Source organism: Streptomyces griseus, from assembly GCF_001715295.1.
Lineage (GTDB): Bacteria > Actinomycetota > Actinomycetes > Streptomycetales > Streptomycetaceae > Streptomyces > Streptomyces griseus_G.
In genome coordinates this window covers 1-56,537 of the sequence record NZ_MDKB01000003.1, presented here as the reverse complement: position 1 = coordinate 56,537, position 56,537 = coordinate 1, and the positions used below count along the sequence as shown (strand labels likewise).

Sequence of the window (56,537 nt, the reverse complement as noted above, 5' to 3'; positions counted from 1 at the left end):
CGCATCGGCTCCTGCTTCATGGAACCGACGTCCGTGCGGATGCTGTCCGTCTGGATGAGCCCCGGCGACGGGGCGCGCCTCTTCCACGCCGCGCTGACGGCCGAGGACGTGGGCCACACCGTGGTCTACGGCTCCTCCGCCAACACCCGCCTGTGGTGGGACCTGTCGACGGCCCGGTCCCTGGGCTACGAGCCGCAGGACGACTCCGAGCAGTACGCGGACACGCTCGTCGCCGAACAGGGTGAGCTCGACCCGGAGAACCCGGATCACGCCCACGTCGGGGGCCACTTCGTGACCGACCCGCCGCTCTGGCCCCACTGAGGGCCGTCCCGCGCTCCTCGGTGGATCGGCGCGCGGCGCCGGAACCGGTGCGTCGCGCGGTGGAGGACGCGCCGCACACGGGATGTGTACGGACGTGCGGGCAACGCGGCGAGGTCCCGTACTGTGTCGCGCGCCGGCCGGGAACTGCGGGAGCGCCCTCGGCGGGTGACCCGGCGTCCGGTGCGCGCCCCTGCACGGCGGAGGGCCGGCCGAATGCCGGACGGCGCGGTTCGGTCCGGACGGCGCGGAACGTGTGCGGATCAGGCGTCACCGGCGGACGGGACGGGCGACACACGCCCCGGGGCTCGCTCACCCGCCTTCACGCTTCCGGGACAGGGCACACGGCTGGGTCCGTCCCGCGGATCAGGCCGTCCCCCCGAAAATGCCGCGACGCGCCGCCCGGGGTGCGGCACCATGCGGCCATGCCGAAACCTTCCGGATTCCAGTACGAGCAGCGCGGTGCCACCACCGTCGTCCTCACCCACCACGGCCGCCCCGCGGGCACCCTGCGCGGCGACCGGGCGGCGACGTTCCTGGCCGAGGTGACGTCGGGTGACGCCCAGCTCGTGATGGCGCGCTGGACGGGCGCCTACCGGCACGGCAACGAGCGCACCGCCCGCGACCACCCGCGCAACCGTGCCCGTGGCGGGCGCTGAGCCGTTCGGACCACACCGGCGAAGGTAAGGGAACGGCAAAGCCGGGTCGTTCGTTACCCCGTGCATGACCGCAATGACCCCCGGCTCGAACATCCCTCTCTCCGCCGCCCGCGTGGCGGTGGACGTCGCCGCCCCGGTGCGGCTCGACGTCTCGGGCCTGCTGCTCACCGCCGACGGCAAGGTGCGCTCCGACGACGACTTCATCTTCTACAACCAGCCCTCGGGCCCCGGTGTGACCTACCGCGCGGGCGGTGGTTCCGCGCCCGACGCGATCGTGGTGGACACCTCGGCCGTGCCCCCGGGCATCGAGAAGATCGTCGTCACGGCGAGCCCCGACGCGGCGGGCCAGACGTTCCAGGGCGTCGAGCCCACCGCCACCGTGCGCAACGCGGACGACGGCAGCGCGCTCGCCACCTTCACCCCACCGCGGCTGGGAAGCGAGACGGCACTGGTCGTCGTCGAGATCTACCTGCGCAACGGCGCGTGGAAGGTCCGCGCGGTCGGCCAGGGCTACGCCGACGGGCTCGCGGGCATCGCCACGGACTTCGGCGTCTCCGTCGAGGAGCCCGCCGCGGCCGCACCCGCCGCTCCGGTCACGCCCCCGGCGGCGCCCGCGGCCACCCCGGCCGCCGCGCCCGTGGACCCCCGGATCGCTCCCCCGGCGCCTCCCGCCCCGCCGGCCGCGCCCCCTGCGCCCGCAGGCGCAGGGAAGATCAACCTCGACAAGGGGCGGGTCAGCCTGCAGAAGAACCAGTCGGTGTCCCTGGTCAAGGGCGGCCGGCCGCTGCTCTCGCAGGTCAAGATGGGTCTCGGCTGGGAGCCGGCGTTCCGCGGCAAGGACATCGACCTCGACGCCTCGGTGATCGCCTACGGCCCCGACCGCAAACACCTGGACAGCTGCTACTTCGGCAAGCTCTCCATCCTGAACGGCGCGATCAAGCACTCCGGCGACAACCTCACCGGCGAGGGCGCGGGGGACGACGAGGTGATCGTCGTGGACCTCGGCCGGATCCCCGCGGAGGCGACCGGCCTGGTCTTCACCGTCAACTCCTTCACCGGCCAGAAGTTCACCGAGGTGGCCAAGGCGTACTGCCGGCTGATCGACGCGGCCACCGGCGAGGAACTGGTCCGCTTCGACCTGACCGGCGCCGAGCCGCAGACCGGCGTGATGATGGCCAAGCTGATCAAGCAGTTCTCCGGCGAGTGGGAGATGACCGCCATGGGCGAGTTCGTGAAGTCGCGGACCGTCCGGGGCATGGTCAAGCCCGCCGCGAAGGCCCTGTAGGGCCCCGGACCCCACAACGGCATCCGGGGCACCTGATGGACTTCTCCTCAGATGCCCCGGATCCGGAGAGTCTCCGGTCGGACGCGGTACGTGCTCGTGCTGCCTCTCAGAGCTTGGTCAGCTTGGAGTACGGGCTCAGGATCCTTCCCTGTCGCCCCGAGAAGTCGATGAGCACTGCGTCGTTGTCGCCCTCGACAGCGAGGACTCGGCCGAGTCCGAACTGGTCGTGCGACACCCTGTCGCCCACGTCGAAGCATTCGACCGGTGGGGCCGCCTGGGCCGGGCGGTTGAAGGGACTGGAAGGCAGGTGACGCCGGGATCCGGCTGACTGTTTCATTACGTTGAGTATGCGCCCTGGGAGCCCCCGACGCCATGCCCGACCGCTTCCGGGGCCGCAGTAGTGGCGGTTTCGTAATCAGCCGTTCCAGGGCCAGTCGGCGCTCCTGCCCGCCTCCAGCAAGGGCACCATGCGGAACGCCGCGTCGGAAAGCCCCCCGAAAGTGTGGCGGTTCTCGCTTCCTGACGGCGCGTGCCCGACCCGGTACCCCGCCAGGTTCCACGTGTAGACCGGGACGGTGAGCGGGATCCCGTCGGTCGCGTCGCCGTAGTGCGTGTACGAGGCCTGTTCGTCGGTGACGATCAGAACCCGGTCGTGCTTCCGGTAATGCCTGCGCACCGCCTCCACGGTGTTCGTACCGCCCAGGTTGCCGAAGCGCTCCAGGATCCTCAGCGCCGACTCGCCCCTGCGGCAGGCCACCGGCGCACTGCTCGTGCCGAACTCCACCAGGTCCGCGTCCGCGGCCCGCAGCGCCAGCGCCGTACCGAAGACCGCCGCGGCGTCCGCACGGTTGAGCTGCGAGCGCTCCGAGAGCGGCGACCACATCGAGCCGGAGCGGTCGACGAGGATCAGGGTGCGTCCGGGCAGCGCCGGGACGTTCCCCAGGGAGTGCCCGAGCGCCTGCTCCAGGGGGTAGGCCCAGCGCAGGGACGGCGCGTGCCGGTACGCCGCCAGGTAGCGGAACGGGAACTGCCGCGAGGCCGCCACCGTCTCCGGGTCACAGATCCGGCGCGCGACCGTGGCCGCGACCTCGTCCGGTACGCCGGCCTCGTCGAAGTTGCGGAGGTTGCGCACGAGCGCCATCGGCCCCATGGACGGGATCACCGCCTCCCAGGCCGCGGCGTCCATCGGACCCTGCAGCCAGCCGGCGAGTGCCTCCCAGGTCATGCCCGCCTCGGCCAGCCGGTCCGCGCCGCCGGCCCCGGTGACCAGGGCGCGGCGCTGCGCGACCGGCACGTCCATCAGCGCCCGGTGAGCGGTCAGGACGCGGTTCGACGCGGGCGGCACGGCGTCCTCGGGGTGGTGCCTGCGGTCCAGCGCGTACCGGAACAGGTCGCCCTGCCACGCCTTGGCCGGGTCGGGCGAGGCGTGCACCAGGTTCAGTACGTCCCCGAAGCGGTAGCCCCTGGACGCGGTGTCGTACTTCAGCAGGGCCGTGCCGCTGTAGAGTCGGCGTACGGCGTCGGCGATGCCCCGCTTGACCGGCTTGGGCACGGCCCGGCCGTACCGCGAGGTCCAGTGGCCGAGCAGTTCACCGGGCTCGTCGGCACGCAGCAGCACGGAGTCCACCACCTCACGGTTGGACGGGCCGTCCACCGCACCGGCTTCGAGGCGGGCCCTGACGTACTCGACGGCGCCCACGAGCGAGGCCGTACGCATCTGCCCCTCCCGGCGCAGCCAGCGCAGCAGCCCGGCGGTCCACTCCGGGTCCTCGACGGCGAGTGTCCGCACCAGGGCGGCGTACCGGGCGTCGCGCTCCTCGCCGTCCTCGTGGAATGTCTGCTGCGACACGAAGTGGGTGACCGCGAGGAGGAAGAGCTCGGAGCGGGGGTCACGGAGGTGTCCCTGGGCCCCCCGGTGGTTGCGTGCCGTGTCCCCCGTCGACCGGACGGGCGAGGTGGCCCGGGGCAGGGTGGACCGGTGGTCGAAAAGGGCCATGCGATGTCCCCCGCGTGTGTGGGAGAGGACACCGCGAACCGGGGTGCCCGAGATCGGGGTCGGCGACGGGCTCGTGTCCGATGCTCTGTCCGTTCGAGCTACCGGCCGTGGCCGGGCGGGATTCGAACCCGCACCCTTCGGATCCATGGAAGTATCCGTCGCCTGCGCACCGGGCGCCCCGGCGCCGGTGCCTCCCGAGATCAGGACGGCTGCGGCGTATTTCGGGAAAGGAAGTAGCCGCTGCCTTCGCACCGGGAGGTGCGCCGCTCCGACCCTAGACCGACGACTGCGCGGCACGCGAGGGAGTTTCCCCCCGCGCACCGCGCGGCGTCCGGGGGTGTCAGCGCTTGTCCGGCTGACGCTTCCAGGGGCCCGTGATGGCGAGCATGATGCCCGGGGTCTGGATGCTGGCGAACAGGGTCTTCCCGTCGGGCGAGAAGGTGACGCCGGTCATCTCGCTGTACGAGGGGTCGTCCTCGGTGCCGATGTTCAGGTCGTTGCGCGCGATCGGGTACGTCCGGCCGCTGTCGGTGGCCCCGAAGAGGTGCTGGACGCCGTCGCCGTCCTCGGAGATCACGATGCCGCCGTAGGGCGAGACGGTGATGTTGTCGGGGCCGTCGAAGGCGCCGTCCACGGACGGGGCCGGGTTGACGCCCAGGAGGACCTTGAGGGTCATCGTGCGGCGCTTGGGGTCGTAGAACCAGACCTGGCCGTCGTGCGCCACGGGGCTCTCGCCCCGGGCGTAGGAGGAGACGAAGTAGGCGCCGCCGTCACCCCACCACATGCCCTCGAGCTTGCGGGCACGGGTGACCTGGCCCTCGGTGAACTGCTTGCGCACCGAGACGGTCTTCGCGTCACGGTCGGGGACGTCGGTCCAGTCCACGCCGTAGACGGTGCCGATCTCCGTGGCGCGGGAGAGGTCGTCGACGAAGACGCCCTTCCTGTCGAAGCACTTGGCGGCCTGCAGGACACCGGCGTCGTCGGCGAGGGTGCGCAGCTGTCCGCGGCCGTGCTTGAAGCCGTGCGGCGGAACCCAGCGGTAGAGCAGGCCGTTGGGGCCGGAGGCGTCCTCGGTGAGGTAGGCGTGGCCGCGCTTGGGGTCGATGACGACGGCCTCGTGGGCGTAGCGCCCGAACGCCTTGACCGGACGCGGGTCGCGGTTGGCCCGCCTGTCGTACGGGTCGACCTCGAAGACGTAGCCGTGGTCCTTGAGCAGACCGTTCTTGCCGGCCTTGTCCTCGGTCTCCTCACAGGTCAGCCAGGTGCCCCAAGGGGTACTGCCGCCCGCGCAGTTGGTAGACGTACCGGCGATGCCGACCCACTCGGCGGTACGGCCGTCGCGTCGGGTCTCCACGACGGTGCAGCCGCCGGCGGCGACGGAGTCGTAGACGAGGCCCTCGGTGAGGGGCACCGGGTACTCCCAGCGGGCCCGTGTGCCGCTCAGCTCGTGGTTGTTGACGAGGAGGGTGACACCGCGGGGGCCCTCGAAGGCGGCCGTTCCGTCGTGGTTGGAGGGGGTCGGCTCGCCGCTCTCCAGCCTGGTGACACCGCTGTGCGTGACGATGCGGTACGAGAAGCCGGCGGGCAGCGCGAGGATGCCCTTCGGGTCGGGGAGCAGCGGACCGTAGCCCAGCTCCTTGTCGTGGCCGTGCCCCTTCCCCGGGCCGTCGTCCTCGTGGCCGTGGCCGTGCCGGGCGTCGTCGGCGGCCAGCGCACCGGGCGCCGTGGCCAGCGCTCCGACGGTGCCGGTGAGGGCGATACCGGCACCGGTGAGAGCGGACTGTCTGGTGAATTCCCTGCGCGTGAACGACATCGCGGACTCCTGGGGCTGCGTGGCCGGGTGGGTTGGCGTGATCACGCTCCCTCCCTCGCACCAACGCCGGTTGAACGCCGGACGACATCGAGCGGGCCTGCACGTCAAACCGTCGGACGATCAAGGGCAAAGCCGGTCACGACACGAGGGCCGACCGGTCACGCATGGCCGAAAACGACCCGTGAGCCCCGCGGTTCAGCCCTGAGAGCCGGCCCGCGATCCACGGCCGGCGCGCGACGGCGGCCACGGCCACCTCGCCGCGTCGCCGGCACATCCCCTTCCGTCCCGTGTGCGGACGTCCCTCCGCCGTGCGCTGCACCGCTTCCGACGCCGCGCACCGAGCCACCGGGACCGGCGGACGGCTTCAGGTGCGCGAGCGGGCCTTGAAGGCGGACTTACGGGCGAGCTTCGCCGTCTTCCGGTCGCGGTGCAGCCGCCCCATCGCCTCCAGAACCTCCGCCGTCGCCGGGTGTTCCACCCGCCAGGCCTCGTCGAAGAAGCCGCTGTGGCCGCCGGTGAGACCCTCGACCAGTGCCTGGAGCTCGTCGAGCTCGCCTTCGGCGTCCAGTTGGGCCGCGATCGTGTCGATCGCCAGCCAGAAGATCATCGACTCCGGCGGCGCGGGCACGTCGGCCGCGCCCCGTTCCGCGAGCCAGACCCGGGCCAGCCCGCCGAGTTCGGGGTCGTCCAGGACCGCGCGCACCGCGGGCTCGGCCTCCGGACCGGCCGACGCCAGGGCCTGCTGGCAGTGGAGCCTGCGCAGCGGTGCACCCCGGTCGGCGCCCCGTGCCGCGGCCAGGAGTTCGGCGGCGGCCCCCGCCCCGTCCCGCGCGCCGTGCCGGTCGAGCCACAGTCCGACCTCGGCGTGGGCGGCGTCCTCGGGGTAGTGCGCGATGCCGTCGAGGAGCACGTCGGCCCCCTTGTCGGCGAGGTCGCCGACGGCGGGCGCCTCCACCCCTGCCTCCAGCATCCGCTCGCGGATGCCGTAGAGGCCGAGCGGGGTGAGCTTCACCATCCCGTACCGGGTCACGTCCTCGTCGTCGGCGGGGGGAGTCGCCTCCTCGCCCTCCTCGGTCAGCAGCGTCTCGTCCACCGGCCGGTACTCGACGATCCCGATGGGTTCGAGCACCCGGAACTGGTCGTCCAGCCGCATCATCGCCTCGGACACCAGCTCCAGGACGTCGTCGGTGGGCTCGCCCATGTCCTCGGGCACCACCACGGAGGCGGCCAGGGCGGGCAGCGGCACCGGGCCGTCGCCGGGCCCCGCGTCCGAGAGGGTCAGCGCGTAGAGGTTGCCGAGCGCCGTGTCCAGGAGGTCGGCCTCCGCCTCGGGGTCCCAGTCGAGGGCGTCGAAGTCGACGCTGCCGTCCTCCCCGATCAGGTCGGCGAAGTCGTCGAACGCCGGTGCGGTGGCGTCCGCGTGTACGGCGTCCAGCCCGTCGAGCCAGATCCCGAGCACGTCCTGGGGCGACCCGGCGGTGATCAGGGCCAGGCTCTCGCCCGCGGTGACCGTGCCCTCGGCGTCCTGGCCGGCCGTGCCGTCCGCGGCCTCCGTACCGGGCTCCGGGTCCTCGACGTCCACGAGCCCCGTGTCCACCGCCAGACGCCAGGCCTCGCCCGCGTACGCCGCGCCGTCCTCGTCCCCGGCGAGGCCGAGGTGCTCGGCCGCCGCCGGCACCTGCGCCTCCGCGAGCTCGCCACCGGCGCCGACACGCGTCTCGGGCCCCGCCCAGCGGGCGAGGCGGACGGCACGGGCGAGCAGCGGAGTGGCCAGCGCGTCCCGTGCCAGCTCGGCCTCGGTGTGCAGCCGCACCGGCGGCAGGGAAGGGCGCTCTGCGGGCATCAGGGGGTTCTCCTCGGGGCATGCGCGGGGCGTGAGTGACGAGCGGATCCCGTGTACGGGTCCGGGGCGGTCCTGTGCGTGTGGGGCCGGGCCGCCGACCCAGCGTAGACGCATTTCGTCCCCTGCCGCCCGGTTCTCCGGCAGGCCCGCACCGATGCCGGACGGGGGTGCGGCGGCGTCCCTGCCGTCCCCCCGGTGCCGTGCGGTCGGGCGGGACGGTGGGACCGGGCGGGATCAGCCGGGCAGCGCCGTGCGCCAGGCCGTCGTGTTCAACTCGTCCATGAGCCGCACGTCGTGACTCTCCAGGGGGAAGGTCCGCGCGCCCGCGTCGGGTGCGGCGGCGATCTCCAGGGCGTCCCCCTCGATGAGGTCGCCGCCCTCCTTCGTCGAGACCCAGGCGAGGACGGAGGTGACGGTCCCCCCGGGCTTCAGCATGACCTCCTGCGGACCCTCGTCGTTGCCGAACATCGAGCCTCCCGCGTTCACGGGGACGGGGAGCCGCTCGCCGTTCTCGCCCAGGGCACGGACGGACGGATAGCCGTGGACCCGGTAGGGCTTCTTCCCGCAGTTGGTGAGCGTGAGGGTGACGGCGCGGTGGAACATCGCGGCCTGCACCTCGCTCATCTCCACGACGGCCCCGGACGCGGGGCATCCGGCCGTCGTCGCCTCGGGAGCGGGTGCGCCCTGGGCCGGTGCGTCCGCCGTGGGCAGAGGCTCGGGTCGCAGCGGGTCGACGGCCGCCGGCGCGCTGCGGGCGGACGTGGGGGAGGGAGCCGGCTCTCCCTCACCGGCAGGGACGAGGAAGCCGGCGCACCCCGCGAGCACCGGCGTGGCGGCCACCGGTACGGCGGCCAGGATCGTCGTCCGTACGCGCATGGCCGTGTACCCCACCCCTGGAACGGTCTCTCGCTGACACGTTCGATCATGCCAGACGGGGCGGGCCCCGGGAGATTGTTCAGTGACCCTTCGCGGTCACCCCGAGCAGAACTGAGTGGACCTGAACGGTGGGGGCGCCGACACTGCGGACATGACACCGCCCAGGCCTTTCGGCCGCGCACTCTGCGCCATGATCACGCCGTTCACCCCCGAGGGGATGCTCGACGCCGGCCCGGTCCGCGAACCGTTGCAGCCCGCCGGCCGCGAGGCGACCGCCGGGCTGCGCAGGGTGTACGAGGAGCTGCTCGCCGCCACCGGCTGAGCGATGGGTCAGGGCGCTCCGGCAACGCGGCCGAGGTTCCGTGGCCGCCGTCGTACGCCCGCGGGGGACTGCGGGACGGCGCTCAGTTGTGGCTGTGCAGGACGTCGTTGAGCCCGCCCCACACGGCGTTGTTCGGGCGGGCCTCGACGGCGCCGGTGACCGAGTTGCGGCGGAAGAGGATGTTCGAGGCGCCGGAGAGCTCACGGGCCTTGACGACCTGTCCGTCGGGCATCGTGACACGGGTACCGGCCGTGACGTACAGACCGGCCTCCACGACGCACTCGTCGCCGAGCGCGATCCCGACGCCCGCCTCCGCGCCGATCAGGCACCGCTGTCCGATCACGATGCGCTCCGTGCCGCCGCCGGACAGGGTGCCCATGGTGGACGCCCCTCCGCCGATGTCGGAGCCGTCGCCGACGACGACGCCCGCGGAGATGCGGCCCTCGACCATGGAGGTGCCGAGCGTGCCGGCGTTGAAGTTGACGAAGCCCTCGTGCATCACGGTCGTGCCGGGGGCCAGGTGCGCCCCGAGCCTGACCCGGTCGGCGTCGGCGATGCGCACACCCTTGGGGGCGACGTAGTCCGTCATCCGGGGGAACTTGTCGACCGAGGTGACCTGCAGGTGCAGGCCCTCCGCCCGGGCGTTGAGCCGGACCTTCTCCAGGTCGTCGACGGCCACCGGGCCGAGCGACGTCCAGGCGACGTTGGCGAGGAAGCCGAAGATGCCGTCGAGGTTCTGCCCGTGCGGCTGGACGAGGCGGTGCGAGAGCAGGTGCAGCCGCAGGTAGGTGTCGTGGGCGTCGAGCGGCTTGTCGTCGAGCGAGGAGATGACCGTGGCCACGGCGACGACCTCGACCCCGCGGCGCGCGTCCACGCCGACGGCCTCGGCCGCGCCCGCTCCGAGGCGGTTCACCGCCTCCTCGGCGGTCAGGCGCTGGGTGCCGGCCGGGCCGGGGTCCGCGACGAGCTCGGGGGCGGGGAACCAGGTGTCGAGGACGGTGCCGTCACCGGCGACGGTGGCGAGGCCGGCGGCGACGGCGCCGGTGGTGCGGGCGGAGCCCTGGGAAGTCGTGTCGGTCATGCACAGAACCTAACCGCCCGGGTGCCGCTCGGGCCAACCGGTCCCACCGGACGGTCACCACCCCGGCGCCGCCCGTTCCCGGTGCCGGGCCGTTCCCCCTCCCCGCCCACCGGGGCGGTCCTGGCCACGGCGCGCCCGGCCCGGTGCCGTGCGCGGGCGGACGTGACCGGTCTCAGCGGCCGGCCCCGTCGACGATCCGGCCCAGCATCTCGCGCGTGTACGCCGCGTCGAATTCACCCCCCGTCAGCAGCACCTGCAGGCTGATCCCGTCCAGCAGCGCGACGAGCGCCCGCGCGGTGGCGGGGTCCGTCCGGGAGGCGAGCAGGGCCCCCAGGTCGTCGGCCCACTCCGCGGCTACGGCCCGCAGTGCCGGACGGCGCAGGGCGGCGAGGTAGAGCTCGTACTCCAGCTCCGCCGGCCCGCGCCCGCCGGCGAACCACTCCTCCAGCAGCCGGGTCAGTCCGCCGGCGAGCGGGACCCCGGGATCAGCCAGGCAGTCGCTCTCCCGCACGGTCCGCGCGAAGTTCTCGTTGCACCGGCGCAGGGCGGCGACCAGCAGTTCGTCGAGCGAGGCGAAGTGGTACGTCGTCGAGCCGAGCGGCACGTCGGCCTCGGCGGCCACGGTCCGGTGGCTGAGCCCCGCGATGCCTTCGCGGGCCACGACACGGAGGGCCGCGTCGATGATCCGCTCGCGCCGCCCCGGGTCGTAGCGGCGCGCCATCAGTGCGCCCCGCCCAGGTTGAGCACCACGACCCCGGCGACGATCAGTGCGATGCCGGCCAGCTTCACCGGGCCCGCGGACTCCCCCATCCACAGGATGCCGATGGCGGCGACGGCCGCGGTGCCCACCCCCGCCCAGATGGCATAGGCGGTGCCGATGGAGAGCGTCTTGAGGGTCTGGGCGAGCAGCACGAACGCCACGGCGTAGCCCACGACCGTGACGAGCGAGGGCCAGAGCCGGGTGAAGCCCTCGCTGTACTTCATGGCCGTCGTCCCGGCCACCTCCGCCGCGATGGCCGCGGCGAGCAGTCCGTATCCCATGCGTACGAGCGTACAGATGGTTGTGTACGCCCGTACACAACCAGGCTCCCCCGCCCTGACCCGGTCGGACACCGGTCGGGACGCTACGGTGTCCCGACCGGTACGACCGGATGATGACCGGACGACAACAAGACGACGGAGTGGCAGTGGCGCAGGACGCGGGGTGGGGCGGCGCATACGGGGGCGCACCGTACGGAGGGGTTCCGTACGGCGGGCCGCCCGGGTGGGGCGGCTGGACCCCGCCGCCGAAGCCGGGGGTGATACCGCTGGCTCCCCTGAAGCTCGGAGACGTACTCAACGGCGCGTTCTCGACGATGGGCAGGTACGGAAAGCCGCTGTTCGGCATGGCCGGCGCCCTGTACGGCGGCGCCCTCCTGATCATGGCGGCGGCGGTCGCCGTCGCCTACTCCTCGGTCTCCGGCCCCCTGAAGCGGGTGGTGTCGCTCAGCTACGACGAGGAGCCCGCCTCCGCGGACGTCGTGTCGCTGCTGACGGCACTCGGGGTCCTCGTGCTGCTGGGCCTCGTCACGATGGCCGTCGTCTCCGGACTGATGTACGCGGCGGTCCCGGCGGTTCTGCGGGAAGCCGTGCTGGGCCGGCCCGTCGCGTTCGCCACGGTGTGGCGCCAAGCCTGGTCGCACGTCGCGCCCGTCGTCGGAGCGCTGATCCTCACGGCCCTGATCGCCGTGGTGCCCGTGGTCCTCGTCATGGTGGCGATCCTCGGGGTCGCCGTCAGCATCATCGCGATGGAGAGCGACGGCGGAGCCCTCACCGCCACCGGGCTCGGCCTGCTGGGCGTCCTGGTGACCGGGCCGCTGGCCGTCTGGCTCTGGATCAAGTTCTGCCTGGCGCCGGCAGCCGTGGTCTTCGAGGGCCAGGGCCCGGTCGCCGCCCTGCGCCGCTCGGCCCAGCTCGTGCGCGGCGACTGGTGGCGGATCTTCGGCATCACCCTGCTCGCCGGCATGATGGCGGCCGCCGCGGGCTACGTCGTCCAGATGCCGTTCTCGATCCTCGGGATGTTCCCCGGCGTGATCGGGACCTCCTCGCTGGGCGACGACCCGAGCCCCGCGGCGGTGATCGTCGCGATGAGCGGCTCCCTGGTCGCGATGATGCTGGGCCAGCTGGTGAGCCAGATCATCTCCACCACGTTCCCGCAGCTGGTGACCGGGCTGCTCTACGTCGACCGCCGCATACGGACGGAGGACCTGGGCCCGGTCCTGGCCGAGGCGGCGGGCGTGCCGCCCCAGGGCTTCCCGCACCAGGGCCCGGTCCCACCGCACGCGGGCGGACCGGCACAGTGGTGAGGCGTCCCCCGCCGGCGCTCCCCTGCCGGCGCCCCGCCCGGACCTGACCGCCACCACCACGGAGGCGGCGGGCGAGGGCTCCGTGCTCAGTCCAGCAGCGACTTCTTCGGCCTGAGCACGCAGAACTCGTTGCCCTCGGGGTCGGCGAGCACCACCCAGGTCGCGTCCTCGCCCTGGCCCACGTCCACCCGCCGGGCACCGAGCGCGAGGATGCGCTCGACCTCGGCGGCCTGGTCGTCGGGGGTCAGATCGAGGTGCAACCGGTTCTTCGCCGTCTTGTCCCCGGGCCCGCGGAGGAAGCACATCCCGGGCAGGGCGTTCTCGTCGGCACCGATGACGATCTCGTCGCCGTCCTCGTACAGGACCCGCCAGTCGAGCACCCCGCACCAGAAGCGGGCCAGGGACGGCAGGTCGCGGGCGTCGACGGTGAGGTGGTACATGCGTACGGCCATGCCCCCGAGTCTGCCTCGGGAGCATGGCCGTGCGCAGGTGAAACGGATGACTCAGACGTTGAAGCCCAGCGCGCGAAGCTGCTCGCGGCCGTCGTCGGTGATCTTGTCGGGGCCCCACGGCGGCATCCAGACCCAGTTGATCCGGAGCTCGTTGACGATGCCGTCGGTCGCGGACTTCGCCTGGTCCTCGATGACGTCGGTCAGCGGACAGGCCGCGGACGTGAGGGTCATGTCGAGGGTGGCGATGTTGGCGTCGTCGATGTGGATGCCGTAGATCAGGCCCAGATTGACGACGTCGATCCCCAGCTCGGGGTCGACCACGTCGTACAGCGCCTCGCGGACCTCCTCCTCGGAGGCCGGCTTGATGGTGAGAGTCTCGTTGTCGCTCATGCCGTCTTCCCTTCGGACAGCGCCTGCGCCGTCGCGTCCTTCCACGCCATCCAGCTCAGCAGCGCGCACTTGACCCGGGCCGGGTACTTGGAGACGCCGGCGAACGCGACCGCGTCCTCCAGCACCTCCTCCATCGCGTCGTCCGGCTCCAGCTGACCCTTGGACTGCATCAGTTCCAGGAAGGTCTCCTGGATCTTCCGCGCCTCGCCGAGCTCCTTGCCGACCAGCAGATCGTTGAGCACGGACGCGCTGGCCTGGCTGATGGAGCAGCCCTGGCCCTCGTAACTGACGTCGGCGATGGTCTCGCCGTCGTACTTCACGCGGAGCGTGATCTCGTCGCCGCACGTCGGGTTGACGTGGTGCACCTCGGCGTCACCGTCCCGCAGGCCACGCCCGTGGGGGTGCTTGTAGTGGTCCAGGATCACTTCCTGGTACATGGAGTCAAGCTTCACCAGTCAACCTCAGCCACTGTTCCGATCAACCGAAAAAGTTACGCACGTGCTCCAGGCCGTCCACCAGGGCATCGACCTCGGCGGGCGTGGAGTACAGATAGAACGACGCTCGCGTCGTCGCAGGAATTCCGTACCTCAGGCAGACCGGGCGGGCGCAGTGGTGTCCGACGCGGACGGCGATGCCCAGTTCGTCCAGGACCTGGCCGACGTCGTGCGGGTGGATGTCACCGAGCGTGAAGGAGATCGTCGCCCCACGGTCCTCGGCCGTCGCCGGGCCGATGATCCGCAGGTCGGGGACCTCCAGGAGCCGCTTCACCGCGTACGCGGTGATGGCCTGCTCGTGACGGTGGATGTTCTCCATGCCGATGGCCGAGAGGTAGTCCACGGCCGCGCCGAGGCCGACGGCCTGCGCGATCGGGGGCGTACCGGCCTCGAACTTGTGCGGCGCGGGCGCGTACGTCGAGGAGTGCATCGACACGGTCTCGATCATCTCGCCGCCGCCGAGGAACGGCGGCAGGTCCTCGAGGAGTTCCTGCCGCCCCCAGAGCACGCCGATGCCCGTCGGACCGACCATCTTGTGGCCGGTGAAGGCCACGAAGTCGGCCTGCAGCGCCTGCACGTCGAGCACCATGTGCGGGGCTGCCTGCGAGGCGTCGATGCAGACCAGGGCGCCGACCTGCTGGGCACGCCGGATGATCTTCTCGACCGGGTTGTGGGTACCCATGATGTTGGAGACCAGCGTGAAGGAGACGATCTTCGTCTTCTCCGTGATGATCTCGTCGATGTTCGACAGGTCGAGGCGGCCCTCGTCCGTGATGCCGAACCACTTCAGCTTCGCGCCCGTGCGCTGCGCGAGCAGCTGCCACGGCACGATGTTGGAGTGGTGCTCCATCTCGGTGGTGACGATCTCGGTGTCACTGTCGACCCGATAGGGCTCGTCGGCCCAGCCGAGCATGTTGGCCACGAGGTTGAGCGACTCCGAGGCGTTCTTGGTGAAGATCACCTCGTTGCGGCTGGGAGCGTTGATGAAGGCAGCGACCTTGTCGCGAGCGCCCTCGTACAGCGCGGTGGCCTCCTCCGCGATCGTGTACACGCCGCGGTGGACGTTGGCGTTGTGCCGCTCGTAGTACTCGTTGAGCGCGTCGAGGACCTGGCGCGGCTTCTGCGAGGTCGCCGCGCTGTCCAGGTAAACGATCTTCTTGCCGTCGTGGACCGTGCGGTCCAGGATCGGGAAGTCCTTGCGGATCGCCTCGGTGTCGAGGAGGCCGGAGAGCCCCTGTCGGGCGTCAGTCACGCGGCTGCCCCTCCTGAGTTCGCTCCGCTCGCGGCGCCACCCTTCACGTACGCCTCGTAGCCCTCGTTCTCCAGCTTGTCGGCCAGTTCGGCGCCACCGGACTCGGCGATGCGGCCGTTGGCGAAGACGTGGACGAAGTCGGGCTTGATGTAGCGGAGGATCCGCGTGTAGTGCGTGATCAGGAGGGTGCCGACCTCGCCGCTCTCGCGGACCCGGTTGACGCCCTCGGAAACGATGCGCAGGGCGTCGACGTCCAGGCCGGAGTCGGTCTCGTCGAGGATGGCGACCTTCGGCTTGAGGAGCTCCAGCTGAAGGATCTCGTGGCGCTTCTTCTCACCGCCGGAGAAGCCCTCGTTGACGTTGCGCTCGGCGAACGCGGGGTCCATCTGGAGGCCGGCCATCGTCTCCTTGACCTCCTTCACCCACGTGCGCAGCTTGGGGGCCTCGCCGCGGACGGCGGTGGCGGAGGTGCGCAGGAAGTTGGAGACCGAGACACCGGGGATCTCGACCGGGTACTGCATGGCGAGGAACAGGCCGGCGCGGGCCCGCTCGTCGACGGACATCTCCAGGACGTCCTCGCCGTCCAGGGTCACCGTGCCACTCGTGATCGTGTACTTGGGGTGACCCGCGAGCGAGTAGGCGAGGGTGGACTTGCCGGACCCGTTCGGGCCCATGATGGCGTGGGTCTCGCCCTGCTTCACGGTCAGGTCGACGCCCTTGAGGATCTCCTTCGTGGCGTTGTCGGCCTCGACGGAGACGTGCAGGTCGCGGATTTCAAGCGTTGCCATGGGTGACTCAGGACTCCTGGGTGACGGAGACGAGCACATCGTCCCCTTCGATCTTTACGGGGTATACGGGGACGGGGCGCGTCGCGGGAAGGCCGGACGGCTTGCCGGTGCGCAGGTCGAAGCTCGAGCCGTGCAGCCAGCACTCGATCATGCAGTCCTCCACCTCGCCCTCCGACAGCGACACGTTCGCATGCGAGCAGATGTCGTTGATGGCGAACACCTCGCCCTCGGTGCGGACGACGGAGACCGGCGTACCGTCGATCTCCGCCCGCAGGGGGGTGCCGTCCTCCAGCTCGCTCAGCGCACAGGCTCGGACGAAGGCCATCAGACCGACGCCTCCAGCTCGGCCTCGATCTTGTCGAGGAGACGGGCTTCGACGTCGGGCAGACCGATCTGCTGGACCAGTTCGGCGAAGAAGCCGCGCACGACGAGCCGGCGGGCCTCCTCGGCCGGGATACCGCGGGACTGGAGGTAGAACAGCTGCTCGTCGTCGAAGCGGCCGGTCGCCGAGGCGTGGCCCGCGCCGACGATCTCGCCGGTCTCGATCTCCAGGTTGGGCACGGAGTCGACCCGGGCACCGTCGGTCAGAACCAGGTTGCGGTTCATCTCGTAGGTGTCGGTGCCCTCGGCAGCGGCCTGGATGAGGACGTCGCCGATCCAGACGGCGTGTGCGCCGTCGCCCTGCAGCGCGCCCTTGTAGGCCACGTTGGACTTGCAGTGCGGGGTGTTGTGGTCGACCAGGAGGCGGTGCTCCTGGTGCTGGTTCCGGTCGGTGAAGTACAGACCGAAGAGCTCGGCCTCTCCGCCGGGGCCGGCGTAGGCGACCCGGGGGTGGAGGCGGACCAGGTCGCCGCCGAAGGTGACGACGACGGACTTGAAGGAGGCGTCCCGGCCGACCAGCGCGTTGTGCTGACCGACGTGGACGGCGTCCTCGTCCCAGTCCTGGACGGAGACGACGGTCAGCTTCGCACCGTCGCCCAGGATGTACTCGACGTTGGCGGCGAGCACCGCGTCGCCGGTGTGGTCGATGACGACGACGGCCTCGGCGAAGGCTCCCAGCTCGACGACCTGGTGGCCGTAGGCGACACCGCCCTGGCCGTGCACGGCGATGCGGACCGGCTCGGTGAGCACGGCCTCCTTGGCGACGGTGACGACCGAGGCCTGCCGGAAGGAGGAGTACGCCTGGGCGGCGACCCGGTCCACGGGAGCACCGGCCCTGCCCAGGCGCGCGTCGTCGCGGCCCACGGTCTCCACCGTGACACCCGCGGGCGCCTCGACGACGACCTTCACGCCGTCACCGGTGGCGACGGCGGTGCCGTCGTGCAGTCCGCGCAGCCGGTCCAGCGGCGTGAACCGCCACTCCTCCTCACGGCCGTGCGGGACCGGGAAGTCCGCGACGTCGAAGGACGGGGGGGCGCTCATGCGCGTGGCGACGGTCGACTCGGCGGCCACCGCGATGGACCCGGCGGTGGTGGAGCCCGCAGGGATGTTCTGAGCCTCAGCCATGGCTGTCGTAGTGCTCGCTTTCTCAGTCAAGAACTCTTCGGGACGCGGTCGGCGGGCGTGCTAGCCGACCGAGCCCTCCATCTGCAGCTCGATCAGCCGGTTGAGCTCCAGGGCGTACTCCATGGGCAGCTCCTTCGCGATCGGCTCGACGAAGCCGCGCACGATCATCGCCATGGCCTCGAACTCGGTGAGTCCGCGGCTCATGAGGTAGAAGAGCTGGTCCTCGGAGACCTTGGAGACGGTCGCCTCGTGGCCCATCGACACGTCGTCCTCGCGGACGTCGACGTACGGGTACGTGTCCGAGCGGGAGATCGTGTCGACCAGGAGCGCGTCGCAGAGCACGTTGGACTTCGCGCCCGGTGCGCCCTCGCCGATCTCGATCAGGCCGCGGTAGGAGGTGCGGCCACCGCCTCGCGCCACCGACTTGGAGACGATGTTGGAGGAGGTGTTCGGGGCCATGTGGACCATCTTGGCGCCGGCGTCCTGGTGCTGGCCCTCGCCCGCGAAGGCGATGGACAGCGTCTCACCCTTGGCGTGCTCGCCCATGAGGTACACGGCCGGGTACTTCATGGTGACCTTGGAGCCGATGTTGCCGTCGACCCACTCCATGGTCGCGCCCTCGTACGCCACGGCACGCTTGGTGACGAGGTTGTAGACGTTGTTCGACCAGTTCTGGATGGTCGTGTAGCGGCAGCGGCCGCCCTTCTTCACGATGATCTCGACGACCGCGGAGTGCAGGGAGTCCGAGGAGTAGATCGGCGCGGTGCAGCCCTCGACGTAGTGGACGTAGGCGTCCTCGTCGACGATGATCAGCGTCCGCTCGAACTGGCCCATGTTCTCCGTGTTGATGCGGAAGTAGGCCTGGAGCGGGATCTCCACGTGCACGCCCTTCGGCACGTAGATGAACGAGCCACCGGACCAGACGGCCGAGTTCAGCGAGGCGAACTTGTTGTCGCCCACGGGGATGACGGTGCCGAAGTACTCCTTGAAGAGCTCCGGGTGCTCCTTCAGCGCCGTGTCGGTGTCCATGAAGATGACACCCTGCGCCTCGAGCTCCTCGTTGATCTGGTGGTAGACCACCTCGGACTCGTACTGCGCGGCGACACCGGCGACCAGGCGCTGCTTCTCCGCCTCCGGGATACCGAGCTTGTCGTACGTGTTCTTGATGTCCTCGGGCAGGTCCTCCCAGGACTCCGCCTGCTTCTCCGTGGAACGCACGAAGTACTTGATGTTGTCGAAGTCGATGCCCGAGAGGTCGGAGCCCCAGTTCGGCATGGGCTTCTTGCCGAACAGCTTCAGGCCCTTGAGACGCAGCTTGAGCATCCACTCGGGCTCGTTCTTCTTCTCCGAGATGTCGCGGACGACAGCTTCGGACAGGCCGCGCTTCGCCGCCGCGCCTGCCGCGTCGGAGTCGGCCCAGCCGAATTCGTACGTGCCCAGACCCTCGAGCTCAGGGTGGGCAGTCTCCGTGGGGAGCGTCATGCGGGGTTCCTCCCGGCCGTGCTTGCAGATGCTGAATGGGTGGTCTGTGAAGCCTGGGGTGCTGCGGGGCCGCCGCGCGGGACGAACGTCGTGCACACGCCGTCGCCGTGGGCGAGGGTGGCGAGACGCTGGACGTGGGTCCCGAGCAGGCTGGAGAAGAATTCCGTCTCCGCCTCGCACAGCTGCGGGAACTGCTCGGCGACGTGCGCGACCGGGCAGTGGTGCTGGCACAACTGCTCACCTTGCTGCGGCGCCGGCGCGCTGCGCGCCGTCGCAGCGTACCCGTCGGCCGAGAGGGCCTTGGCCAGCGCCTCGGTGCGCGCCTCGGGGTCGGCGGCCTCGACCGCCGCGCGGTAGGCCTCCGACTGGGCGGCCATCCGGGCGCGGGCGAACGCAGCGACCGCCTCGTCCCCCGCCGTCTCGGCGATCCAGCGCAGGGCGTCGGCGGCGAGCTTGTCGTAGGACTGGTCGAAGGCGTCCCGGCCGCAGTCGGTCAGGGCGAACACCTTGGCCGGCCGCCCGCGGGTCCGCGCGCCGTACACCCGCTGCTCACGGGCCTCGACGACGCCGTCGGAGACGAGTGCGTCGAGATGGCGGCGTACGGCGGCCTGGGTCAGTCCGACGCGCGCGGCCAGGTCGGCCGCGGTGGAGGGGCCGTGGTCCAGGATGGATCGCGCGACCCTGTTGCGCGTCGAGCGCTCACCGGTCGCGAGTTCCTCCTGGGGAGCCTCGCCCGCGTATTTCACAACGCCATTGTTGCGTAATTCCTTCGAACGTGACAACCCACCCCCTGACCGGGCGTGGTGCGGTTCATCACTTAGGCAGACCTAAGTTGACCTGCGGAAACGGGGACCGGGCGGCGCGCCGGCAGGAAAGGGCTGCCCCGGCCGTCGCGCCGGGAGCCGCCCTCCGCGCGGAAGGCGGCACCCCCCGCCCAAGGGCTGTCCCGCACTTCCCGGTGGATCAGCGTGCGGCGTCGGATGCGGGGCATCGCAAGGCGGAGGAACGTCCGCATACTGGATGTATGTGGACGTTCCGACAACGCGGCGAGGTGCCGTAGCTGTCGTCGCGCGCCCGCCGGAAAGTGCGGGACAGCCCTTAGACTTGCCCGCCATGAGCAGCGAGCCCGGCAGGCAGGTCGTACAGGTGACCGGCCTGGTCAAGCGGTACGGCACGAAGACCGCGGTGGACGGCCTCGACCTGGACGTCCCGGCGGGCGCGGTCACCGCGGTCCTGGGGCCCAACGGCGCCGGCAAGACCACCACCATCGAGACCTGCGAGGGGTACCGCCGTCCGGACGGGGGGACGGTGCGGGTCCTGGGCCTGGACCCCGTCGCCGACGCGGCCGATCTCCGCCCCCGCATCGGCGTCATGCTGCAGTCCGGCGGCGTCTACTCCGGCGCGCGCGCCGACGAGATGCTGCGCCACATGGCGAAGCTGCACGCCCACCCGCTGGACGTCGACGCGCTGATCGAGCGCCTCGGCCTCGGCAGCTGCGGACGCACCCCCTACCGCAGACTCTCCGGCGGCCAGCAGCAGCGCCTGGCCCTGGCGACGGCAGTCGTGGGCCGCCCCGAACTGCTCTTCCTGGACGAGCCGACCGCGGGCCTCGACCCGCAGGCCCGCCGGTCCACCTGGGACCTGGTCCGGGAGCTGCGCTCGGACGGCGTCTCCGTCGTCCTCACCACCCACTTCATGGACGAGGCGGAGGAGCTCGCCGACGACGTCGCCGTCATCGACGCGGGCCGGGTCATCGCCCAGGGCAGCCCCGAGCAGCTGCGCCGCGGCGGCGCGGAGAACACCCTGCGGTTCACCGGCCGCCCCGGCCTGGACCTGGCCTCGCTGCTGAAGGCGCTGCCGGACGGCAGCGCGGCGGCCGAGCTCACCTCGGGCACGTACCGCATCACCGGGCGTGTCGACCCCGAACTGCTGGCCACCGTCACCTCCTGGTGCGCCCAGCACGGCGTGATGCCGGACGGCATCGCGGTGGAGCGGCACACCCTGGAGGACGTCTTCCTCGAACTGACCGGCAAGGAGCTGCGCGCATGAGCGCCGGTACGTACACCCCCCGCCCCGGCGCCGCCCCGCTGTCCCGCATGATCGCCGCGCAGGCCGCGCTGGAGACCCGCATGCTGCTGCGCAACGGGGAGCAGCTGCTGCTGACGGTGATCATCCCGACCCTGCTCCTGGTGCTCTTCAGCTCGGTCGACATCGTCGACACGGGCACGGACGAGCCGGTCGACTTCCTGACGCCGGGCGTCCTGGCACTCGCGGTGATGTCCACGGCGTTCACCGGCCAGGCCATCGCGACCGGCTTCGAGCGGCGCTACGGGGTCCTCAAGCGGCTGGGCGCCTCGCCGCTGCCACGCTGGGGCCTGATGGCGGCGAAGACGCTGTCGGTGCTGGTCACCGAGGTACTGCAGGTCGCGCTGCTCACGGTGATCGCCCTCGCGCTCGGCTGGTCGCCCGGGGGCAGCCCGGCGGCCGTGCTGCTGCTCCTGCTGCTGGGGACCGTGGCCTTCTCCGGTCTCGGGCTGCTGATGGCGGGGACGCTGAAGGCCGAGGCGACCCTGGCCGCGGCCAACCTGGTCTTCCTTCTGCTGCTGGTGGGCGGCGGGGTCGTCGTGCCCCTGGACCGGTTCCCGGACGCGGCGCGGTCCGTCCTGGAGCTCCTGCCCGTCTCGGCCCTCTCGGGCGGGCTCAGGGACGTGCTGCAACACGGCTCCGGCCTGCCGTGGGGCGACGTGGGAATCCTGGCGGCATGGGCCGTCCTCGGGCTCGGAGCGGCGGCCAGGTTCTTCCGCTGGGAGTGACGCCCGGGAGGACGCGTGCCCTGCCCGGAAAGGCCCGGCCCTTCCCCGGGAGTGACGCCGCCGCGGCACTCGGTGACGCTTCGTCGTCACTCGTCCCCCTCGTGAACGCGTGCACAAGCCGCCGCTTACGATGGTGCGCGTGCCCAAGCTGACCCGAGCCGACGCCGCTCAAGCCGCCCGCAACCCGCTCCAGTACATCGCCGAGCGGTGGACGCCGACGTCCCGGACCGTGCGCCGGGCCGTCATGGCGTCGATCGTCATGGCCGTGGTCATCGTCGTGACCGGCGGCGCCGTACGGCTGACCGGCTCCGGCCTCGGCTGCCCCACCTGGCCGAAGTGCACCGCCGACAGCCTCACCACGACCAGCGAGATGGGCCTGCACGGCGTCATCGAGTTCGGCAACCGGATGCTGACGTACGTGCTGTGCGCGGCGGTCGGCTGGGCGATCGTCGCCACTCGTGCGGCAAAGCCCCGCAGGCGCAGTCTCACCCGGCTCGGCTGGGCGCAGTTCTGGGTCGTCATGGGCAACGCGGTGCTGGGCGGGATCGTCGTCCTGGTGGGGCTCAACCCGTACACCGTCGCGGCGCACTTCCTGCTCTCCACCGCGCTGCTCACGCTCGCGGTGCTGATGTGGAACCGGCTGGGCGAGGGAGACACCGAGCCCAAGCCGCTCGTCGGCAAGGCCGTGGCCCAGCTCACCTGGATCCTGGTGGTCGCCGCCGGTCTGCTGGTGTCGGTGGGAACCGTCGTGACGGGCTCGGGGCGGCACGCGGGCGACTCCAGCGACGTGCACCGCATCCCGCTCGACTGGAAGCTGATCAGCCAGCTGCACGCCGACCTGGCCTGGGTCGTGGTGGCGCTGACGATCGCGCTGTGGTTCGTGCTGAAGGCCGTGGACGCCCCGGCCGGGCCGCGTCGCCGGGCCGGTGAGCTCTTCGGGGTGCTGCTGGCCCAGGGCGTGATCGGCTACGTGCAGTACTTCCTGGACACCCCGGAGATCCTGGTGGGTCTGCACATGCTGGGGTCGTGCCTGGTCTGGATCGCGGTCCTGCGGGCGCTGCTGTCGCTGCGGGAGCGCCCGGTCGCGGAGGCGGCCGTTCCCGCACCGGTGGCCGCGCCGAGGCCGGAGCACGCGCCGACCCCCTGACGAACGGGGCCGCACGGCCCGCCGACACGGCAGAGGGCCTCCGTCGTACCGCCCGGGCGGGACGTGACGGAGGCCCTCTGCCGTGTCGGCGGGAAGGGGTTCAGCCCTGGGAGGGGCCGCCCACCTGGATGCCGGCCATGCGGGACCACTCGTAGGGGCCGGTGCGCACCTTGGCGGCGAACTCGCCGTCGAACGTCTCGTGCAGGGTGAGGCCGGCCTTGCGGGCGGCGCTCTCCGCCACCGCGTACGAGGGGGCGACCAGGTCGCCCCAACGGCCGTCCTCGCCGACGAGGACGATGCGGGTGCCCACCTGGCCGAGGTGGGCGAGCTGTCCCTCGGCGCCGCCGTGCGCCTTGCTGAACGCGCCGATCTCCCTGGCGAGCTTGGCCGCCCTGCGCTCCGCGCGGGCCGCCTTCCTGCCGTCGTCCTGCCGGGCCGTGGACTCTGCCGTTTCTGCCGTCTCTGCCATGAACAGGATGCTACCGACGGGTAGATCACATGGCGACGGGCGGGGGCGTGGCATCGGCCACGTCCCCGCCCGTCGGCGGAGTCTCCACGCGTGCGGGACTACCTCAGGAAGGGGTCCACCGCGACGGCGACGAAGAGGAGCGAGACGTAGGTGATGGACCAGTGGAACAGCCGCATCTCCTTGAGCTTGGCGCCGGTCACCCCGGCCTTCGCCCGGTTCTGCAGGCCGTGGGCCTCCCAGAGCCAGAAGCCGCCGGCCACCAGGGCGACGGCGGTGTAGAACCACCCGGTGTAGCCCAGCGGCGTCAGCAGCAGCGAGACCGCCACCATCACCCAGCTGTAGAGGACGATCTGGCGGGCGACCACCCGGTTGGAGGCGACGACCGGAAGCATCGGGACGCCGACCCGGGCGTAGTCGTCCTTCACCTTCATCGAGAGCGGCCAGTAGTGCGGCGGGGTCCAGAAGAACATGACGGCGAAAAGAATGACCGGGGCCCACGACATCGAATTGGTCACCGAGGACCAGCCGATCAGTACGGGCATGCAGCCGGCGATTCCGCCCCAGACGATGTTCTGCGAGGTACGGCGCTTCAGCAGCATCGTGTAGATCACGACGTAGAACAGAAGTGCGCCGAGAGCGAGAGCAGCCGATAGCCAGTTGACGAGCAGTCCGAACCAGACCGTGGAAATGACGCCGAGGGAGATTCCGAACGCCAGGCATTCCCGCGGGGACACCATGCCCGTCACGAGCGGCCGCTGCGACGTGCGGTCCATCAGCGCGTCGATGTCCCGGTCGATGTACATGTTGAGCGCGTTGGCACCGCCGGCGGAGAGGTATCCGCCGATCGTGGTGGTGACCACGAGCCACAGGTCGGGCACTCCCTGAGCGGCCAGGAACATCACCGGGACGGTGGTGATCAGCAGCAGCTCGATGATGCGCGGCTTGGTAAGCGCCACGAATGCCTTGACGCGGGCCCCGAACGGGCGATGACCCACCGGGCTCGGAGTCAAGGCGACCCCCGCGGGTCGGGACTCGACGGCCGTCACGCACACCCCTGACAGAGAAATCCCAGCAAGCTCCGGACCCTGAGGCCCCGTGAAGACTTGCGCGAACCAGACCACTGTAGACGTTGGGCCCACGCCGTTCTTCGCGGGGGTGGGGGTGTTGGGGGTGGCGCAGAAGTGAACGGGAGCGCTCATACGGGAGGCGAACTCCGCAGGTCGCCCGCACTGTGGAAAGCGCAGAAGTACCGCGTGTCGTCGGGGGTAGGCTCGGCAATGCCCGGTGCGGTAACCAGCCACCGGCTTTACGACAGTGGAGAGGAGCCCTGACTCAGGGTGAGCACCAAGCCGACCACCACAGACCTCCAGTGGACCGAATTGGACCAGCGGGCCGTGGACACCGTCCGCGTCCTCGCCGCGGACGCCGTACAGAAGGTCGGAAACGGCCACCCGGGTACGGCGATGAGCCTGGCCCCTGCCGCGTACACCCTCTTCCAGAAGGTGATGCGCCACGACCCGGCGGACGCCGACTGGACGGGCCGCGACCGGTTCGTGCTCTCCGCGGGCCACTCCAGCCTGACGCTGTACATCCAGCTCTACCTGGCGGGGTACGGCCTGGAGCTGGACGACCTGAAGGCCTTCCGCACCTGGGGCTCCAAGACCCCGGGGCACCCGGAGTACGGCCACACCACCGGTGTCGAGACGACGACCGGCCCGCTGGGCCAGGGTGTCGCCAACGCCGTGGGCATGGCGATGGCCTCGCGCTACGAGCGCGGTCTGTTCGACCCGGACGCGGCTCCCGGCACCTCTCCGTTCGACCACATGGTCTGGGTCATCGCCGGTGACGGCTGCCTCCAGGAGGGCATCTCGGCCGAGGCGTCCTCGCTGGCCGGTCACCAGAAGCTCGGCAACCTGGTGCTCCTGTGGGACGACAACCACATCTCGATCGAGGGCGACACGGAGACCGCGGTCTCCGAGGACACCCTGAAGCGGTACGAGTCCTACGGCTGGCACGTCCAGCGCGTGGACCAGCTGCCCAGCGGCGACCTGGACCCCGAGGGGCTCTACCGCGCGTTGCAGGCGGCCAAGGCCGAGACGGAGCGGCCGTCCTTCATCGCCGCGCGCTCGATCATCGCGTGGCCCGCGCCGAACGCCCAGAACACCGAGGCCGCTCACGGCTCGGCGCTCGGCGACGACGAGATCGCGGCCACCAAGCGGGTGCTCGGCTTCGACCCGGAGAAGACCTTCGAGGTCTCCGACGAGGTCATCGCGCACACCCGGGAGGCCCTGGACCGCGGCCGCGAGACCAAGGCGGAGTGGAACAAGTCCTTCGCCGCGTGGCGCACGGCCAACCCCGAGCGCGCCGCCACCTTCGACCGGATCGCCGCGGGCGAGCTGCCCGAGGGCTGGGAGGACGCGCTCCCGGTCTTCGAGGCCGGCCACCCCGTCGCCACCCGTGCGGCCTCCGGCAAGGTCCTGCAGGCGCTCGGCGCCGTGGTACCCGAGCTGTGGGGCGGCTCCGCCGACCTGGCGGGTTCGAACAACACCACGATCGACAAGACGTCCTCGTTCCTCCCCGCCGGCAACCCGCTGCCCGAGGCGGACCCGTACGGCCGGACGATCCACTTCGGCATCCGCGAGCACTCCATGGCCGCGGCCATGAACGGCATCGCGCTGCACGGCAACACCCGCGTCTACGGCGGCACGTTCCTGGTCTTCTCCGACTACATGCGCAACGCCGTGCGGCTGTCCGCGCTGATGCACCTGCCCGTGACGTACGTGTGGACGCACGACTCGATCGGCCTCGGCGAGGACGGCCCGACGCACCAGCCGGTCGAGCACCTGGCCTCGCTGCGCGCCATCCCGGGCCTGAACGTCGTCCGCCCCGCCGACGCCAACGAGACGGCGATCGCCTGGCGCGAGGTCATGCGCCGGTACACCAAGGAGTTCGGCAAGGGCGCCCCGCACGGTCTGGCGCTCACCCGCCAGGGCGTGCCCACCTACGCGGCGAACGACGACGCGGCCAAGGGCGGCTACGTGCTCCTCGACGCCGAGGGCGGTGAGGCGCAGGTCGTCCTCATCGGCACGGGCTCCGAGGTCCACCTCGCCGTCGAGGCGCGCGAGGAGCTCCAGGCGGCCGGCGTGCCGACGCGTGTGGTGTCGATGCCGTGTGTCGAGTGGTTCGAGGAGCAGGACCAGGCGTACAAGGACAGCGTGCTGCCGCCGTCCGTGAAGGCCCGGGTCGCCGTCGAGGCGGGCATCGGCCTGACCTGGTACCGCTACGTGGGTGATGCGGGCCGGATCGTCTCGCTGGAGCACTTCGGCGCCTCGGCGGACGCCAAGGTCCTCTTCCGTGAGTTCGGCTTCACCGCCGGGCATGTGGCCGAGGCCGCGCGGGAATCTCTCGCCGCCGCCGCGCGCTGACCCCGTCATACGACTAGTAGGAGATGCAACTCTCATGACAGACGCACTCAAGCGCCTCTCCGACGAGGGCGTGGCGATCTGGCTCGACGACCTGTCGCGCAAGCGCATCACGTCCGGCAACCTGGCCGAGCTGATCGACCAGAGCCACGTCGTGGGCGTCACGACGAATCCGTCGATCTTCCAGAAGGCGATCTCCGCCGGCGACGGGTACGAGCAGCAGCTCACGGACCTCGCCGCCCGCAAGGTCACCGTCGAGGAAGCCATTCGCATGATCACCACGGCGGATGTCCGCGACGCCGCCGACATCCTGCGTCCGGTCTTCGACGCGACGGACGGCCAGGACGGCCGGGTCTCCATCGAGGTCGACCCGCGCCTGGCCCACGACACCCTGGCCACGGTCGCCGAGGCCAAGCAGCTGGCGTGGCTGGTGGACCGGCCGAACACCCTCATCAAGATCCCGGCGACCAAGGCCGGCCTGCCGGCGATCACCGAGACGATCGGGCGGGGCATCAGCGTCAACGTGACCCTGATCTTCTCGCTGGAGCGCTACCGCGAGGTCATGGACGCCTACCTGGCGGGTCTGGAGAAGGCGAAGGCCGCGGGCCTGGACCTCTCCAAGATCCACTCGGTGGCCTCGTTCTTCGTGTCCCGGGTGGACACCGAGATCGACAAGCGGCTGGACGCCGTCGGCAGCGACGAGGCCAAGGCCGCGAAGGGCAAGTCGGCCGTCGCCAACGCGCGTCTCGCCTACGAGGCGTACGAGGAGGTCTTCTCCGGCGACCGCTGGGCGGCCCTGGACAAGGCGCACGCCAACAAGCAGCGTCCGCTGTGGGCCTCCACCGGCGTCAAGGACCCGTCCCTCAAGGACACCCTGTACGTCGACGACCTCGTCGCCCCGAACACGGTCAACACCATGCCGGAGGCGACCCTGGAGGCCGTGGCCGACCACGGTGACATCACCGGCAACACCGTCGCCGGCGGCTACGACCAGGCCCGCGCCGACCTCGAGCTGATCAAGAAGCTCGGGGTCAGCTACGACGAAGTCGTCCAGCTGCTGGAGGACGAGGGCGTCGAGAAGTTCGAGGCGGCCTGGAACGACCTGCTCAACTCGACCGAGGCCGAGCTCAAGCGCCTCGCTCCTTCGGAGGGCTGACCACTTTGTCTGGTGTTCCCGGAGCCAACCCGCTCCGTGACGCCCAGGACCGACGGCTCCCGCGTATCGCGGGGCCGTCGGGTCTGGTGATTTTCGGCGTCACGGGCGATTTGTCCCGTAAAAAGCTGATGCCTGCTGTCTACGACCTGGCCAATCGCGGCCTGCTGCCGCCGGGCTTCTCGCTCATCGGCTTCGCGCGCCGCGACTGGGAGGACGAGGACTTCGCGCAGGTCGTCCACGACGCGGTCAAGCAGTACTCGCGCACGCCCTTCCGGGAGGAGGTCTGGCAGCAGCTCGCCCAGGGCATGCGCTTCGTCCAGGGCAACTTCGACGACGACGTGGCGTTCGAGACCCTGCGGGCCACGATCGAGGAGCTCGACAAGGCACAGGGCACGGGCGGCAACTTCGCCTTCTACCTCTCCGTGCCGCCGAAGTTCTTCCCCAAGGTCGTCCAGCAGCTCAAGAAGCACGGGCTGGCCGACCAGAAGAACAATTCCTGGCGACGGGCGGTCATCGAGAAGCCGTTCGGCCACGACCTGGAGAGCGCGCAGGAGCTCAACCAGCTCGTGCACGACGTCTTCCCGCCCAACGAGGTCTTCCGCATCGACCACTACCTCGGCAAGGAGACGGTCCAGAACATCCTGGCGCTGCGCTTCGCCAACACGATGTGGGAGCCGATCTGGAACAGGTCGTACGTCGACCACGTCCAGATCACGATGGCCGAGGACATCGGCATCGGCGGCCGGGCCGGCTACTACGACGGCATCGGCGCCGCGCGTGACGTCATCCAGAACCACCTGCTCCAGCTGCTGGCGCTGACGGCGATGGAGGAGCCCGGCTCCTTCCACCCCAAGGCGCTGGTCGCCGAGAAGCTCAAGGTGCTCACCGCCGTGGAACTGCCGGAGGACCTCGGCAGGCACACGGTCCGCGGCCAGTACACGCACGCGTGGCAGGGCGGCGAGGAGGCCCTCGGGTACCTGGAGGAGGAGGGGATCGACGCCAAGTCGAAGACCGACACCTTCGCGGCGATCAAGCTGACGATCAACAACCGCCGCTGGGCGGGCGTGCCGTTCTACCTCCGGACGGGCAAGCGGCTCGGCCGGCGGGTCACGGAGATCGCCGTCGTCTTCAAGCGCGCCCCCTACCTGCCCTTCGAGTCCGGCGCGACGGAGGAGCTGGGCGGCAACGCCCTGGTCATCCGGGTGCAGCCGGACGAGGGCGTCACGGTGCGGTTCGGCTCCAAGGTGCCCGGTACCTCCATGGAGGTACGGGACGTCACGATGGACTTCGCGTACGGCGAGTCCTTCACGGAGTCCAGCCCGGAGGCGTACGAGCGGCTCATCCTCGACGTCCTGCTCGGCGACGCCAACCTCTTCCCGCGCCACCAGGAGGTCGAGCTCTCCTGGAACATCCTCGACCCGATCGAGGAGTACTGGGACAAGCACGGCAAGCCCGCCCAGTACCCCGCCGGCAGCTGGGGTCCGGCCGAGGCGGACGAGATGCTCGCACGCGACGGACGGAGCTGGCGCCGGCCATGAAGATCGACCTCACGGAAACCACGTCCAGCAAGATCAACCAGGCGCTCATCTCGGCGCGCCGGTCCATCGGCACGCCCGCCATCGGCATGGTGCTCACCCTCGTCGTCGTCACGGACGAGGAGAACGCCTACGACGCGCTCCGCGCGGCGAGCGACTCGTCCCGCGAGCACCCGTCCCGGATCATCGCGGTGATCAAGCGGGCCAGCAGGTCCCCGCGCGCACGGCGCGAAGCACGGCTCGACGCGGAGATCCGCGTCGGATCCGACGCGGGCTCCGGCGAGACCGTCGTGCTGCGCCTCCACGGTGAGCTGGCCAACCACGCCCAGTCGGTCGTCCTGCCGCTGCTGCTGCCGGACGCGCCGGTGGTGGTGTGGTGGCCCGAGGACGCGCCCGCCGACCCGGCGAAGGACCCCCTGGGCGCACTCGCCCAGCGCCGGATCACCGACACCTACTCCGCCGAGCGCCCGCTCGACGAGCTGGCGGTGCGCGCGGCGACGTACCAGCCGGGTGACACGGACCTGGCCTGGACCCGCATCACGCCCTGGCGCTCGATGCTGGCGGCGGCGCTCGACCAGCAGCCCGCGCAGGTCGTCTCGGCCAAGGTCGAGGGCGAGTCCGACAACCCGAGCTGCGAACTGCTGGCCATGTGGCTCGCGGACCGGCTGGGCGTCCCGGTGGAGCGCACCCTGTCCGGCGGTCCCGGCCTGACGGCCGTCCGCATGGCGACCAAGAACGGCGACATCGTGCTGGACCGGCCCGACGGTGCGCTCGCCACGCTCTGCATGGTGGGCCAGCCCGACCGTGCCGTGGCGCTGAAGCGCCGGGAGACCGCGGAGCTGCTCGCGGAGGAGCTGCGGCGTCTGGACCCGGACAACATCTACGCGTCCACGGTGAAGTTCGGGGTGGAGCGCCTCGGCGGCCCTGCGGAGGCCTCGTCCGTCGGTTCCGGTCAGAAGCCGTCGGAGCCTGCCGGTGCGGGGGCCCCCGCGGCCAAGAAGGCCGCGGCCAGGAAGGCGGCGCCCAAGTGAGTGCTCCCCAGCTCGTCGTCCACCGCGACAAGGAGCTGATGGCCGAGGCGGTCGCGGCCCGGCTGGTCACGAAGATCGTGGACGCCCAGTCCGCCCGCGGCTCCGCCTCGGTGGTGCTCACGGGCGGGCGCAACGGCAACGGTCTGCTGGCCGCGCTCGCCGCCTCGCCCGCGCGGGACGCGATCGACTGGCGGCGGCTCGACCTGTGGTGGGGCGACGAACGCTTCCTGCCGGAGGGCGACCCGGAGCGCAACGTCACGCAGGCCCGCGCGGCACTGCTCGACGCGGTGGACCTGGACCCGGCACGGGTGCACGCGATGCCGGCCTCGGACGGACCGTACGCCGGTGACGTGGATGCCGCCGCCGCGGGATACGCGGCGGAGCTCGCCGCCGCGGCGGGCCCGGAGGACCACGGGGGCGTGCCGGCGTTCGACGTGCTGATGCTGGGCGTCGGCCCGGACACCCACGTGGCGTCGCTCTTCCCGGAACTGCCGGCGGTACGGGAGACCGAACGCACCGTCGTCGGGGTGCACGGCGCGCCCAAGCCGCCTCCCACCCGGGTCACGCTCACGCTGCCGGCGGTCCGGGCGGCGCGTGAGGTGTGGCTGCTGGCCGCCGGTGAGGACAAGGCGGAGGCGGCGGAGATCGCGTTGTCCGGTGCCGGGGAGATCCAGGCGCCGGCGGCGGGGGCGTACGGCCGCAGCCGCACGCTGTGGCTGATGGACGCAGCGGCGGCCTCGCGGCTGCCGCGGGCCCTGTATCCGCCGGCGTCCGCGTAGGCCTGCCCGGCGGGCGAGGGCCCGGTCCGCTCCTTCCGGAGCGGGCCGGGCCCTCGCCGTGTCAGGACTCCGTGAGCTCCGGCCCCGGCGTCACGCCGCGGCCGGGGCGGGCTTGGCGGCCTGGCGCCGTGCGAGCAGGCCCGTGCCCACGGTGATGGTGGTGCAGCACAGGGCCAGTCCGAGCCAGACGACGGGGGCCTGGCCGCTCGCGGCGAGCGCCACTCCGATCGAGGGCCCGGCGAAGTTGCCGACGCCCATCATCGAGTTGGCCAGGGCGTTGGCCCTGGTCAGTTCCCGGTCGGGCACGAGCGAGATCAGCCAGGGGTGGAAGGAGCACGAGTAGGCGCACTCCCCCAGTGCGAAGAGCACCGCGTACACGAGGAGCCCGGTGAGCCGGAAACCGTACGGCAGGAAGGCCATCGCCCCGGCCACGACGTAACCGGCGGTCCACAGGACCACGGCGATGCGCAGGCCGTCGATCTCCGGGCGGTCCTCCAGGACGCGGGTCATCCACCCCTGGACCGAGACGATCACGACGACGTTGACGGCCAGCATCAGCGACACCATGAACAAGCCCATGTCCATGAGCCGTTCGGAGACGAGGGGCGAGGTGGCCTCGAACTGGCTGAAACCGAAGAGGAAGACGGCCAGTTGGACGAGGGCGGCCGGCAGCACCGTCCGGGCGAGAGCCGTCAAGGGCAGGGCGGGACCCTCGTCGGTCTCCTCCGCCTTCTCGTCGGCGCCCCGGGCGTGGCGCCCGGCGGCCAGCATGGCGATCGTCAGGGGCAGGATGCCCACGGCGTTGGCCACGAAGAAGTACGGGATGACCGATCTCGGCAGGAACAGCGTCAACGCGCCGGCGACGAGCGATCCGGCGGCCAGGGTCGCGTTGAGCACGGCGTACCGGCGGGCGAAGACCTTCCGGCGCTCGTCGGCCGTCACCAGCGAGTTGACCAGGGGGACGATCGCGGCGAGGAATCCGCCCTGGCCGCAGCCGATGGTCACCCCCACGGCCAGGGTCGCCGGGTGCGAGCCGACGAACGGCAGGGCGAGGTAGCCGCAGAACCACAGCACGGTGCCGAGCACCCCGAGGGTCACCCGCGGCAGCTTCAGCACCCCCGCCGTCAGCAGCAGGGCCACCGTCAGGTTCGCGATCCCCGCAGCTCCGTAGAACAGCGCCACTCCCCCGGTGCCGACGCCGGGCCGGTCGGCGAGGTGGATGGCGGTGTACGGGAAGACGAGTCCGAGGCAGAACGACGAGAGACCGTGCGTGACGATCAGCCGGTCGACCGGTCTGAACCGTGGCACACCGGCCGTCACGGGGCGTCCCCCGCAAGGGGTTCGACCTCGGCGGTCACCAGGGGTACGGCGGCGTCGAGCACGCGTGCGCACGCCGCCTCGTCGGCCCCCTCGGCGATCAGGACGGCCAGCCGGGGTATCGCCTGCCGGGGAGGCAGCAGCAGCTCGGCCCCCGGCTCGGTGAGGACGGCGGCGTGGGCCACCCCGGGGACGGCCTCCGCGCCGCCCGTGGAGACGGAGCGCACCGTGCCGTCGTGCGGCGGATAGACGAACCGCACCTCGGCGTACCCCGCCCTGCGCGGCGTGAGGTCGGGGGTCCGGCCGAGCGCCACCTCGGCCGCGGCCACCACCAGGTCGACGCCGGTGGCGAGCTCCCCGGCGTACGGGATGAGGTCGCCGCCCAGGCGCCCGTTGAGCTCCACCAGCCGGGGTCCGGAGCTGGTCAGCCGCACCTCGGCGTGGGTGACGCCCAGGTCGACGCCGAGCGCCCGGTGCGCGTCGGTGACGAGTGCACGGACCGGTCCGGCCCAGGGCTCGGAATCGTCCCAGCCGCCGACCAGGTGCCCGACCTCCTCGAAGTGGGGGGCGTAGCCGAGGCGTTTCCTGGCGACCTGGACGAGGGTCACCTCGCCGTCGGCGACGACGCTGTCCACGCTGATCTCGGGCCCGTCGAGGAACTCCTCGACGAGGATGCCGTGACCGGTGGGCAGCGTGGAGTACGCCGCCCCGCCGGCCAGCCGGTGGGCGGCGCGCACCGCCGGCGCGTCCTCGGCGAGCACGACGCCGACGCTGCCGGCCAGGGCACGGGGCTTGACGACCACGGGGTAACCGAGCGAGTCCGCGATCCGCTCCGCCTCGTCCTGCGTGTGGGCGAGACCGTGGCGGACGGCCGGCAGGCCCGCCCCGTCGAGGAGACCGCGGGTGAGGAACTTGTCCCGGCAGCGCTGCGCGGCCAGGGCGCTCATGTGCGGCAGGGACAGCTTCTCCGCAGCCGCGGCGGTGACCTCGAGCACGGTCTCGTCCCAGGTCAGCACCGCCGATCCCGGGCCCGTCAGCGCGTCCAGGGCCGCGGTGACGGCGACGGGGTCGCCCAGGTCCGCGACCTTCCAGCTGTCCAGGTACTCACGCTGCCAGGTGGGTTCCTCCGCCAGCAGCGCGGACAGCCGGTGCCGCGCGGCCAGGGCACGGAAGGCGTAGGCGCGGTAGGGCCTTCCGCCGCTCCCGACCAGGACGATGTGGGTTTCGGTCTCGTTCACGGCTTTTCCTCTCCAGGACCGTGGTCGTGTCACAACTGTCCGGGTCAGGAGGCGGCTTCGCGCAGCGGGCGCAGGGCCCCCTCCAGCCTGCCGATCTCGTCGAGCATGGCGGCGGCGGCCTCGGCCATCGCCTCGGTGCCGGCGAAGCTGCCGTCCTGCGTGATGTGCGTGCCGGCGTAGTGGATGGCCACGGACTCGGTGACGGGCATCATCTTCAGGGTGGTGACGACCTGCTTGGTCATCTGCGCGGCACGCAGGCCTGCCGAGGTGTTGCCGTAGCTGACGAAGCCGACGGGCTTGTACTGCCACTCGAAGTACAGGTAGTCGATGGCGTTCTTCAGGGCGGCGTTGATGCCGTAGTTGTACTCGGGGGCGACGAAGACGAAGGCGTCGGCCTCGTCGACCGTGGCGCTCCAGTCCTTCGTGTGCTGCTTGGTGTAGAGCCGCTCGGAGGGGTGGTTCGGCTCGTCCAGCAGGGGCAGGCCCACCTCGGCCAGGTCCACGACGCGGATGTCGAAGCCGCCGTGCTTCTCCGCGACGGCGGTGAACCAGTCGGCGACGGCCGGGCCGATGCGGCCGGGGCGGGTGGAGGCGATGACGACGTGCAGGCGGGGCATGGGACTCCTCGATCGGGTCGGTACGGGGGTACGGGCCGGGCGCGGCGGTGCCGCGACCGGACGGAGGTGCCGGCGGGGGACGGTGCCGTGTGCAGGACACACGCCATCGCACCTCCGCCGGCCGGCAAGGGTCAGGCGGGGTCCGGGACCCAGCCGTAGGAGTGCTCGATCCGGAACCGGACCACCAGCCGCCGGTCCTGGACCATGACCGTGCGGTACTCGTCCCAGTCGGGGTGTTCGCCCTGGACCGCCCGGTACACGTCGACCAGTTCCTCGACCGCTTCGTCGTCCGGTGCGGCGGCGACTGCGGACAGGGTGGCTTCGCCCTCGAAGACGGCGTAGGCGCCGCCGCCCTCCGTGGTCACGTGGAGGCTGACGCGCGGGTCACGACGCAGGTTGGTGATCTTGGCACGGCCGTCCGTGGTGGAGAACCGGATCGTGCGGTCCGCCTCGTCGTAGGCGAAGTCCACGTTGGAGAGCTGCGGCCGGCCGTCCTTCTTCAGCGTGACGAGCACGCCTCTGCTGTGGTCGGCGAGGAGGGAGAGGTGACGGGCGGAGCCGGGGGTGTCTGGCACGGTGGATCCTTCGGTGGTTCGGGTGGTTCGGTGGTTCGTGGGCGACGCGTCGATTGTGCGTGCTGTCAGGCCGCGGCGAGCCGCCATAGCTGAAACTCGATCACTGTTCTGTCCAGTTGCCGCTGCTCGGAGCGGAGCATCGACGGTTCCAGGCCGGCGTCGGCGGCGAGCCGCCGCAGCAGAGCGACGTTGCCGATGCTGCTGAAACCGAGGAGCAGGCTCCCCTCGGGGGTGAGCCGGCCGGGTGCTTCCTTCAGGAAGCGGCGGTGGGCGTCGTAGCCGGGATCGAAGAACGCGTGGTGCAGGTCGGTCTCGTTGACGAAGTCGGCAGGCGGTTCGGCGAAGTTGGAGTTCCAGTAGACGAGGTCGTACCGGTCCTCGGGCGGCAGGGCGTCGAAGAGGTCGCTCTCCAGCACCCGCACCCGGTCCTCCACCTTGTGCCGGACGACGTTGCGCCTGGTGTTCTCCACCGCCGCCGGGCTGATGTCGAGCGCGGTGACGCGCGCGCATCCCGACTGCGCCGCCACCACCGCGGTCACCCCGGCCCCCGAGCCGATCTCCAGGAAGGACCCGCCGTCCGGGAAGGGGAGCCAGCTGGTGAAGAGGTCGGTCACCGGCGTGTAGGTGGGGCTGAACACGCCGTCCATCAGGTCCCAGTCCCGGCCGAGGAGGGTGAACTCCCCGGGCCTGGTGGTGTCCTGCGTGTGCCGCCGCAGCAGAGAACTCGCGCGCTGGAAGCCGGTGTCACTCATCGTCGCTCTCCGGTGGGTTCGTGTTCGATCAGGGCCAGGACGCGGCTCGGGCTGCCGGAGCCCCTGACGATCGGGAGCGGGCCGGCGACCACGACCGCCCCGGTGGGCGGGAGCTTCGCGAGGTTCCTGAGCTGGGTGAGGCCGTACTTGCCCGCGCCGTGGAAGAACCAGTGGCACGGGTAGGGCTGGTCGGGGAACTCCCCGGCGAGGCCCGCGTCGGTGCCGACGGTCTCCACGCCGATCCCGCTGAGCGGGGTCTTCTCGGCGAGCCACCTGGCGCATTCCGGTGCGACGCCCGGCGTGTGGCGGCCGTTGTGGAACGCGGAGGGGTCCGCCTGGCGTTCGGCCCAGCCGGTGCGGTAGAGCAGCCAGCCCCCGGCGGGCAGCTCACCGTGCCGGTCCTGCCACCGCTCGACGTGCTCGCGGCGCATCAGGAAGTCGGGGTCCTCGGCGGCCTCGCGGGACAGGTCGATGACGGCCGCCGGGCCGACCAGGCTGCCCGGGGGGACCTGGGAGACGTCGTGGGAGTCCTTGCCCGAGAGCCAGTGCACGGGCGCGTCGAAGTGCGTCCCGGTGTGCTCGGAGAGCCGGATGTTGTTCCAGTAGACGGTGGGGCCCGCGGCGTCGTAGTGGCTGATCTCCTCGCGGGCGAAGGGCCAGGGCTGCCCCCGCTCCGGTGGCAGGTCGATGATCGGGGTGTCCTCGGAGAGCGGGGAGGTCAGGTCGACCACCTCGACCGCTCCGCTGCGCAGGGCCTCCACCAGCCCGGTCAGTACGCTCATGCCGCACCGGTCCCACCGGCGGCCGGCAGCGTGGTGCACCACTCGGGGTGCTTGCCCAGGCCGCGTACCGCGTCGTCGTAGTGGTCCTGGAGCAGCCGGGTCAGTGGCCCGCGGGTGCCGTCGCCGACGGTCACCCGGTCGACGCTGGTGACGGGCAGCAGTTCGGACATGGTTCCGCAGAGGAAGACCTCCTCGGCGATGTACAGCTCCGTGCGGTCGATCTCCCGGCGCCGCAGGGTCAGTCCGAGGTGGTCCTCGGCGAGCCGGGCGACGGTCTCCACCGTGATGCCCTCCAGCACCCCGCTGGTCCCGGGCGGCGTGATCAGCTCCCCCTCACGGACGACGACGACACACGAGCCGGGCGCCTCGGCGACCGTGCCGCGCTGGTTGAGCAGGAGCGTCGTGTCGTAGCCGTTGCGCACGGCCTCGTGCTGGGCCAGGCGGCTGTTGTGGTAGTTCGCCCCGGTCTTGATGCGGGGCGGCATCGAGTCCTCGCCGATCCGGCGCCAGGAGGAGATGGACGCCGCGACGCCGTGCTCGTGGGCGGGTGAGCGCGGTACCGGGGTGGACGTGATGTGCACACCGGTCTCGGTGGTGTGGCCCATCGGGTCGAAGGAGGACCCGAGGCCGAAGTAGGCGACGACGCAGACGTGCGCGTCGGCCTCGAAGTCGTTGGCGAGGACGAGGTCGGTGCAGGCCCGGACGAGCTCGGCGTCGGAGTAGTCGATCTCCATGTGCAGGCTCTTCATGGAGCGTCGCAGCCGCGTCAGGTGGTCCTGGACCCGGAAGAGGTGGCGGGCGCCGTCCGGGTCCCGGTAGACGCGCAGCCCCTCGAAGACGTTGGCGCCCCAGAAGGCGCCCTGACTGCGGGCGTGGAGCACGCACTGGTCCCAGGGGACGACGCCGCCGTCGAGCCAGGCGTACGGAGGTGCTGCGGTGGTCATATCTGCGTTCCTTCCAGGAGCGGGGCGTCCCGCGTCGGACCGTTGTCCCCGGTGGCGACGGGGACGCCCGCCGCGGCGCGCAGGGACGTGGCGAAGTCGGCACCGTTGCCCGAGCGGGCGGCGAGGTGGCCGTCCGGGCGTACCAGCCACCACACGGCCGTGCCGTCGCTGTAGCCGGACGGGAGCGTGCCGGGATCCGCGTGGACCACGGTGAGGCCTTCGGGAAGGCCCGCGGTGGGAGCCCCGGACGGCAGGACCACGACGGTCGCGGCCGGAACGGGCCAGGGCCGGGACTTGGTCTCCGAGACGAGCCGCGCGGCCGCGGCGGCGTCGGGGGCGACGAACAGGCCGACGAAGCCGTCCCCGAACAGCCTGCGCAGCCGTGCCGGGCCGGCGCCGCCGACGAGCGGGGCGTCGGGGGCGAAGGCACCGAGCAGGGGGTGCTCCCGCGCCCGGGGGACGAGGGGCGAGTCGCGGTAGGTGTACGGCTCGGCCATGCGCCCGCTGTTGACGCGCCGTTCGGCGAAGGGCAGCACCGTGGAGAGCTTCAGCAGCACGGAGCGGGCCCAGCGCCGCAGCGGGTGGGGCGGCACCATGAAGCGGATGGTCGCCTCGGTGACCCGGAGGTTCTCCTTGGCCGCCGCGTACCGCTCGCTGTGGTAGGTCTCCAGCAGGTCCTCGCCGGCCTGGCCGCGCTCGATCTGCGCGAGTTTCCAGGCGAGGTTGTCGGCGTCCTGGATGCCGCTGTTCATGCCCCGGGAGCCGTACGGCGGCAGGGCGTGCGCGGCGTCGCCGGCGAACAGCACCCGGCCGACCCGGAGCCGTGCCACCACCCGCTGGTGGAAGCGGTAGGTGCTGACCCAGTCGACCTCGTACGGCACGTCGCCGATGACGGCGCGCACCCGGGCGTCGAACCGGCCGTCCGCGCGCTCCGCGTCGATGTCGGCGTCGGGCGGGAGCTGCCAGTCGATGCGCCAGATGTCGTCCGGCTGCGGGTGCATGACCAGCTGCCTGCCGGGGTTGAACGACGGGTTGTAGTGGAAGTGCCGCTCCTGCGCCAGCGGCAGCTTCGCCTTGATGTCGGTGATGAGGAAGCGGTCGCGGTGGGTGTACCCGGTCCACTCGACGCCGAGCAGGTCACGCAGGGTGCTGCGGACGCCGTCGCAGGCGACCAGATGTCCGAAGCGCAGGGCCCGCTCCCCGTCGGGGGTGGTGGCGGTGAGCGTCACCCCGTCGGCGTCCTGGGTGACGTCGCCGACACGGTGGTTCCACCGGAGGTCGATGAGGGGCTCCGCACCGGCCCGTTCGGCGAGCACCTGCTCGATCCGGAACTGCGAGATGTTGACGAACGGCCCGTAGCCGAGCGCGGCCGGGTGCTCGACGGCCCTGATCTCCTCGTCGGCCACGTAGGTCCGGGCGACGCGCCAGGTGACCCCCTCCTCGTGGATGGGCCCGGCACAGCCGGACTTGTCGAGGATCTCCAGCACGTCCCCCTGGATCAGGCACGCCTTCGAGCCCTGCTTGACGAGTTCGGGCTTGCTGTCCAGCACGATGCTCGGGACTCCGAAGTCCGCGAGCCTGAGCGCCGCCACGAGCCCGACCGGGCCTGCGCCGACGATCCCCACGGGTGCGTCCAACACGGTCATCGAGACCTCACCGTCGCTTCGTTGTCGGCCGGGCTGACCTGATGGAACACGGGTATGTCGCGCACCGCCGCCAGATACGGGGTGCCCTCGGTGTAGCCGGTACCGGTGGCCTCTCCCAGCATCCGGACCGCGAGCCGGTAGTGAGTGCCCCGCCAACGGTGCAGGGCGCTCGCGAAGGTGCTCATCGCGGCGCCGACGCGGGCGCATTCCGCCGGGCCGAGGTCTCCGGAGTCCCGGACCTCGCGGTAGGTGTCGTCCAGGTTGGGATGTCCGCCGGCGAGCCGGGCGTGGATCTCGGGCACGGAGTGGAAGGCCGGCGACTCGGCCCGCTCCCGGTCGGGTGTCCGGCAGAGGGCTTCGACCAGCTTGTAGCCGCGTGACTGGATGGCGCTCGCGCCCTCGGTGAACTCCCTGAAGGTGCGGAACGATTCGATCTGCATCGTCGCGAGCATGGAGAACAGCGGCGCGGACTCGCGCAGGGAGTCCTCGGCGCCGTTGAGGAAGTGCACGGCCTCGTCGGCCCGGCGTCCCGACAGGGCGTCGATCGCCGCCCTCAGATGCATGGTGAGCAGGACGAAGGTCGTCTCGAAGGTCTGCAGTACCCGCAGGAACATGTACTCGTCGTGCGAGACGTACACCGGAAGGATGCTCAGGTCCATGGCCCGGCGTTCGGCGATCGCCATGTCGGCGCGTACGAGGGAGCGCATCTGGCGGGCCCGGTCGACGTGGTCCTCGGAGGTCACGCCGCGGGCCAGGGACATCCGCGTCAAGGCCGGCAGGACGGCCCGCAGACCGTGTTTGCAGCGCTTGACGGCGAGGTCCCGGGAGGGCCGCAGCTCGCTCAGCCGCATGCTCAGCCCGTCCAGCGCGGCCAGTTCGAAGTCGAGCGCGTCGGCGATCAGCTGGACCGATAACCGGTCGCAGCGTGAGCGGGCGAACGGGGCCGTGGCCACCGGCTCGTCGAGGCCCGGCAGTTCGAGCATCGACAGGGCCAGATAGGTCGGATAGTCGTAGCGCCCGTCGGGCTTGTCGAGCGCGGTGTCGAGGAAGGAGGCCAGGGCGCGCACCTCGGGCCAGGGGCCGTGCATCATGGGCAGCCGGTCGCGTACCGCGGTGAGCCGGTCGAGCAGCTCCTTCGAGACGAAGTGCTTGCCGACGCGCTGGTATTCGCGGACAACGGCGTCGTACGGAAATCTTCCTGGGTCCGCTTCCTGGACCCACGAGGCCAGTTCTGCTGTGGCCATGGCTCCTCCTCCTGGGGTGGGAGTGATCGGGATGGGGATGTGCTCAGGAGAACCGGTGGTCGCGCAGTGCCGCGCAGAGGATCTCGACGTCTTCGGCCCGGTTGTAGTAGTGGAAGGCCACACGGACGACGTCGCCGCGGGGACTCACCATCACGCCGCGCTGCGCCAGCGCCTCGGCGAGCCCGGCGGGATCGGGATCGATCAGCCCGACGTGGGCGCCGCGCCGCTCCGGCCGGACCTCCCGCACGCGTTCGCCCTGGGCCGTGAGCTGTTCGACCGCGAGGGCGGTGAGGCTTCGGACGTGGGCCCGTACCCGCTCGGGGTCGGTGCGCGCGATCAGGCCGAGTCCCGCGACGGCCGCGTAGCAGGCGGGGACGGCCGCGGTACCGGTCTGGTAGCGGGCGGCGGTGTCGGGGAAGTCGAGTGTGCGCGGGTCGAAGGAGAAGGGATCGGGCCGGCCGAACCAGCCGGTCAGGGTGGGCTGCCGCTCCGCGGTGTGCGGTGTACGCGCGTAGAGGAACGCGAGTCCGGGCAGTCCCAGCAGGTACTTCGAGGTGCCGGCGACCAGGTAGTCGCAGCCCAGCCGGTCCACGTCGACGGGCTCGACCCCGGCGGCCTGGTAGGCGTCGACGAAGAGCTCCGCACCCTCCGTGTGGGCGAGGTCCGCGAGTTCGGCCACCGGCATCCGCACGGAGTCCTGATAGCCCGTCATCGGTACGGACACCAGCCGGGTGCGCCCGTCGACCAGCGCCGCGTAGTCCTCGGCCCGTTCGGCGAAGACGACCTGAGCGCCCCGGGGGCGCTGTGCGAGCCACACGTGGGCGAGGGACGGGAACTCCAGGGGGGTCGTGACCAGCCGGGGTCGCGCCCCCCAGTCGACGGTCGAGGCGATCTGGTAGGCACCCACGGACGCGCTCGGCACCAGGGCGATCTGCTCGGTACGGGCGCCGATGAGCGCGGCGAACCCCTCCCGGGCCAGGCCGACCTGCTCCTCGAAGAGGTGCCAGGGCGCTTCCTTCCCCGTCATGGCGTCCAGCATGGCGCCCATGGCGGAGTCGAGCGCCGTCGAACGGGGGCCGAGGCTGCACCCCGCCAGGTGCACGGTGCTCTCCAGCATCGGGAAGGCCGCGCGGAACCCGGCGGGTTCCAGGGCGGGGGCGTCGGCTCTCGGTCTGCCCGTCATGACCGGTCCCCCACCGGCCGTTCGCCCATGGGGCCGGTCTCGGTCAGCTCGGTGCGGACCGCCCAGAGCTCGGGGAAGTGCTTGTGCGAGATCAGCTTGGCCAGGACGTCCACCGGTGTTCCCTGGGTACCGACCACCTCGTGGCCGATGATCCGGGTGGTCATCTTGAAGTGCTGGACGCGCCAGATCGATATCCGCTCGTCCCACTCGATCATCGCCTCGGCGAGCCGGAACTCCGCGGTGTCCTCGCCACTGCGGTACAGCTCGGCCAGGTCGACACCCCGGTCCGCGACCAGCTTCAGGAAGGCCGCGCCGACGAGCCGGTTGGATGCGCGGACCGACCGCCATCCCGGGGAGTCGGCGCCCGAGCCGTGGCCGAGGACGGTGCGGATGGTCTGGAAGTCCCAGGGGGACAGGTGACGCATCATCTCCAACTGCTGGGTGACCAGTTGGGCACCCAGGGCGGCGCGGCCGAGCAGCCGGGTGGCGGTGTCGAGTTCGCCGGACTCGATCCGTGCGGTGGCCTCGGCGACCTCCGAGCAGGCGAGCTTGAGCCAGAGCTCGGTCGACTGGTGGACCACCTGGAAGAGGAGCTCGTCCCGGTGGACGGATTCCTCGGGAAGCCGCTGCAAGGACAGCAGGGCGTCGGTCCGCATGTACCTCGTGTAGTCGTTCTCGCCCTCACCGGACAGGATCTGCTCGGAGTAGTCCTTCATCGTCTCGCCTCCGCGTGTGCTGCGTACTCCGCGCGTGCCGGCCGCTCCGCGACCGTCCGTGCGACGGGTTCGGCGGTGACCCGGAAGCGGGCCGCCGTATCGGTCAGTGCGGCTTCCACCTCGCCACTGGTACGCCCCCGGAAGCGGAATCGGCCGCCGACGTGCTCGTAGTAGGCGTCGGCCTCCGGCAGCACCTCGCCGGGCGGCAGGATCGATTCGGCATAGGGGCCGGTGCGGCCACCCAGCATCGAGGTGACGTGGGTGATGACGCAGGGCCGTGCCTCCGGTGCGGGGATCAGCAGCCACCCGCCGACCTCGCCGGTGGGCGGGGCCGTCTCCGCGGCCGTGCCGGCCAGGCCGAGCTGCAGCTCGAAGGCCGCCCGCATCAGGTCGTACCCGTGCAGGTCCCGCCAGATGAACGGGATCTCCGCACCGCCCACCCGCGCGCCCACCTCGAGGAAGACGCAGTGCGCGCCGTCCGGCGTCCTCTCCACGAAGACCTCCAGATGGAAAGGGGTCGGCCCGTCGGTGAGGGCCGCGAGATAGCCGTCGGCGGCCTCGGTGACGGCCCGGACGACACCGGGGTCGTCGACCTCGACCGAGCCCAGGAACGCCCCCTCGCGGAAGCCCAGGCACGTGTTGACGTAGCGGGAGACCCGCAGCCGCGAGGTACGGGTCCCGTCGAAGACGCCGTCGACGTGGTGGATGGGGTGCTCGACGAAGGCCTGGACGAGCATGGGCTCGGTGAACGCGGGCAGCCCCGCCAGGTCGGCGGGCCCTGACAGGATCCGCACACCCGCGCTGGAGCTTCCGATCCGCGGCTTCAGCACCACGGGCCAGCCGCTCACGGACGTGAAGTCCGCGACCTCGCCCGGGCTGTCCGCCGAGGCGAAGGCGGGAACCGGGAGCCCGGCGGCGGCTATCGCCCGGCACATCAGGAACTTGTCGCGGAACGGCAGCAGGTCGGCCGGGTACGGCCCGGGAAGGCCGAGGTCCTCGCGCAGTCCGGCGGCGACGAGCAGGTCGTCCTCCTTGAGGGCGACGATCCGGTGCGGGATCCCGTGCCGGCCGGTCAGTCCGGCGACGGCGGACCGGACCTGGACGGGGTCGTCGGTGGCGTCGACCAGGGCGATGCCGGCGGCTTCGGCCGGGACCGATCCCAGCCCGACCTCGGTGCTGACGTAGGTGACGGCGTTCTCGCGGTGGTCGACGTAGCCGAGATAGTCGGCATATCGCTCTCGCCAGCGGTTGACGACGACTATGTGGGGGCGGCCGTCGTCTCCGCCGGCCCTCTGTTCCGGTAACACACGTGGTCCTTTCACGGTTTACGGCGGCTTCCGGCCATGGGGGCTCGCCCGGCGCGCGCCGGGGCAGCCCGAAGGGACGCCGCGGAACGGGTCAGGGGAACCGGATCGGGAGGGAGGGAGGGAGGTGGTCAGCCGGTGGTGAACACACAGCTGCTGCGTGTGCCGGGGTTGGAGAAGGAGATGACCGCACCGTCGGTGGGTTTCAGCGCGCGGACGAACCCTCCGGCGTAGCCGCCCTCGTCGACGAACACGCCCCAGTTGGCGGCCCAGTCCTCGGTGCGGCCCGAGAGAGCGTCGACCACGGGCTCCGCCGCGGGCACCACCCGGCGCTGGACCACGGCGTCGCCGTCGGCGGAGGCCAGTGCCTCGGCCCACTGCTCGTCGCCGACCCGGTGGCCGATGACGGTACCGACGCCTCCGTAGCCCACACCGGGCTTGAGGACCAGGTCGGCGCGCTCGTCGCGACAGCGCTCCAGAAGGCCGGACCGGTCCCCGGCGTGGTTCAGGCCCGGGTCGAGCAGCCTGGTCCAGGGCACCGTCCGGTCCACCACGGCCAGCTCGGACGGGGTGAGCGCGGAGCGGACCTCCGGGTCGTGGAACAGGGCGAGGCTCCCCTTGCTGGCGTACACGCCGCTGTCCAGACCCAGGAAGAGCGCGGTGGTACCGGCCTCGTCGGCGCGGAGCAGGGTGTCCAGGACGTCTTGCGCGGCGGGATCGCCGGCGATCTCGCCGGCCACGAAGTAACGGAGTACGACGTCCAGCGGGGTGCCCCGGAGCGTGATCTTGCCGTTGCGCTCGCCGAGTTCCTGGATCTCTCCGAGAAGGAGTCGTATCCCGTGCTCGGCCATCGCTTCGCGCACCGCGAGGAAGACGTGTTCGTGGGCGGCGATTCCGCCGGTGCTCTCGATGAGGGCGATGACCGGTTCGCCCGAGGTGACCGGTCCGGCCGCGCGGCGCAGGGCCTCGGCCACCCTGGGCACGGTGTCGAGGTGGCCGAGGCCGTGGCGTTCGGCGAAGTCCGCGAACTCCGGCACGTCGAGGAACGCGCGGTTCTGCTGCGCGGTGTCGGTGCCGCCGAGTTCGCTGCCGACGTTGAGTTCCAGCAGCCAGAAGCGCTCACCGTCGTGATAGGCGTCGGCCCGGGCGTGCAGAACGGGCGCCGTTCGGGCGCCGCGGCACATCAGGCCGGCCAGTGCGTCGTCCATGCCGATGGCTCGGCAATAGGCCCGCAGATCACCGCCGTACAACCGGTCCGGCAGGGACACCATGACTGAGTAAAGCTTGTGGAGATCATCGGCAAAAGCCTCGATCTCCGAGCGCTCGACGAATAAGGGGCGGTCCAGCAGGACCTGCCCGAAAGAATCCGCATAGACAGCGGGAAGTTCCATCTTGCGCGCTGCATGACGAAGATTGGAGTGATTCTGCAAGCACTCGTCGACGTAGGAGCGGGTAGTACTGTTGATCACGAACGGTCCCCCTGAGCCCACAAACGCTCGGCTGACGACGGGTCTCGTCGGCAACCGCAGCTATGTCTGAACTTCCGGCAAAACAGTGCGAGATGGCGCACGCTCTACCCGCCCGGCGCCTCACGGAAGCTATAGCGCCCATCGAGTATCGGTCAAGCCCCACCGGGTCCTGATGCAATTGCCTGCAGGCCGTTTCACGCCAATTGCTTCGGGAGTCGAATTACCGGAAAGAGAAACGTGATAGGCACTCAGGAGGTGTTCACCCGTTTTTCCCGGTCAGGCAGGGTGCGTTAAGCCCGAAGATGCCGGGACAGGGCGGCGGACGCGGTCAAAATCGGTCAGCCACCCCCGTGCGGAGGCTGGTCATTTTCCGGCCAGGGCTGGCCCGCCGGGCCGGGTCCCGGGTCCTGCGGGGCCGAAAAAAACGGTCCCCCGACGGGACGCGCACCGCGGAGACAGGGACCCGGATCCGGCCCCCGCCCGGGGAGGCAGGGGTCCAGGGCGGACCCGCACCGACCCGCGGGGCGGTACACGACAGGAGACCCCTGCGTACGCCGGTCTCCCCGGCGTGGTCACAGGCGTCCAAGGGTGTCCCGCGATTCCCGGCGGATCAGCGCGCGGCGCCGGACGCGGTGCGTCGCACGGCGGAGGGACGTCCGCACACGGGATGTACAGGGACGTCCCGACGACGCGGCGGGGTGCCGGCGCCGCGCGCCCCGCCGTGCCGTGCGGGACAACCCTCCGGGGCCGCGTCCGGCCGGGACCCCCGCAACGGGCTCCTGACCGCGCTCGGACCGCGCCGCCCGCCGGGGGCACGTCCCAGGAGGCCGCTCCTCTCCCCGCCACCGTGAGGGGCCGCGCGGCGCACTTTCAGCGCGGTCCTGGCCGCCCGCCTCGGGCGGACGCCGTGGGTGCGGTACCGGCGGGGGGGGGAGGGAGGACGGCGCACAGGCTGCCCGAAGACCGAAGATCGTCGGCGCCACGGCGGACATCAGCGGCCGGGTTCCGGGCGGGGTGAGGAACCCGCCTGCCGGCCGGGCAGTCCCGGGACCGCGGCTGCCCGGCTACCCGGTGCGTGGCGGCCGGTACCGCACCGCCCCCCTCCCGTCACCGCCGGCTCAGCGGCCGCGCAGCGAGCGGTACGTCGCCACGAGCGCGGCGGTGGAACTGTCCAGGCCCTCCCCGCCGGTGCCGTCGGTCAGGACCGGCTCGATCTTCTTGGCGAGGACCTTGCCGAGTTCGACGCCCCACTGGTCGAAGGAGTCGATGTTCCAGACGGCTCCCTGGACGAAGACCTTGTGCTCGTACAGCGCGATGAGCTGGCCGAGCACCGACGGCGTCAGCCGGTCGGCGAGGATCGTGGTCGTCGGGTGGTTGCCGCGGAACGTCTTGTGCGCCACGAGTTCCTCGGGCACGCCCTCCGCGCGGACCTCTTCGGGCGTCTTGCCGAAGGCCAGGGCCTGGGTCTGGGCGAAGAAGTTGGCCATCAGCAGATCGTGCTGGGCGATCAGCCCGGGCAGCAGGTCATGTGCCGGCGCGGCGAACCCGATGAAGTCGGCCGGGATGATCTTCGTGCCCTGGTGGATCAGCTGGTAATAGGCGTGCTGCCCGTTGGTCCCGGGGGTGCCCCAGACGACCGGTCCGGTCTCCCACTCCACCGGATCGCCGTCCCGGTCCACGGACTTGCCGTTGGACTCCATGTCCAGCTGCTGGAGGTACGCGGTGAACTTGGACAGATAGTGGCTGTAGGGCAGCACCGCGTGCGACTGGGCGTCGAAGAACTGGCCGTACCAGATGCCCAGCAGGCCCAGCAGCAGCGGGGCGTTCTCCTCGGCGGGGGCGGTGCGGAAGTGCTCGTCGACGAGGTGGAAGCCGTCGAGCATCTCGCGGAACCGGTCCGGGCCGATGGCGATCATCAGCGAGAGGCCGATCGCCGAGTCGTAGGAGTACCGGCCCCCGACCCAGTCCCAGAACTCGAACATGTTGGCCGTGTCGATACCGAAGTCGGCGACCTTCTCCGCATTGGTCGACAGTGCCACGAAGTGCTTGGCGACGGCTTCCTGACCGGCCCTCAGCTCGGTGAGCAGCCAGTCGCGGGCGGAGGTGGCGTTGGTGATGGTCTCGATCGTCGTGAACGTCTTGGAGGCGACGACGAAGAGCGTCTCGGCCGGGTCCAGACCCTGCACCGCCTCGTGGAGGTCGGCGCCGTCGACGTTCGAGACGAAGCGGACGGTCAGCGAGCGGTCCGTGAAGGAGCGCAGCACCTCGTACGCCATGGCGGGTCCGAGGTCGGAGCCGCCGATACCGATGTTGACGATGTTCTTGACCGGCCTGCCGGTGTGCCCGGTCCACTCGCCCGCCCGGATCCGGTCCGCGAAGGCGGCCATCCGGTCGAGGACGGCGTGCACGGCCGGCACCACGTTCTCGCCGTCGACCTCGACCACGGCGTCGCGCGGGGCGCGGAGCGCGGTGTGCAGGACGGCGCGGTCCTCGGTCGTGTTGATCTTCTCGCCGCGGAACATGGCGTCCCGCAGCCCGGTCACGTCCGTGGCGGCGGCGAGGGCGCGCAGCAGGCGCAGCGTCTCGTCGGTGACGAGGTGCTTGGAGTAATCGATGTGGAGGTCGCCGACCCGGAGCGTGTACCGCTCCCCCCGGTCCGGGGCGTCCGCGAACAGCTGTCGCAGACCCGTCCCCCCGAACTCCTCACGGTGCTTGCCGAGAGCCGCCCACTCGGGCAGCCGGCTGAGCTTGGTTCGGCCTTGTGCGTTCATCCCGGAAATCGCCCACTTCTCTCGTACCTGCAACCTTCCCCGCTGCCCTCCCAACCTAATTGATCGGGAGGGTGCGGCGGCGCACCGGCAAGCTGGTGGACGGCATACGGATTCCGGCCGGGCACCCTGGGGGTGACCGGCCGGTGAAAAGTCTCAGATCTCGCCGCGGAGTTTCGCCAGGGCCTCGGCGAGGATCGCCTCGCCGTCCGCGTCACTGCGGCGTTCCCGCACGTACGCGAGGTGCGTCTTGTACGGCTCGGTGCGCGGCGGGTCCGGCGGGTTGTCCTGGTCCTGCCCGGCCGGGAAACCGCAGCGCGGGCAGTCCCAGGTCTCCGGTACCTGCGCGTCATGGGCGAAGCTCGGCTGGGTCTCGTGCCCGTTCGAGCACCAGAAGGAGATGCGCAGGCGCGGCGCGGACTCGCCGCGCTCGGCCTCCCCCATCGGCCCCGCTCCGACCCGGCTTCCCCGGATCGCGTTGCCACTTGCCACGGTCGTAACTCCCTGCGTGATGGTGCTCGAGGATGCCCCAGTCTACGTAAGGCCCAACGCGCGTCCAGTGAAAGGAGTTACACCGTCACCGGGAATCGCGGAGCCGGGTCAGCTGTCCAGCTTGATGAGCAGACCGAGGACGACGATGCACGCGAACCAGGCCAGTCCGACCACGACGGTGATGCGGTCGAGGTTGCGTTCGGCGACCGAGGAGCCGCCCACGGAGGACTGCATGCCGCCACCGAACATGTCGGAGAGGCCGCCGCCCTTCCCCTTGTGCATCAGCACCAGCAGCATCAGCAGCAGGCTGAAGACGATCAGGGCGATCTCGAACGCCAAAATCACGGCTGGTCCCTACTTTCCGGAAATTCCTAGGACTGCATGTACGAACAGCGGGGGCCGGGGGTGACAGCCCCCTGGCCCCCGCAAGGGTACGACGGATCCGCGCTACCGCATACTCACTGGTCGCGGAAGCGGACGATCTTGACGAACTCGTCGGCGTCGAGCGCGGCGCCACCGATCAGGGCTCCGTCCACGTCGGGCTGCGCCATGATGGCCGCGACATTGCCGGACTTCACGGAGCCGCCGTACTGGATACGGACGGCGTCGGCCAGCTCCTGCGAGTACAGCTCGGCGAGCCTGGCGCGGATCGCGCCGCAGACCTCCTGGGCGTCCTCGGGGGTGGCGACCTCGCCGGTCCCGATGGCCCAGACCGGCTCGTAGGCGATCACGAGGGACTCGGCCTGCTCGGCCGGGATGTCCTTCAGGGCACCGTCGAGCTGCGCGAGGGTGTAGGAGACCTGGTCACCGGCCTTGCGGATGTCCAGGCCCTCTCCGACGCAGAGGATCGGGGTGAGGCCGTGCTTGAACGCCGCCTTCACCTTGGCGTTGCAGATCTCGTCGTTCTCGCCGTGGTACTGGCGGCGCTCGCTGTGGCCGACGGCCACGAACGTGCACTTCAGCTTGGCGAGCATGGGGCCGGAGATCTCACCGGTGTAGGCGCCGGAGTCCTGCGCCGAGATGTCCTGGGCGCCGTACTTGATCTTCAGCTTGTCGCCGTCGACCAGGGTCTGCACGGACCGCAGGTCCGTGAAGGGCGGCAGGACCGCGACCTCCACGGCGTCGTAGTCCTTCTCGGACAGGGCGAAGGCGAGCTTCTGGACGTGGGCGATGGCCTCGAGGTGGTTGAGGTTCATCTTCCAGTTGCCCGCCATCAGCGGGGTGCGGGTGCTCATCAGGTTCAGTCCTCCAGTGCGGCGAGTCCGGGAAGCGTCTTGCCCTCGAGGTATTCGAGGCTGGCGCCGCCACCGGTCGAGATGTGGCCGAATGCGTTTTCGTCGAAGCCCAGGATGCGGACGGCGGCCGCGGAGTCCCCGCCGCCGACGACGGTGAAGGCCGGCGAGTCGACGAGGGCCTGCGCGAGGGCCTTGGTGCCCTCGGCGTAGTCGGGGTGCTCGAACACGCCCATCGGGCCGTTCCAGAAGACCGTGGCCGCGTCGGCGAGCTTCGCCGCGTACAGCTTGCGGGTCTCGGGCCCGATGTCCAGGCCCTCCTGGTCGGCCGGGATGGCGTCGGCGGCGACCGTGGCGGGGTGGGCGGGGGCCTTGGTCTTCAGGTCGGGGAACTCGTGGGCGACCAGGACGTCGACGGGGAGCACGAACTCCACGCCGAGCTCCTCGGCCCGCTTGAGGTACTCCTGGACGGCCGGGACCTGGTCCTCCTGGAGCAGCGAGATACCCACCTCGTGGCCCTTGGCCTTGAGGAAGGTGTACGCCATGCCGCCGCCGATCAGGATGCGGTCGGCCTTCTCCAGCAGGTGGTCGATGACCCCGAGCTTGTCGGAGACCTTGGCGCCGCCGAGGACCACGGCGTACGGGCGCCGCACCTCCTCGGTGAGCTTCTTCAGGACGCCGACCTCGGTCGCGATCAGGCCGCCGGCCGCGTGCGGCAGCCGGGCCGGGAGGTCGAAGACCGAGGCGTGCTTGCGGTGGACGGCTCCGAAGCCGTCGCCGACGTACACGTCGGCGAGCTCCGCGAGCCGGTCGGCGAAGGCGCCGCGCTCGGCGTCGTCCTTGGAGGTCTCGCCGGCGTTGAAGCGGAGGTTCTCGATGACGGCGACCTGGCCGTCGGAGAGTCCGGCGACCGTGGCGCGGGCGGAGTCACCGACGGTGTCCGTCGCGAACGCCACGTCGGCCCCGAGCAGTTCACCGAGGCGCGTGGCGGCGGGGGCCAGCGAGAAGGCCGGGTCGGGGGCGCCCTTGGGGCGGCCGAGGTGGGAGGCGACGACGACCCGCGCGCCGGCTCCGGCGAGGCGGGCGACCGTCGGCTGGACGGCGCGGATACGGCCGTCGTCGGTGATCGTGGTGCCGTCCAGCGGCACATTGAGGTCGGCGCGGACGAATACCCGCTTGCCCGCGACCCCTTCGGCGAGAAGTTCGTCGATCGTCTTCATCTGTTCCCCTACTCCTTGGAAGGACTGATGAGCATGCGAGGGGGCTCGAACGGCGCCGCGTCGCACCGTCCGAGCCCCTCACATCACATCTGGATGCCTGCCGATCCTAGGATCAGAGCTGGCCGCCGACGAAGACGGTCAGGTCGACGAGGCGGTTGGAGTAACCCCACTCGTTGTCGTACCAGCCGAGGATCTTCACCGAGTTGCCCTCCTGGACCATGGTCAGGGAGGAGTCGAAGGTGCAGGACGACGGGTCGCCGACGATGTCCGAGGAGACGATCGGGTCCTCGGTGTACGTCAGGAAGCCCTTGAGGTCGCCGTCGTCCGCGGCCTTCTTGAACGCGGCGTTGACCTCGTCCTTGGTGACCTCGCGCGCCAGCGTCACGACGAGGTCGGTGGCGGAGCCCGTGGGGACCGGCACGCGCATCGCGATGCCGTCGAGCTTGCCCTTGAGCTGCGGGAGGACCAGAGCGGTCGCCTTGGCGGCGCCCGTCGTGGTCGGGATGATGTTCTCGGCGGCGGCGCGGGCGCGGCGCAGGTCCGAGTGCGGGAAGTCCAGGATGCGCTGGTCGTTGGTGTAGGCGTGCACCGTCGTCATCAGGCCCTTGACGATGCCGAAGTTCTCGTCGAGAACCTTGGCCATCGGCGCCACGCAGTTGGTGGTGCAGGAGGCGTTGGAGATGACGTGGTGGTTCGCCGCGTCGTACTTGTCCTGGTTGACGCCCATCACGATGGTGATGTCCTCGTCCTTGGCCGGAGCCGAGATGAGGACCTTCTTGGCGCCACCCGCGATGTGCTTCTCGGCGTCGGCCTTCTTGGTGAAGATGCCGGTCGACTCGATGACGACGTCGACGCCCAGCTCACCCCAGGGGATGTCGGCCGGGTTGCGCTCGGACAGCACCTTGATGGTGTGACCGTCGACGGTGATGGTGTCGGCGGTGTGGCTCACCTCTGCCTTGAGGCGGCCCAGGATGGTGTCGTACTTCAGCAGGTGGGCCGTGGTCGCAGTGTCACCCAGGTCGTTGACAGCCACGATCTCGATGTCCGCACCCTGCTCCAGCAGCGCGCGGAAGTAGTTACGACCGATGCGGCCAAAGCCGTTGATGCCTACGCGGATCGTCACGAACCGATCTCCTCGTTAGGAACGCCGGTTTCGATGCCGGCGAGTTTTATAGGGATGTCCCCGACCGCCTCCGACCCTACCTCTCCGAAGGCTCCGGAGTGACATCGAGAGGGCGGGCAGCCAGGGAGATCCGCTTACTCCGGAGGGGGAGCGGGGGATTCCGGCCGCGGTGATCGACGGAAATCCCCTGCTCCCCCACCGTGGTCACGGAGCGTCAACGAGCTTCGGGGGCCGCCCCCTTGCAGTGCCGGGGCCCTCGGCGTGACCCGCCGGCCCGATGTCACGGGGAGTCGCCGGCGCGAGCCCCGCCCACCCGGCCCGCGCCGCATCCACCGGCATCGCCGGAGCCTCGCTCAATTGTGCGGAGTGGTACTCAATCGATAAACACGCCGAGACCGCGTGTTCTTTTCCGGATGCACGGACGAGCGGAACGGCGACGGAATCCGCTCAGTTGTGCAGGGTGGTGCTCAGTCAATCCGGTGGGCCGGAAGCACGGCCCTGCGCCCGGCCCATTCCGAAAAAATGCTGGGCCGGAAATCGGAATGGAACCCGTCCCGTCGGGGAAATGGCCCCCACCGGCCCCTGCGAACCGCGCTCTGTGACCTCAGCCGACGAGGCCGTCGGCCAGCTCCTCGCTGAGAGTGGATTCGGTACCCGGGATACCGAGGTCCTGGGCCCGCTTGTCGGCCATGGCCAGCAGGCGCCGGATCCGGCCCGCGACGGCGTCCTTGGTCAGCGGCGGGTCGGCGAGCGCGCCCAGCTCCTCCAGGGAGGCCTGCTTGTGCTCCATACGCAGCCGTCCGGCCGCTGCCAGGTGCTCCGGGACCTCCTCGCCGAGGATCTCCAGCGCGCGCCCCACGCGGGCGCCCGCGGCGACCGCAGCCCGGGCCGAGCGGCGGAGGTTGGCGTCGTCGAAGTTGGCCAGCCGGTTCGCGGTGGCCCGGACTTCGCGCCGCATCCGGCGCTCCTCCCAGGCCAGCACCGCGTCATGGGCCCCGAGCCGGGTCAGCAGCGCGCCGATGGCGTCACCGTCACGGACGACGACCCGGTCGACGCCGCGCACCTCGCGGGCCTTGGCCGCGATGGACAGCCGACGGGCGGCGCCGACCAGGGCGAGCGCGGCCTCCGGGCCGGGGCAGGTCACCTCCAGCGAGGAGGAGCGTCCGGGCTCGGTCAGCGAGCCGTGGGCCAGGAAGGCGCCCCGCCAGGCGGCCTCGGCGTCGCAGGTGGCCCCCGAGACCACCTGCGGGGGCAGCCCGCGGATGGGCCGGCCACGGCCGTCGACCAGGCCGGTCTGGCGGGCCAGCTGGTCGCCGCCCGCCACCACACGCACCACGAAGCGCGAGCCGCGGCGCAGTCCGCCCGGGGCCATCACGATCAGCTCCGAGCTGTGCCCGAAGATCTCCAGGATGTCCCGCTTGAGCCGGCGTGCGGCGTTCCCCGTGTCCAGCTCGGCCTCGATCACAATCCGGCCGCTCACCAGGTGCAGCCCGCCCGCGAACCGAAGAATCGCCGAGACCTCTGCTTTCCTGCAGCAGGTCCGGGTGACGGGAAGCCGAGAGATTTCGTCCTTCACCGCTGGCGTCATCGCCATGGGCCGATCCTTCCATGCATCCGAAAAATACGGTCGTACGCGGCGGCCAACAGCTCCGGATCGTGAATCGGAACGCCGTCGGGTGAGGCCACAGGGGCCAGCTCGACCGCGGCTCCGAGCCGCTTGGCGGCGTCGGCGAGGGATGCGCGGTCGGGCACGGCGGCCTCGTCGGCCAGCACCACGTCCATGGCGAGTTTAGGGGCGTGTCGCCCCAAAACCTCCAAATGACGCTGCGGTGAGAAGCCTTCTGTTTCGCCGGGCTGCGGTGCGAGGTTGAGCGAGAGGACCTTACGGGCCTTCGTGGCGACCAACGCGTCGAGCAGGTCGGGCACCAGCAGGTGCGGGATCACCGAGGAGAACCAGGAGCCCGGGCCGAGGACCACCCAGTCGGCGTCCAGGACGGCGGCGACCGCGTCCGGGACCGCCGGCGGATCGGTGGGAACGAGGTGGACGGACTGCACCTCGCCGGGGGTGAGGGCCACCGTGGCCTGCCCGCGCACGGTGACCACGTCGTCCGGGCACGCCGGATCGTGGCCGCGGACGAGGGCCTGCAGCTCCAGCGGCACGGCGGACATCGGCAGCACCCTGCCGTGCGCGCCGAGCAGTTTGCCGACGAGGTCGAGGGCCTGGACATGGTCGCCGAGCTGCTCCCAGAGGGCGACGATGAGTAGATTGCCCACCGCGTGCTCGTGGAGATCGCCCTTCGACTCGAAACGGTGCTGGATGACCCGGGCCCAGGTCTGGCCCCACTCGTCGTCGCCGCAGAGCGCGGCCAGCGCTTTGCGCAGGTCGCCGGGGGGCAGGACGCCGAGCTCCTCCCGGAGCCGGCCGCTGGAGCCTCCGTCGTCGGCGACGGTCACCACGGCCGTGAGATCGCCGGTGATCCGGCGCAGCGCCGTGAGCGACGCGGACAGGCCCATGCCGCCGCCGAGGGCGACGACCTTGGGCTGCGTGCCGCGCTTGCGCCCGGAGAGTGCGGCCGTGGCCCTGCTCAGCCGCCGCAGGCGCAGATTGCGACTGGTCACTCGCGCCCCATGTCGCGATGGACGAGGACGGTCTCGATGCCTTCCGCGGCCAGCCGGGTGGCCAGCTTCTCCGACATGGCGACGGAGCGGTGCTTGCCTCCCGTGCAGCCGACGGCGATGGTCACGTAGCGCTTGCCCTCACGGCGGTATCCGGCGGCGATCAGCTGCAGCAGCTCGGTGTACTGGTTGAGGAACTCCTTGGCACCCGGCTGGTCGAACACGTACGCGGACACCTCCTCGTTGAGCCCGGTGAAGGGGCGCAGCTCGGGGACCCAGTGCGGATTGGGCAGGAACCGGCAGTCCACGACCAGGTCGGCGTCGACCGGCAGCCCGTACTTGAAGCCGAACGACATGACCGTGGCCCGCAGCTCCGGCTCCTCGTCACCGGCGAACTGGGCGTCCATCTTGGCCCGCAGCTCGTGGACGTTGAGGCTGGAGGTGTCGATGACCAGGTCTGCGTCGCCCCTCAGCTCACGCAGCAGATCGCGCTCGGCCGCGATGCCGTCGACGATGCGCCCGTCCCCCTGGAGGGGGTGGGGACGGCGGACGGACTCGAAGCGGCGTACGAGGGCGTCGTCGGACGACTCCAGGAAGACGATCCGCCGGGTGACGTGTTTGTCCTCCAGGTCCGCGAGGGACTCCCGGAGGTTGTCGAAGAAGCGGCGGCCCCGTACGTCGACGACGACGGCGATCCGGGCCACGTTGCCCTGGGACCGGGCGCCGAGCTCCACCATGGTGGGGATCAGCGCGGGCGGCAGGTTGTCGACGACGAACCAGCCCAGGTCCTCCAGGCACTTGGCGGCCGTACTGCGCCCCGCGCCCGACATACCGGAGATGATCACCAGTTCGGGGATGGCGGGCGCGGCGGCCTCGGCCTTCTCCGTGGTGCTGCCCGTACTCATGTGCGCTGCTCCGTCTGCTCGGTCGGTGCGATCGTCCGTGTGGCCCGCCGCGGAGGCGGCGTCTTCGCGCCGGCGCTCTTCGGTACGGCCGTCCCCCCGTGCTCCGTCACGGCCGTCCTCGGGCCCGTTGCGACGCTCGGCGTCGCGTTCGTTCTCACGTTCATCTGCGTGTTCGCTCATGTCGTGCTGCCCCCGTCGTCCTCTTCGATGATCTCTCCTGTGGCCGTGTTCACGGCAGGTGCGGCCGGGGCGGCCGTGGCGAAGGCGGCGGCAACCGACTCCGCCGTCCTGCGTCCTATCCCCGGAACCTCGCAGATCTCGTCGATTGTCGCCTGCCGCAGCTTCTTCACGGAGCCGAAATGCTTGATCAGCGCCTGCTTGCGGGTTTCCCCGAGGCCGGCGACGTCGTCCAGGGGACTGCTGCGGATCCGCTTGGCGCGCTTGGCCCGCTGGTAGGTGATGGCGAAGCGGTGGGCCTCGTCCCTGATCCGCTGGAGGAGGTACAGGCCCTCGCTGGAGCGGGGCAGGACCACGGGGTCGTCGTCGTGGGGCAGCCAGACCTCTTCGAGGCGCTTGGCCAGACCGCAGACGGCGATGTCGTCGATGCCCAGCTCGTCCAGAGCCCGCTTGGCGGCGGCGACCTGGGGCTGCCCACCGTCGACGACGACGAGCTGCGGCGGGTAGGCGAAGCGCCGGGGGCGTCCGTCGTCCTCGCGGGGCTCCTCGCGCGATTCCGTGACCGGCGCGGCGGCGGGCTCCGCCTGCACGGGCCCTCCGGGCACGGCGGTGGGCTCCTGCGGGGCGGGCACGGTGACTCCCGGCGCCGGCCGGGCCGCTTCCGGGGCGGGGACCGGGCCCGAGGCGGCGGGGGTCGTGTCCCACTCCCCCGTCCGCTCCTTCTCCTGGAGGTAGCGCTTGAAGCGGCGGCCGATGACCTCGTGCATCGACCGGACGTCGTCCTGGCCCTCGAAGCCCTTGATCTGGAAACGCCGGTACTCGCTCTTACGGGCGAGCCCGTCCTCGAAGACCACCATGGAGGCGACCACGTCGTCGAACCACTGGTCCAGCGCATCGGTTCGGCTGGTCAGGAACGCAGGACTTCTTGTTCGGTAGCGGCGCAGTTCGGCTGTGGCCGGCTCG

The 56,537-nt window shown here is 71.1% G+C and carries 54 protein-coding genes and 1 pseudogene (1 of these 55 running past the window's edge); 13 read left to right on the top strand and 42 right to left on the bottom strand.

The window, feature by feature from the left end; translation table 11 throughout:
- From BA175_RS16565 to BA175_RS16555, 3 genes are all read left to right on the top strand, one after another.
- Positions 1-321: the 3' end of an NAD-dependent epimerase/dehydratase family protein gene (locus BA175_RS16565; protein ID WP_069172201.1), read on the top strand. Its footprint begins 489 nt before the window's first position; the window shows 321 of its 810 coding nt (coding positions 490-810); its start codon lies off the left edge, out of view; its stop codon occupies positions 319-321.
- Positions 322-743: 422 nt separating this feature from the next.
- Positions 744-977: a hypothetical protein gene (locus BA175_RS16560; protein ID WP_069172200.1), complete on the top strand. Its 234-nt coding sequence runs from the start codon at positions 744-746 to the stop codon at positions 975-977.
- 64 nt (positions 978-1,041) lie between these two features.
- On the top strand, positions 1,042-2,262 hold the full coding sequence (locus BA175_RS16555; RefSeq protein WP_175420858.1) for a TerD family protein: 1,221 nt from the start codon (positions 1,042-1,044) through the stop codon (positions 2,260-2,262).
- Positions 2,263-2,368: 106 nt separating this feature from the next.
- On the opposite strand, the gene BA175_RS31425 is transcribed toward BA175_RS16555, so the two are convergent.
- The 5 genes from BA175_RS31425 to BA175_RS16530 all read right to left on the bottom strand — a co-directional run bounded on the left by BA175_RS31425 (position 2,369) and on the right by BA175_RS16530 (position 8,790).
- Positions 2,369-2,599, bottom strand: coding sequence for a hypothetical protein (locus BA175_RS31425; protein WP_014156926.1), 231 nt, complete (start codon positions 2,597-2,599; stop codon positions 2,369-2,371).
- A gap of 78 nt (positions 2,600-2,677) precedes the next feature.
- Positions 2,678-4,258, bottom strand: coding sequence for a TROVE domain-containing protein (locus BA175_RS16545; RefSeq protein WP_069172198.1), 1,581 nt, complete (start codon positions 4,256-4,258; stop codon positions 2,678-2,680).
- Positions 4,259-4,598: 340 nt separating this feature from the next.
- Entirely contained in the window at positions 4,599-6,071 is a 1,473-nt protein-coding gene (locus BA175_RS16540) for an alkaline phosphatase PhoX (RefSeq protein ID WP_069172197.1), read from the bottom strand.
- Positions 6,072-6,435: 364 nt separating this feature from the next.
- A complete protein-coding gene (locus BA175_RS16535) occupies positions 6,436-7,914 on the bottom strand; it encodes a hypothetical protein (RefSeq protein ID WP_069172196.1) in 1,479 nt (492 codons plus the stop codon).
- 234 nt (positions 7,915-8,148) lie between these two features.
- Positions 8,149-8,790, bottom strand: coding sequence for a DUF4232 domain-containing protein (locus BA175_RS16530; protein WP_069173073.1), 642 nt, complete (start codon positions 8,788-8,790; stop codon positions 8,149-8,151).
- A gap of 205 nt (positions 8,791-8,995) precedes the next feature.
- On the opposite strand from BA175_RS16530, the pseudogene BA175_RS31185 reads away from it, so the two are divergent.
- Positions 8,996-9,112 (top strand): annotated as a pseudogene (locus BA175_RS31185) (4-hydroxy-tetrahydrodipicolinate synthase); the annotation flags it as partial.
- Positions 9,113-9,194: 82 nt separating this feature from the next.
- On the opposite strand, the gene dapD reads toward BA175_RS31185, so the two are convergent.
- The 3 genes from dapD to BA175_RS16510 form a co-directional block, all read right to left on the bottom strand.
- Positions 9,195-10,193, bottom strand: a complete 999-nt coding sequence (gene dapD / locus BA175_RS16520; RefSeq protein ID WP_069172194.1) for a 2,3,4,5-tetrahydropyridine-2,6-dicarboxylate N-succinyltransferase — start codon at positions 10,191-10,193, stop codon at positions 9,195-9,197.
- Positions 10,194-10,365: 172 nt separating this feature from the next.
- Positions 10,366-10,914 carry a TetR/AcrR family transcriptional regulator gene (locus BA175_RS16515; RefSeq protein ID WP_069172193.1) on the bottom strand — a complete coding sequence of 183 codons (549 nt, stop codon included), beginning with the start codon at positions 10,912-10,914 and terminating at the stop codon, positions 10,366-10,368.
- Entirely contained in the window at positions 10,914-11,234 is a 321-nt protein-coding gene (locus tag BA175_RS16510) for a DMT family transporter (RefSeq protein WP_069172192.1), read from the bottom strand. Before BA175_RS16510 ends, BA175_RS16515 begins: the two co-directional genes overlap by 1 nt.
- A gap of 140 nt (positions 11,235-11,374) precedes the next feature.
- Here BA175_RS16510 and BA175_RS16505 point away from each other — a divergent pair, with 140 nt between their 5' ends.
- A complete protein-coding gene (locus tag BA175_RS16505) occupies positions 11,375-12,538 on the top strand; it encodes a DUF7847 domain-containing protein (RefSeq protein ID WP_438947336.1) in 1,164 nt (387 codons plus the stop codon).
- Positions 12,539-12,624: 86 nt separating this feature from the next.
- Here the strand turns inward: BA175_RS16505 and BA175_RS16500 are convergent, their stop codons facing one another.
- From BA175_RS16500 to BA175_RS16460, 9 genes are read right to left on the bottom strand one after another with little or no spacing between them, the layout of a single operon-like run.
- A complete protein-coding gene (locus BA175_RS16500; RefSeq protein WP_069172190.1) occupies positions 12,625-12,990 on the bottom strand; it encodes a VOC family protein in 366 nt (121 codons plus the stop codon).
- Positions 12,991-13,041: 51 nt separating this feature from the next.
- Complete coding sequence (locus tag BA175_RS16495) at positions 13,042-13,380, bottom strand: metal-sulfur cluster assembly factor (protein WP_069172189.1); 339 nt, start codon at positions 13,378-13,380, stop codon at positions 13,042-13,044.
- Positions 13,377-13,832 (bottom strand): Fe-S cluster assembly sulfur transfer protein SufU, encoded by a 456-nt coding sequence (gene sufU, locus BA175_RS16490; protein ID WP_302622495.1) that lies wholly within the window; start codon positions 13,830-13,832, stop codon positions 13,377-13,379. Before sufU ends, BA175_RS16495 begins: the two co-directional genes overlap by 4 nt.
- Positions 13,833-13,857: 25 nt before the next feature.
- Positions 13,858-15,126, bottom strand: coding sequence for a cysteine desulfurase (locus tag BA175_RS16485; RefSeq protein WP_069172188.1), 1,269 nt, complete (start codon positions 15,124-15,126; stop codon positions 13,858-13,860).
- On the bottom strand, positions 15,123-15,914 hold the full coding sequence (sufC, locus tag BA175_RS16480) for a Fe-S cluster assembly ATPase SufC (protein WP_069172187.1): 792 nt from the start codon (positions 15,912-15,914) through the stop codon (positions 15,123-15,125). Before sufC ends, BA175_RS16485 begins: the two co-directional genes overlap by 4 nt.
- A gap of 7 nt (positions 15,915-15,921) precedes the next feature.
- Positions 15,922-16,239: a bifunctional 3-phenylpropionate/cinnamic acid dioxygenase ferredoxin subunit gene (locus BA175_RS16475; protein WP_069172186.1), complete on the bottom strand. Its 318-nt coding sequence runs from the start codon at positions 16,237-16,239 to the stop codon at positions 15,922-15,924.
- Complete coding sequence (gene sufD / locus BA175_RS16470) at positions 16,239-17,420, bottom strand: Fe-S cluster assembly protein SufD (protein ID WP_069172185.1); 1,182 nt, start codon at positions 17,418-17,420, stop codon at positions 16,239-16,241. Before sufD ends, BA175_RS16475 begins: the two co-directional genes overlap by 1 nt.
- 60 nt (positions 17,421-17,480) lie before the next feature.
- Entirely contained in the window at positions 17,481-18,902 is a 1,422-nt protein-coding gene (gene sufB / locus BA175_RS16465; protein ID WP_069172184.1) for a Fe-S cluster assembly protein SufB, read from the bottom strand.
- Positions 18,899-19,648 (bottom strand): helix-turn-helix transcriptional regulator, encoded by a 750-nt coding sequence (locus BA175_RS16460; protein WP_069172183.1) that lies wholly within the window; start codon positions 19,646-19,648, stop codon positions 18,899-18,901. Before BA175_RS16460 ends, sufB begins: the two co-directional genes overlap by 4 nt.
- Positions 19,649-20,015: 367 nt before the next feature.
- On the opposite strand from BA175_RS16460, the gene BA175_RS16455 reads away from it, so the two are divergent.
- The 3 genes from BA175_RS16455 to BA175_RS16445 all read left to right on the top strand — a co-directional run bounded on the left by BA175_RS16455 (position 20,016) and on the right by BA175_RS16445 (position 22,862).
- On the top strand, positions 20,016-20,951 hold the full coding sequence (locus BA175_RS16455; protein WP_069172182.1) for an ABC transporter ATP-binding protein: 936 nt from the start codon (positions 20,016-20,018) through the stop codon (positions 20,949-20,951).
- Complete coding sequence (locus BA175_RS16450) at positions 20,948-21,715, top strand: ABC transporter permease (protein ID WP_069172181.1); 768 nt, start codon at positions 20,948-20,950, stop codon at positions 21,713-21,715. Before BA175_RS16455 ends, BA175_RS16450 begins: the two co-directional genes overlap by 4 nt.
- 130 nt (positions 21,716-21,845) lie before the next feature.
- Positions 21,846-22,862, top strand: a complete 1,017-nt coding sequence (locus BA175_RS16445; RefSeq protein ID WP_069172180.1) for a COX15/CtaA family protein — start codon at positions 21,846-21,848, stop codon at positions 22,860-22,862.
- Positions 22,863-22,962: 100 nt separating this feature from the next.
- On the opposite strand, the gene BA175_RS16440 is transcribed toward BA175_RS16445, so the two are convergent.
- Positions 22,963-23,331, bottom strand: coding sequence for a hypothetical protein (locus tag BA175_RS16440; protein ID WP_069172179.1), 369 nt, complete (start codon positions 23,329-23,331; stop codon positions 22,963-22,965).
- A gap of 98 nt (positions 23,332-23,429) precedes the next feature.
- On the bottom strand, positions 23,430-24,383 hold the full coding sequence (locus BA175_RS16435; protein ID WP_069172178.1) for a heme o synthase: 954 nt from the start codon (positions 24,381-24,383) through the stop codon (positions 23,430-23,432).
- A gap of 285 nt (positions 24,384-24,668) precedes the next feature.
- Between BA175_RS16435 and tkt the strand changes: the two genes are divergently transcribed.
- Genes tkt through pgl form a run of 5 tightly spaced genes read left to right on the top strand, consistent with a single transcriptional unit; the run spans position 24,669 to position 31,254 of the window.
- Positions 24,669-26,756 (top strand): transketolase, encoded by a 2,088-nt coding sequence (gene tkt, locus BA175_RS16430; RefSeq protein ID WP_069172177.1) that lies wholly within the window; start codon positions 24,669-24,671, stop codon positions 26,754-26,756.
- A gap of 34 nt (positions 26,757-26,790) precedes the next feature.
- Positions 26,791-27,909 carry a transaldolase gene (tal, locus tag BA175_RS16425; RefSeq protein ID WP_069172176.1) on the top strand — a complete coding sequence of 373 codons (1,119 nt, stop codon included), beginning with the start codon at positions 26,791-26,793 and terminating at the stop codon, positions 27,907-27,909.
- Positions 27,910-27,914: 5 nt separating this feature from the next.
- Entirely contained in the window at positions 27,915-29,447 is a 1,533-nt protein-coding gene (gene zwf, locus BA175_RS16420) for a glucose-6-phosphate dehydrogenase (RefSeq protein WP_069172175.1), read from the top strand.
- Positions 29,444-30,475 (top strand): glucose-6-phosphate dehydrogenase assembly protein OpcA, encoded by a 1,032-nt coding sequence (gene opcA / locus BA175_RS16415; RefSeq protein WP_069172174.1) that lies wholly within the window; start codon positions 29,444-29,446, stop codon positions 30,473-30,475. Before zwf ends, opcA begins: the two co-directional genes overlap by 4 nt.
- Complete coding sequence (gene pgl, locus BA175_RS16410; RefSeq protein ID WP_069172173.1) at positions 30,472-31,254, top strand: 6-phosphogluconolactonase; 783 nt, start codon at positions 30,472-30,474, stop codon at positions 31,252-31,254. Before opcA ends, pgl begins: the two co-directional genes overlap by 4 nt.
- Positions 31,255-31,344: 90 nt before the next feature.
- On the opposite strand, the gene BA175_RS16405 is transcribed toward pgl, so the two are convergent.
- The 23 genes from BA175_RS16405 to BA175_RS16295 all read right to left on the bottom strand — a co-directional run.
- Positions 31,345-32,562: an MFS transporter gene (locus BA175_RS16405; RefSeq protein ID WP_107407602.1), complete on the bottom strand. Its 1,218-nt coding sequence runs from the start codon at positions 32,560-32,562 to the stop codon at positions 31,345-31,347.
- An 8-nt stretch (positions 32,563-32,570) separates the two neighbouring features.
- Complete coding sequence (locus BA175_RS16400; RefSeq protein ID WP_069172171.1) at positions 32,571-33,809, bottom strand: ATP-grasp domain-containing protein; 1,239 nt, start codon at positions 33,807-33,809, stop codon at positions 32,571-32,573.
- Between the two features lie 44 nt (positions 33,810-33,853).
- Positions 33,854-34,426, bottom strand: coding sequence for an NADPH-dependent FMN reductase (locus tag BA175_RS16395; protein ID WP_069172170.1), 573 nt, complete (start codon positions 34,424-34,426; stop codon positions 33,854-33,856).
- Between the two features lie 131 nt (positions 34,427-34,557).
- The gene (locus tag BA175_RS16390; protein ID WP_069172169.1) at positions 34,558-35,001 is read right to left on the bottom strand and encodes a PPOX class F420-dependent oxidoreductase; all 444 of its coding nucleotides are present in this window, start codon (positions 34,999-35,001) and stop codon (positions 34,558-34,560) included.
- 65 nt (positions 35,002-35,066) lie between these two features.
- Positions 35,067-35,753 (bottom strand): methyltransferase, encoded by a 687-nt coding sequence (locus BA175_RS16385; protein ID WP_069172168.1) that lies wholly within the window; start codon positions 35,751-35,753, stop codon positions 35,067-35,069.
- Complete coding sequence (locus BA175_RS16380) at positions 35,750-36,535, bottom strand: cyclase family protein (protein ID WP_069173071.1); 786 nt, start codon at positions 36,533-36,535, stop codon at positions 35,750-35,752. The genes BA175_RS16385 and BA175_RS16380 overlap by 4 nt, the downstream gene beginning before the upstream one ends.
- Positions 36,532-37,479, bottom strand: coding sequence for a branched-chain-amino-acid transaminase (gene ilvE, locus BA175_RS16375; protein ID WP_069172167.1), 948 nt, complete (start codon positions 37,477-37,479; stop codon positions 36,532-36,534). Before ilvE ends, BA175_RS16380 begins: the two co-directional genes overlap by 4 nt.
- A complete protein-coding gene (locus tag BA175_RS16370) occupies positions 37,476-39,125 on the bottom strand; it encodes an FAD-dependent monooxygenase (protein ID WP_175420857.1) in 1,650 nt (549 codons plus the stop codon). The genes ilvE and BA175_RS16370 overlap by 4 nt, the downstream gene beginning before the upstream one ends.
- Complete coding sequence (locus BA175_RS16365) at positions 39,122-40,369, bottom strand: tryptophan 2,3-dioxygenase (protein ID WP_069172166.1); 1,248 nt, start codon at positions 40,367-40,369, stop codon at positions 39,122-39,124. Before BA175_RS16365 ends, BA175_RS16370 begins: the two co-directional genes overlap by 4 nt.
- 43 nt (positions 40,370-40,412) lie before the next feature.
- Positions 40,413-41,552 (bottom strand): aminotransferase class V-fold PLP-dependent enzyme, encoded by a 1,140-nt coding sequence (locus tag BA175_RS16360; protein ID WP_069172165.1) that lies wholly within the window; start codon positions 41,550-41,552, stop codon positions 40,413-40,415.
- Entirely contained in the window at positions 41,549-42,268 is a 720-nt protein-coding gene (locus tag BA175_RS16355; protein WP_069172164.1) for a tryptophan 2,3-dioxygenase family protein, read from the bottom strand. Before BA175_RS16355 ends, BA175_RS16360 begins: the two co-directional genes overlap by 4 nt.
- Positions 42,265-43,575: an ATP-grasp domain-containing protein gene (locus tag BA175_RS16350; RefSeq protein WP_069172163.1), complete on the bottom strand. Its 1,311-nt coding sequence runs from the start codon at positions 43,573-43,575 to the stop codon at positions 42,265-42,267. The genes BA175_RS16355 and BA175_RS16350 overlap by 4 nt, the downstream gene beginning before the upstream one ends.
- 128 nt (positions 43,576-43,703) lie before the next feature.
- The gene (locus tag BA175_RS16345; protein ID WP_254667901.1) at positions 43,704-44,963 is read right to left on the bottom strand and encodes a hypothetical protein; all 1,260 of its coding nucleotides are present in this window, start codon (positions 44,961-44,963) and stop codon (positions 43,704-43,706) included.
- A gap of 1,196 nt (positions 44,964-46,159) precedes the next feature.
- Entirely contained in the window at positions 46,160-47,812 is a 1,653-nt protein-coding gene (gene pgi / locus BA175_RS16340) for a glucose-6-phosphate isomerase (protein WP_069172161.1), read from the bottom strand.
- A 153-nt stretch (positions 47,813-47,965) separates the two neighbouring features.
- The gene (locus tag BA175_RS16335) at positions 47,966-48,301 is read right to left on the bottom strand and encodes an RNA polymerase-binding protein RbpA (RefSeq protein WP_073747820.1); all 336 of its coding nucleotides are present in this window, start codon (positions 48,299-48,301) and stop codon (positions 47,966-47,968) included.
- 108 nt (positions 48,302-48,409) lie between these two features.
- Entirely contained in the window at positions 48,410-48,646 is a 237-nt protein-coding gene (secG, locus tag BA175_RS16330; protein ID WP_069172160.1) for a preprotein translocase subunit SecG, read from the bottom strand.
- A 113-nt stretch (positions 48,647-48,759) separates the two neighbouring features.
- Complete coding sequence (tpiA, locus tag BA175_RS16325) at positions 48,760-49,536, bottom strand: triose-phosphate isomerase (RefSeq protein WP_069172159.1); 777 nt, start codon at positions 49,534-49,536, stop codon at positions 48,760-48,762.
- Between the two features lie 5 nt (positions 49,537-49,541).
- On the bottom strand, positions 49,542-50,753 hold the full coding sequence (locus BA175_RS16320; protein WP_069172158.1) for a phosphoglycerate kinase: 1,212 nt from the start codon (positions 50,751-50,753) through the stop codon (positions 49,542-49,544).
- A gap of 112 nt (positions 50,754-50,865) precedes the next feature.
- Entirely contained in the window at positions 50,866-51,876 is a 1,011-nt protein-coding gene (gap, locus tag BA175_RS16315) for a type I glyceraldehyde-3-phosphate dehydrogenase (RefSeq protein ID WP_069172157.1), read from the bottom strand.
- Between the two features lie 604 nt (positions 51,877-52,480).
- A complete protein-coding gene (whiA, locus tag BA175_RS16310; RefSeq protein WP_069172156.1) occupies positions 52,481-53,470 on the bottom strand; it encodes a DNA-binding protein WhiA in 990 nt (329 codons plus the stop codon).
- Positions 53,461-54,495 carry a gluconeogenesis factor YvcK family protein gene (locus BA175_RS16305; protein ID WP_069172155.1) on the bottom strand — a complete coding sequence of 345 codons (1,035 nt, stop codon included), beginning with the start codon at positions 54,493-54,495 and terminating at the stop codon, positions 53,461-53,463. The genes whiA and BA175_RS16305 overlap by 10 nt, the downstream gene beginning before the upstream one ends.
- On the bottom strand, positions 54,492-55,397 hold the full coding sequence (rapZ, locus tag BA175_RS16300) for an RNase adapter RapZ (protein ID WP_069173069.1): 906 nt from the start codon (positions 55,395-55,397) through the stop codon (positions 54,492-54,494). Before rapZ ends, BA175_RS16305 begins: the two co-directional genes overlap by 4 nt.
- A gap of 176 nt (positions 55,398-55,573) precedes the next feature.
- The coding region (locus BA175_RS16295; protein WP_254667900.1) for a helix-hairpin-helix domain-containing protein at positions 55,574-56,537 on the bottom strand (964 nt) is incomplete at its 5' end.

Excerpts from the sequence above, each read along its gene's own strand:
- BA175_RS16560 (WP_069172200.1), top strand. The coding sequence starts at position 744 with ATGCCGAAACCTTCCGGATTCCAGTACGAGCAGCGCGGTGCCACCACC.
- BA175_RS16555 (WP_175420858.1), top strand. The coding sequence starts at position 1,042 with ATGACCGCAATGACCCCCGGCTCGAACATCCCTCTCTCCGCCGCCCGC.
- BA175_RS31425 (WP_014156926.1), bottom strand. The coding sequence starts at position 2,599 with ATGAAACAGTCAGCCGGATCCCGGCGTCACCTGCCTTCCAGTCCCTTC.
- BA175_RS16545 (WP_069172198.1), bottom strand. The coding sequence starts at position 4,258 with ATGGCCCTTTTCGACCACCGGTCCACCCTGCCCCGGGCCACCTCGCCC.
- BA175_RS16540 (WP_069172197.1), bottom strand. The coding sequence starts at position 6,071 with ATGTCGTTCACGCGCAGGGAATTCACCAGACAGTCCGCTCTCACCGGT.
- BA175_RS16535 (WP_069172196.1), bottom strand. The coding sequence starts at position 7,914 with ATGCCCGCAGAGCGCCCTTCCCTGCCGCCGGTGCGGCTGCACACCGAG.
- BA175_RS16530 (WP_069173073.1), bottom strand. The coding sequence starts at position 8,790 with ATGCGCGTACGGACGACGATCCTGGCCGCCGTACCGGTGGCCGCCACG.
- dapD (WP_069172194.1), bottom strand. The coding sequence starts at position 10,193 with ATGACCGACACGACTTCCCAGGGCTCCGCCCGCACCACCGGCGCCGTC.
- BA175_RS16515 (WP_069172193.1), bottom strand. The coding sequence starts at position 10,914 with ATGGCGCGCCGCTACGACCCGGGGCGGCGCGAGCGGATCATCGACGCG.
- BA175_RS16510 (WP_069172192.1), bottom strand. The coding sequence starts at position 11,234 with ATGGGATACGGACTGCTCGCCGCGGCCATCGCGGCGGAGGTGGCCGGG.
- BA175_RS16500 (WP_069172190.1), bottom strand. The coding sequence starts at position 12,990 with ATGGCCGTACGCATGTACCACCTCACCGTCGACGCCCGCGACCTGCCG.
- BA175_RS16495 (WP_069172189.1), bottom strand. The coding sequence starts at position 13,380 with ATGAGCGACAACGAGACTCTCACCATCAAGCCGGCCTCCGAGGAGGAG.
- sufC (WP_069172187.1), bottom strand. The coding sequence starts at position 15,914 with ATGGCAACGCTTGAAATCCGCGACCTGCACGTCTCCGTCGAGGCCGAC.
- BA175_RS16475 (WP_069172186.1), bottom strand. The coding sequence starts at position 16,239 with ATGGCCTTCGTCCGAGCCTGTGCGCTGAGCGAGCTGGAGGACGGCACC.
- sufD (WP_069172185.1), bottom strand. The coding sequence starts at position 17,420 with ATGGCTGAGGCTCAGAACATCCCTGCGGGCTCCACCACCGCCGGGTCC.
- sufB (WP_069172184.1), bottom strand. The coding sequence starts at position 18,902 with ATGACGCTCCCCACGGAGACTGCCCACCCTGAGCTCGAGGGTCTGGGC.
- BA175_RS16455 (WP_069172182.1), top strand. The coding sequence starts at position 20,016 with ATGAGCAGCGAGCCCGGCAGGCAGGTCGTACAGGTGACCGGCCTGGTC.
- BA175_RS16450 (WP_069172181.1), top strand. The coding sequence starts at position 20,948 with ATGAGCGCCGGTACGTACACCCCCCGCCCCGGCGCCGCCCCGCTGTCC.
- BA175_RS16445 (WP_069172180.1), top strand. The coding sequence starts at position 21,846 with ATGGTGCGCGTGCCCAAGCTGACCCGAGCCGACGCCGCTCAAGCCGCC.
- BA175_RS16440 (WP_069172179.1), bottom strand. The coding sequence starts at position 23,331 with ATGGCAGAGACGGCAGAAACGGCAGAGTCCACGGCCCGGCAGGACGAC.
- tal (WP_069172176.1), top strand. The coding sequence starts at position 26,791 with ATGACAGACGCACTCAAGCGCCTCTCCGACGAGGGCGTGGCGATCTGG.
- opcA (WP_069172174.1), top strand. The coding sequence starts at position 29,444 with ATGAAGATCGACCTCACGGAAACCACGTCCAGCAAGATCAACCAGGCG.
- BA175_RS16395 (WP_069172170.1), bottom strand. The coding sequence starts at position 34,426 with ATGCCCCGCCTGCACGTCGTCATCGCCTCCACCCGCCCCGGCCGCATC.
- BA175_RS16385 (WP_069172168.1), bottom strand. The coding sequence starts at position 35,753 with ATGAGTGACACCGGCTTCCAGCGCGCGAGTTCTCTGCTGCGGCGGCAC.
- BA175_RS16380 (WP_069173071.1), bottom strand. The coding sequence starts at position 36,535 with ATGAGCGTACTGACCGGGCTGGTGGAGGCCCTGCGCAGCGGAGCGGTC.
- ilvE (WP_069172167.1), bottom strand. The coding sequence starts at position 37,479 with ATGACCACCGCAGCACCTCCGTACGCCTGGCTCGACGGCGGCGTCGTC.
- BA175_RS16370 (WP_175420857.1), bottom strand. The coding sequence starts at position 39,125 with ATGACCGTGTTGGACGCACCCGTGGGGATCGTCGGCGCAGGCCCGGTC.
- BA175_RS16365 (WP_069172166.1), bottom strand. The coding sequence starts at position 40,369 with ATGGCCACAGCAGAACTGGCCTCGTGGGTCCAGGAAGCGGACCCAGGA.
- BA175_RS16360 (WP_069172165.1), bottom strand. The coding sequence starts at position 41,552 with ATGACGGGCAGACCGAGAGCCGACGCCCCCGCCCTGGAACCCGCCGGG.
- BA175_RS16355 (WP_069172164.1), bottom strand. The coding sequence starts at position 42,268 with ATGAAGGACTACTCCGAGCAGATCCTGTCCGGTGAGGGCGAGAACGAC.
- BA175_RS16345 (WP_254667901.1), bottom strand. The coding sequence starts at position 44,963 with ATGGAACTTCCCGCTGTCTATGCGGATTCTTTCGGGCAGGTCCTGCTG.
- pgi (WP_069172161.1), bottom strand. The coding sequence starts at position 47,812 with ATGAACGCACAAGGCCGAACCAAGCTCAGCCGGCTGCCCGAGTGGGCG.
- tpiA (WP_069172159.1), bottom strand. The coding sequence starts at position 49,536 with ATGAGCACCCGCACCCCGCTGATGGCGGGCAACTGGAAGATGAACCTC.
- BA175_RS16320 (WP_069172158.1), bottom strand. The coding sequence starts at position 50,753 with ATGAAGACGATCGACGAACTTCTCGCCGAAGGGGTCGCGGGCAAGCGG.
- whiA (WP_069172156.1), bottom strand. The coding sequence starts at position 53,470 with ATGGCGATGACGCCAGCGGTGAAGGACGAAATCTCTCGGCTTCCCGTC.
- rapZ (WP_069173069.1), bottom strand. The coding sequence starts at position 55,397 with ATGAGTACGGGCAGCACCACGGAGAAGGCCGAGGCCGCCGCGCCCGCC.